A 57671-nucleotide genomic window follows, 5' to 3' on the forward strand; every position below is an offset into this window, starting at 1 on the left:
GGGAGTAAGCAGGGCTGCTAGCTCGCCCTACTTACCAATCGAATGGTGTTACTCTTTCGGATGCTGATCGTTGCCGCGATCAGCATCTTTTCTTTTCTGAACCATCATCCAAGCATTAATGAGTGCAATTGCTAGATTTGTAATGGCCGTAATAAGCATAATCCCTTCGCCCAATTTCCTTCGCCTCCTTTCTGCTTCCGACTCGTTTAACGTGTCATCCACAACTTAAATATATCATGATACGTTTAACGTGTCAATACAATTTGACACATTTAACGTATCAATTTATATTTGGTTCATAGGAGGGGTTGCGGTGATTAAATCAAATCTGAAACAGCTAATCGACGGCAGAGGACTATCCGTCAGACAGGTGGCAAAGGATATAGAATATCGGCTGGGCTCTGTGCAGGATTTGTACAATGATACGACGGAGAGGTTCCCTCGCGAACTACTGGATAAATTGTGTAGGTATTTCGAATGTTCAATTGCGGACTTGTTAACGTATGAAGAGGCTGGCGAAACTAAAAATTAGCCACTTGTTAAGCGAACGCCTGTTCTTATATAATGAGAACATACATTCGTGTGAGGTGATCGCGATGCAGGAGTATATCGGAAAGCTCGTGCAGCTCATTTACGTCGACCGTAAACAACAGGTTAGTATCCGTGACGTTCGTGTTCTGGCCGTTAAGGATGGTAAGCTTAAGGCTTATTGCTTGGCCTCAAAAGCGCCGCGTATCTTTCACGTCGACGGCATTGTTGACATGGAGCTGATTCGTCGTGCTGGATGATACAGCGCGTAAAGTGCTGCGGATTTTGTTTAACTCATATAGACAGGAATGGTCGCGGATCGATCTCAAGCGACTGCGGCATTTGTCAGGTCGTTCCAAGGAGCTGACCGATCAAGCGTTGAGGGAGCTGCTTAAGGAAGGATTCATTGAGCATCAAAATGGATTGGTGCGTGTGATCAATGGATGGGAGCAGCCTGTGAAGACAATATCGAGACAATGGATTGATTAATATAGGATTAAATGGTAATATGTTGATGAGAGCCATGGGAAAGCATCCCTGGCTCTTTTTTTGTTTTCCTCTGATACCGTTTGTGATACCGATATTCGCGAAAGGCGAGTAAAAAGACGAAAATTATGTTGCGTCAAATGAGTTTCTTCCTATTATAATGCAGTTTTGTTTTAGTGGTTCGTCCCCCTATAGTCGAGATGGAAGGCTCGATCGGTTAGTCTTCATCGCGAAATAACGAAATCCCCGTGCCAGCAGGCACGGGGATTTTTTCTAATGCTACATAATTTAAAGGAAAATTTCTTCCACATCCAGCTTGCGTTCGATCGTTAAATCGATAAAGCGGTCTTGAATCTGGATAAGTGGGCGGAAAAACTCAGTTGGATGCGTCATCACGATAACGCCCTTCTGACCGTCGCTCAGAAGCGCTTGCTTTCCGATAAAGTTCGGAATCATGTGCTTGATGAAGGTTTGGGTCGTCTCCGCATCGAGCTCGGAGAAGCTCATGCGATACAGCTCGCGTAATACATGAAGCAGATCCCGTCTTTCGCGATAGACACGCATGGAGATCATTGCGCTATACACGTCGACTACGGCTACGATTTTGGCAACAGGATGGATTTGATCGCCTATTAGCCCCAGAGGATAACCTGTGCCGTTCATACGCTCGTGATGCTGTGCGGCGACAAGCGCTGCAACCTCGTTTTCCATCGACTGTTGAATAATTTCAAAGCCGTAGTCCGGGTGGCGCTTAATCTCTGCGAATTCTTCATCGGTAAGCCGGCCAGGCTTATTCAAGATGTCTTCCTTGATCCGGCATTTGCCGATATCGTGCAAGAAGCCGGCTTGTCCGATTTCAACTGCCTCCTCTTCGCTGTAGCCCATCCAAGATGCCAGGTAGAAGGACAGCATACCGACTTGTACGGAGTGCTGGTACGTGTAGTCGTCTTTGGTGTTCAGCAGGAGAAGCATGGACACGACATCACGTTCCATTCGGAAGTTATCAACGAGCGGCTGGAATGTTGCTTGAACAGCGGCTTCGTTAATCGTACCTTCTTTGAATGCCGTTTCAAATAATGTTCTACAACCTTTTATAGTATCCTCATAAATCGGCTGTACGGTAGGCATCCACTTGGGGCTCATCCCTGATTCTAGTGTGCGATTCGTGTTGGTTGGTTCGGACGGTTTTGCCATTTCCGCATCGGCGCGAAGGTCAATTTCAACGTAATCAATTTGATGCTGGAACAACATTGAGATTTCTTTGCCCTGAAGAGTCGTTCCCTTCGATAGGACATGGAGGCCGAAGTCGTTGAACGCATCGGCATTAAGCCGATCTCCGTTCTTCAAATCGGTAACGTGTACCCGCATGTTGACACCTCTGCATAAGAGATAAATTGCTAGTACTATCGTATCAATTGTTGTAGTGAATGGCAATAAGAGACATCTTATAAATCTCAAAATAAGCGAATAAATGTTGAAATAAATCGAATTTACTGGAAAATTGATCGAAAGGTCGTGTTGATAAGGTTCGAGTGGACTATTGTCCCAGCAACTGCGTATATAGGCGTTTGGCTTCATGCGCCTGATCGGTCCCTTGCACGAGTGCACGGCCGTCTGGAAAAACGACCAGGGAAAGTTCGCTTTGCGCTAATTGAATCCGCAGCAGGAAACGGTTGACGGTAATATGACCTGCTGGCGCAAGGCGATTTGCCAACGTTTCGAGCGAAATTTGCATAGGCTTGTCGGGCGTGATTTGGATTGTATTGCGACCGCATAAAGCAGCAGCCGCTGGGGCATGGACGTTGTGATCGCCAATCCATTCGTACTCGCGGCGCGCGCACACAGGGCAGTCAGCGCGACGGGACTGATCCATCCGGACCTGCAGCCAGCGATTGTTCCATACATCAGCTTGGAGAAGCGCGGGGTTCATTGCTTGGCGATTGCCGGATAGCCACTTTAAGGCTTCGGCAGCTTGGAGAGACCCTATGATATCGATAATCGGCGAGATTACGCCTGCCGTTTCGCATGTATCGGTTGTACCGCCAGCAGGGGGCGAAGGGAAGAGGCAGCGGAAGCAGGGCGTTTCCCCCGGCAGAATCGTCATCGTCATGCCTGAGCCGCCGACAGCCCCTCCATAGATCCAAGGAATATCGTATTTCACGCTAATTTCATTCAATAAATATCGTGTTGAAAAATTGTCCGTGCCATCAATGATGAGATCGGTACTCGTCAGCAGCTCTTCTGCATGATGGGGAACTAGATCCGTAACGATCGGTTCAATAACAGGCAAGGAGTTCGCCGCATGAAGCCGAATGGCTGCAGCTTCTGCTTTGGGCAGCATTTGCGCAGCGTCCTCTTCCATATAGAGCACTTGCCGCTGCAAATTGCTCCATTCGACAATATCGCGGTCAATGATACGAAGGCGTCCTATGCCAGCCCGAACGAGATGCTGGGCGATGATGCTGCCTAAGGCGCCCATACCGACAATGACAGCGGAGCGGGCGCTGATGGCTTGTTGCCCTTGGCTGCCGATCGGAGCGAACCGGATCTGGCGTGCATAACGCATGGAGGGGGAATGTGGCTCCGAAGAGGGATTTTCAGTCATAGGTGAGTACTCCTTTCCATACGCTCAGTTCTATCAAAAGCAATGCGATCTATCTATAAGGAAGCGGTTGGATTCCAAGGACCCAATTGATGTCCTTTCCACTCTGAACCGTCTTCCCAAATTTCTTTTTTCCAAATCGGAACGATTTGCTTCAAACGCTCAATGGCGTATCGGCTAGCTTCATAGCAGGCATCGCGGTGCGGGGCGGAGACGGCAATGACGACGCTAATCTCGGCGATCTCAACAACGCCTGTACGGTGGGCAATTGCACATAACGTTCCAGGCCAACGCGCTTCAATTTCTTCGCCGATTTGTTCCATCGTTCGAAGGGCCATTGGCGCATAGCAGTCGTATTCAAGTCGAACCGTACGTTGTCCCTGCGTCCATTCGCGCGTCGTACCGACGAACGACAGGGTTGCCCCGTTATTAGGGGTAATGACTAAACGGGTAATCTCTTCTACAGCAATCGTTTGATCGGTAAGCTGATAACGCGAAGGCGTCTCGCCACCCGATACGGGCGGTAGCAAAGCCAACTCGTCCGCAGCATGCAGCTGCGAGTCGTCGGTCGCATAAGCCTGATTGCAGGCAACGAAGCATAACTGGATGAGATCCGCGTGGTCGGCAAATTGTTGTCCGAGTATTGTTTTCAATTGTTTCACAGACATTGTGTCTTGCTCTAGTGTAAGCTCTATTGTAAAGGTGCCTAACCTTTCTGGAAGGCCGGCAAATAATTGGATGGACCATTGTTTAGTCATGGAAGAAAACCTCTCATACCTATGGAATAATCGTGGTTATAGCATATCACAATCCACCGAAAAATGTTATGCTATTGCATATAGATTGATTACGATTCGACGAGAACTGGAGGTTAGCGGAGATGCGTACATTAACAGACCGGTTCGGACGGGTGCATAACTACTTGCGCATATCCGTTACCGACCGATGCAATTTGCGATGCGTATATTGCATGCCAGAGGAAGGTGTCCAATTCACGGATACCTCTAACCTGCTGAGCTATGATCATATTGTAGAGCTTGTGCAGTCTGCTGCAAGCTTGGGCGTTACAAAACTGCGCATTACGGGCGGAGAACCGCTCGTTAGACCGGGACTCGACGGCCTTATTAGCAGGCTTTCGCGTATCCCGGGCATATCGGACATCGCTTTGACGACGAACGGCCTGCTGTTGGCCCAGCAAGCGGAAGCGCTGCGGGCTGCGGGCTTAAATCGAGTCAATATTAGCTTGGACACGCTGGATTCGACGCGATTTAAATTCATCGCCCGCCGCGGTGAGCTCCGCCGTGTCATGGAAGGAATCGAAGCAGCGGGACGTGTCGGCTTTGACCCGATTAAGCTGAATTGCGTGTTGCTGCGCGGCGTGAACGAGGATGAGATCGGAGCCTTCCTGCGAATGGCGTACGAGCAGCCGCTTCATATTCGGTTTATTGAATATATGCCGATTGGGCATGCGGACGAAAATTGGAAAAAGCAGTACTTGCCTTTATCGCGCGTTTTGGAAATTGCGGATGAGCAGTCGTTCAGTTATCAGGTTCGCAGCGATGTATTAGGGAATGGCCCTTCGGAAGATTATGAGATTATCGGCGGCAAAGGCTCATTCGGCCTTATTCACCCTGTGAGCGACGAGTTTTGCAAAAGGTGCAATCGGCTCCGTCTAACGGCGGATGGTTATCTAAAGCCGTGTTTATACTGGGTGGATGAGTTGAACGTCCGTCCGGCACTCGGAAGCGCCGAAGCGTTGGAGGCTTTGTTCCGCAAAGCGATGGATATTAAGCCTGAGAATCACGAGATGGGAGCGAAGCTGTTCGATACTGCCCAATCCCATATGCCGACCGACCGAAGAATGTCGCAAATCGGCGGCTAGATGATGCATCCTACAATGGAAGGGAGCACTGGAATGTCGTACAATGAAGGAAGAGAAACTCGCATCCAGATTGAACATGATGAGTTTGGCATCGAAAGCTGGACAGCTGAAGCAATGGCAGAGCTGGCGGGAGAATCGTTCCCGATTGGTGAGCGTGTGCCTGAAACAGTGGGGAATGCGTTTGATTGGGCAATCTGGTATGAAGAATGGCTCCACTTGCTGGCGCATACGAGCCATTGCAAGCTATCTCCTCCTAAGCAGCTTAAGCTTTATGCTGCGGATCAATTCGAGGCAGTGATCCCGTGGGAGCAACTGCAAGACGCGGCCGTGCTGTTCGCGGAGCCGGACGGCTCGCCGCTTGCCAAGGGCGGACCGATTCGCTTATTCGTACCGAATGGATCAAGCAAATGCTTGAATGTGAAAAGTATCGTTCGAATTGTCGTGTCAACGCAGGAAGAAGGATCGGATGAAGCGACATACGGATTTAAGCAGCAATTTTCGCTCGAAGATATGACCATTAAGAAACGATCGACGACTTAAGCGATAGAGCGGTTCGATCAGCAAGGGGGCTAGCATGCACGAGACGCGCGAATGGCCGATTGAAGCGGTGCTGCTGCACAGCAACGACATCCACAGCCGTCTGGAGAACGCCGCGCGAATGGCTACGTTCATCGCAGAGGAACGGAGAGCGCTCGGCAGCGATCGCGTACTTGTAGTCGATATTGGCGATCATATGGATCGGATGCGCGCGGAGACGGAAGGCAGCGATGGAATGGTGAACGTCGAGCTGCTTCAAGCAGCCGGCTATGAGGCGATAACCCTTGGCAACAATGAAGGACTTACGTATGAATCGGATGCGTTGGAAGCAGCGTACGAGGGCGGAACGAGCTTTGCCGTTGTCGTCGCCAATATGTATCGAGCGATCGATCACGAACGGCCAGCATGGATGACGCCGTCGCTAATTGTGCGCAAAGGGCAATTGCGAATCGGAATAATTGGCGTTACGGCGCAATTTACTGATTTTTATACGTTATTGGGCTGGGATGTGGCGGAGCCGCTTCAAGCAACCGCAGAGCAAGTGGCCCAGCTGAGACAGCAGGTTGACATCGTAGTCGTAATGTCTCATCTCGGATTGCCTTTCGACCGTCTGATGGCCGAGCAGGTAGCGGGGGTTGATCTGATCTTAGGCGGACACACCCATCATCTGCTGGAGGAGCCGCTTGTCATCGGACAAACGACGATATGCGCAGCGGGGAAATTCGGCGAATATATGGGACGGATTGAAATCGGCAGGGATCCGTTAACCGGCGCTCCCAGATTCCGTGCGGCTTGTGTTCCGATGGCAGCATACGTAGAGCATGAGTCGGCTGTGGACATTTTGAATCGTTATCAGCAATCTGCAAAGCGCAAGCTGGACCAGGTCATCGTGCAGCTGGACACGGCATTGCCGGTACGAAACGATCAAGAATCGCCGCTCCCTAATTTGTTGGCAGCGGGCATTCGCCGTTGGACCGGTACCGAGATTGGCATCGTGAATGCAGGTCAATTGCTAGCAGGGCTAGCCATTGGCGATGTAACAGCAGGAGAGCTGCATGCGATCTGCCCGTCGCCAATTAATCCGTGCCGAATGCGATTGCTCGGCGTACATATTAAAACAGCCCTAGAGCAATCGCTGACACGCGAGTTTATTGAGAAGGCGATTCGCGGCTTTGGTTTTCGGGGCGTCGCTCTTGGTACGCTGGCCGTGGACGGATTGACGATCGACGTGGAGCCGTCCGAACAGGGAGAATGGTCCATCATTGCAGTTCATGTCGGCGACGAGCCGCTGGTCGAGGAACGCGAATATGAGGTTGGCACGATTGATATGTTTACGTTTGGCGTAGGCTATGAATCGTTGAAGCTGGGCAAGGGAATCCAGTATTTTTTGCCGGAATTCATACGGGATGTGCTCGCTAGAGAGCTGCAAAGCAATGAAGCGATTCAATCAGCGGCTGCGCTGCGATGGCGCCAGAGAAAAGGGAGAGCTGCAACTTAAAGCATGGTCGGGTAATTTTGGCGGATTATGTCGGAAAATCCCGAAAATAAGGTTGCTCTTTTTCTTAGAATCCCTTACATTAACATTACGAACGAATATGACGATGTAATAGGTATAGATTCTCGCTCGCCGGATGCGTGTACGTAAGGTCCGGAATGAATAAAGAGAGTACAACAGTTGCGGGGCGGGATAACGGAATGCGCTTAATGCCCATATCAAAGTGTCGGCCTGGCATGAGGCTGGCGAGAAAAATATATTCAGAAGAAGGACTTGTTCTTCTCGCCGAAAATATCGAGTTAACTGCCCGAATGATTAAGCGTTTGATGAACGCAGGCATTCCATACGTATACATTCAAGATGCCCGGGTTGAGGATGCTGTGCTGCCACAAATTATTCGGGATGAGACGATGCGGGAAGCTTTGAAAGAAATTCGGAGTTCTTTCCGCATGATGATGGATCGGCCGGATGGACGCAAGGGCGTTACCTATCCTTACATTTCGAAGTCTTATCAGAATGTAATGTCGATGGTCATTGAGGATTTGACTGCGCATAAGGATGCCATGATTATGCTGATGAATATGGGCGTAGTAGATCAATACCTGTATCAGCACTCGTTGAATGTTTGTGTCTACACGACGATGTTAGGCATAGCAGAAGGCTATTCGAGGGACGAATTGACGATTCTTGGAATGGGCGCAGCCTTGCATGATATCGGCAAGACGCGGATTCCGGAAAGTATCCTGAAGAAAGAGGGTAAGCTGACGTCTGAAGAATTTGAATTGATGAAGAAGCATACCGAAATTGGATACAGAATGCTGAAAGATGAGCCCAATATTTCTTTAATTACGGCCCACTGCGCGTTTCAGCATCATGAGCGTTTGGACGGCAGCGGGTATCCGAGAGGAATCAAGGGAGACGATATTCACGACTACGCGAAGTGGATCGGGCTCGTGGATTCCTACGATGCGATGACGACAAACCGCGTGTACCGTCCGCCGATGCTTCCGCATCAAGCGATTGAGCTGCTTTATGCCGGTACAGGAACGCTATACGAACAACGTATGGTGGAGCAATTCCGCGATAAGGTAGCGATTTATCCGATTGGACTTACGGTCCGGTTGAATAGCGGGGAGACGGGCATCGTCGTTGATATTAATTCAGCTTGTCCGCATCGACCGATTGTTCGAGTGATTGAGGATGCAGACGGGGAGCCTGTTCAGGCTCCATATGAGGTTGATTTGTCTAAACGTTTGACGGCGATGATCGTTAGCGTCAATGATGAGCCGACTGAAGTGCCGAGCGCATCCGGTTTATGATTAAATTCTAATCCCGCCGACTCATGGGCGGGATTTATTTGCGTCCAGCGCGGGCGGATATTACAATGAAAGATAAAGCTTACATCCAACTGAGTGAAAATAGGTGCTGAAGATGAATCATATACTAGCGATAAATGAACAACTGCCCATACGCCCGGAATTATCTCCTGCGTATGATCCATGGGATCCGATCGTATCGTTGCAGCGGTATGGCCGGCATACGCTTACGAGCGTCGAGATGACGGTTTCGAATTTGTGCAATATGCGATGCGAGCATTGCGCCGTTGGCGATACGCTCGTTTTAGCAGAGCCGGCCAAAATACCGCTGGATCAAATGCTTCGCCGACTAGATGAAGTGGAGCATTTGGAGACAATAAGCATAACAGGGGGAGAGCCGTCCTTCTCCGAGAGCACGGTGCGCAATTATATGGTGCCGCTGCTGCGTTACGCGAGAAGCAGAGGGATCCGTTCCCAAATCAACTCCAACGTAACGCTTGATTACAAACGATATGAGCAAATGGCGCCGTATCTGGATGTGATGCATATCTCATTTAACTACACGACGGCAGATGACTTCCATCAGGTGGGGTTTGCACGTTCCGGCCATTCTGTTTCGAGAGATACAGCCGTCCGCTTGTATGAGCGAATGATGGATAATGCACGTCGGCTTAGCGAAGCGGGCGTTCTTGTTTCGGCGGAATCGATGATTAACTATCGGACGCATCATAAAATTGCTGAAATTCATCAGCTTATTATCGAAATGGGCTGCCAGCGGCATGAGGTGCATCCTATGTATCCGAGCTCATTCGCAGCCAATTTGCCGATGCTGTCGCGTGAAGAAATGCGCGCGGCAATCGAGCGTTTGCTGGATGCGCGCGATAAGTCGGTCTGGATGCTGTTCGGAACGCTTCCGTTCTTCCGCTGCAGCAGCAATCCGGAAGAGCGCGCGCTGCTCGCGCGACTGGCGGCCGAGCCGAATGTAACCGTCCGCAATGATCCCGACGGGCGGAATCGCCTTAACGTGAACATGTTTACCGGAGATGTATTCGTAACGGATTTTTCAGACGTTCCGGCATTCGGCAACGTAAAGAATGATCGGTTGGATGATGTGTTCGACCGTTGGCTGGATGGGTCGCTCGCACGCTCGATTGATTGCCATTGTCCAGCAGCGGGCTGTTGTGGGCCTAACCTGCTTGTCAAAGATATGTATTACCGTGGAGAGAATTTCCTAAGCCGCCAAGCCATTTTGGATTAACGGTTAAACGCGCGGCAATAAAGGAGAAATGCCGGTCTGACACATACGGAGTTTTTGCCGGGATCGATCATAACGAATTTACTCATCGTGCTGCTGCTCGTTATGCTGAATGCTTTTTTCGTTGCTGCGGAATTTGCACTTGTTAAAGTGAGGCAGTCGCGTCTTACGCAGCTCTCGAACGAAGGCAATGCGAGGGCGAGATACGCTTTGAAGGTCAATTCGAAGTTGGATGCCTACCTGTCCGCGACTCAACTGGGAATCACGCTCGCTTCGCTAGGGCTCGGTTGGGTCGGTGAACCGGCGATTTCTGAACTGATCGTAGAGCCTATCTTATACTCCTTCGGCGTAACGGATCATGTCCTTATTTCCACGCTGTCTGTCGGAATCGGCTTTGTCGTCATTACGTTTCTTCACATCGTACTGGGCGAGCTGGCACCGAAGTCGTTGGCGATCCAAAAGTCAGAGAGCGTATCGCTTTGGCTTTCTCTTCCGTTAATTACGTTTCATCGCATCTTTCTGCCTGCGATTTGGCTGCTTAATGGCGCGGCGAATCGACTGCTGAAGCTGCTTGGCGTACAACCGGCGAGCGATCGCGAAGCGGCCCATACGGAGGAAGAAATCAGGCTCCTGATGGACGAGAGCGCCAAGAGCGGCATCATCGATAAGGATGAGATGAAACTGTTCGATAACATTTTCGAATTTTCGGACCGTCTCGCTCGCGAGGTAATGCTGCCCCGGACGGATATGGACTGTATCTATACAGATCAGTCTTACGATGAGATTATCAAACATGTTTATGCCACGAAGCACACGCGCTATCCCGTCGGCGTCGAGGACAAAGATCAGATTATTGGCTTCGTCCACATTACGGATTTGTTAACGTCGGATTCAGATCAGGAGCAGGATATCCGTACGTTCCTTCGCCCGATTCTTAGCGTGCCGGAGTCGATGGAAATTAGCGATGTGCTGAAGCTTATGCAGCGGAAGCATGCACAGCTGGCTATCGTCGTGGATGAATACGGCGGGACTGCTGGCATGCTGACGACCGAGTTGATCTTGGAAGAAATAGTCGGCGAAATCCATGATGAATTCGATACAGAGCTGCCGAGCGTCGTCGTGAAAGGTGAGATTACGTCAGTGGAAGGGCGTATGCTCATAGAGGAAGTGAACGATATGTTCGGCCTCGATATTACGGATGAAGACGTTGATTCCATCGGCGGCTGGTTGTTCACGAAGCTGGAAGGGCGCCCGGTTAAAGGGAAGAAGGTAGACTATGACGGGTATTGCTTCGAGGTTGCAGAATGTGAACCGCTCCGCGTGCTGAGGGTGCATATTTATAAGAAGAAGCCAGCGAACAGCAAGCCTGAATAGATAGTTGGAGCATACGAATCGGCAATATAGGACGTCCCCTCGCTATTGAAGCGAGCGGGACGTTTTTTGATGGAAACGAGCTGCTTAGACAGAGCTTTGAATTATTGCTTGGGAAATAAGATGCAATTCATTGGACTTTGGACTACCTAAAGTCACATACGATGATAAAGAGTATTTTGCACATAAGGAGGTAACACAAGTGAATTCGACAAACGTTAATGCCGCTGCAGCTCACTATGTGCCCCATGTCAGTCAAGCCGGTTATCGGGAATGGAGGCCTTTCATCGGTCCGCACGATCCGTGCCCGCCGGTTTACGTCAAAACGTATGTCGTGCCGCCAAATCAATACATCCCATATCAGCCCATGAATTTACCGCAATATTCCTTGCAGGAGGCGCTCAAGCGTGGCACCCTATGGCCAGCGTTGTATAGTCCGTATCATTCGAGATGCAACAAGAGGGGAAGGTGATTCGGATGAGCGAGGTGCAGGAAGGGCAGCATGACCAGCAACAAGACCAGCAACACGAGCAGCTTGAACGTAAGCTGGATGAGCATTATTACCATAAGCTGCTTGAGCTGCAGCAGCTGGATTTTGCGCTAGTGGAGCTGACCTTGTATTTGGATACGCATCCAAACGATTTGCAGGCACTTCAGCAATTTAACCAGTTGGCGCAGCAGCGGCAGCAGGTTGCGTTTCAATTTGAGATGAAGTATGGCCCATTGCTCCAATTTGGGCATAGCTTCTCCCGGTTTCCATGGCAATGGTCAGAATCGCCTTGGCCTTGGCAGGTATAGCTTTGTCCCGTCGTTCCGTCATTTGGTGGTTAGCGATTTGAAGGGAGGTCGAGCTGCATATGTGGATCTATGATAAAAAGCTGCAGTATCCAGTTCGAGTGAGCAAATGCGATCCGATGATGGCCAAGTTTTTATTGGAACAATACGGAGGGGCGGATGGCGAGCTTGCGGCCGCGCTGCGATACTTGAATCAGCGGTACTCGATTCCGGATAAGGTCATCGGGCTTCTGACGGATATTGGAACCGAGGAATTCGCCCATCTCGAAATGATCGCAACGATGGTCTACAAGCTAACCAAGGACGCAAGCGTAGAGCAGCTGGAGGCAGCGGGGCTTGGTCCCAACTATGCGCAGCGGGATCATGCGATCTTTTATACGAACTCAGCGGGAGTGCCGTGGACAGCCTCCTATATTCAAGCCAAAGGCGACCCGCTTGCGGATTTGTATGAGGACATTGCAGCCGAGGAGAAAGCGCGGGCGACCTATCAATGGCTGATCGATATGACGGATGACGTGGATTTGCAGGACAGCTTGAAGTTTCTAAGAGAGCGTGAGATTGTCCATGCGCTGCGGTTTAAAGAGGCGGTGGAAATCATTAAATCGGATCGGGAGACGAAGAAGGTTTTTTGATTAGAGCAAGGCAAACAAGCGAGGCGGGGGATAGCCCCTTGTCTCGCTTGTTTCATGTTTGGATCGTGTGCAAGAAAAATAGGTCATAATGAGTTTTACAATGTTGACTCGACTATTTTATCGATCGGATCGTTCGTGCTGCAGTTTTCGTGCGAATTATGTAACATTACCTTACATTCTATAGTTGACAATCACGCAAACCATTATATATTAGTTATAAATAGTTATATCTAATTATATTTAAGCATAACTTACGTCTCGTATAGGATCTGTCCCGTAAGCGACAGGTCGTAATTTGCCATAGCAAGAAGCTCTTGTTTGAATGGCTCGGATCGAATGATGCGAAGCAAGCTTTCGATGAGTGGACGGTTTGCTTCCGAATTCAACACAACGAGGTCGTAGCGCTCTTGAATCAACGGGACGAATGTGACGCCGCTCACGATGCTTGCTGTTTTCTCCGTCCCGATTCCGACATCGGCCTCGCCGGAAGCGACCTTGGCTGCGATGGACAGATGATTGGTCAGCACTTGGTCATAGCCAAGCAAAGAATCAGCTTTTATGCCATGCAGCCGCAGCTGCTCATCAAGCAGAACGCGTGCGCCAGAGCCTTGCTCGCGGTTTACTAGGCGAAGGCCGGGGCGGCTTAGATCAGACCAAGCCTGCAGTTGAAGCGGATTGTTCTGCGCAACATAAAAGCCTGCGGTTCGCTTAAGCAGATTAACGACGATCAACGGCATGCCAACGAGCAGCTTCCGAATGTACGGCAGGTTATATTCGCCAGTATCGCCATCCAGCAGGTGGGTGCTGACGATGTCAGATTCGCCCCGATACATCCGAATCAGGCTATCCAAGCTTCCAGCGTAGGAACGGAGCGGGCGCATGCCGGTCAGCCGCTGCTCCAGATGATTAGCCAATATATCGAGGCTCATATCCTGACCCGTTATGACGAAAGGCCGTACGCCTGGCGTCGTTTGCAGCAAAGCAGCGGAAGGCAGCGCGGAAGGCTGCACGGGATGCTCCGCGAAGGATAGGGAAGACGTTGCTGTTGCTTGGCTAACGGATTGGGCTTTGCTTTTACGTTTATACGTTTCCAAGTCAGAAGCGTCGACGCGCATTTGCTTGCCTACGCGGTAAGCGGGGAGATCCCCTTTCTTAATCAGGTCATAGACCGTAAGCTTTGATATTTTGAGCAGCTTGGAAATTTCCTCCGCTGTATAAGACTCATCGTGGGACATCGTAGGGTGCCTCCTAAGAAGGATTGTTCGATCCGGCTTGAACTACTTGTATTGTATCATAGGGAATGGATGATGGAGGATTATGTAATGACAGCAGCAGCAAAAAGAGCGCCGATGCTCGTTCCCGTTTTTCTTCTCGTCCTGCTATTGGCGGCGTGCAGTTCAAAATCCGAGACTGCCTCCCCTCATGTAGAGATAACCATCTCGGCAGCCGCGAGCTTAACGGACGCCCTCAACGAGCTGAAGACACGCTATGAGCATACGCATGCGAATACAACGCTCGTTTATAATTTCGGCGCATCAGGCGCGCTCCAACAGCAAATCGAACAAGGCGCTCCGGCAGATCTATTTCTGTCCGCAGCATCGAACAATATGCAGGCTCTCGTGGAGAAGAAGCTCATCCGTGCTGATCAAGAACGCAATTTGTTGAAAAATGAGCTTGTTGTCGTCATTCCGGCATCTAATCAAGAAGGTATCAAAAGCTTGCAGGAGCTGCAATCGGCTTCCGCCAAACGTATTGCCATCGGTATTCCTGAGAGCGTGCCGGCAGGCAAATATGCGAAAGAGGCGCTGATGAGCGCGAAGCTCTGGGACGAGCTGCAGCCGAAGCTTGTGCAAGGGAAGGATGTGAGGCAGGTGCTGCAATATGTGGAGACGGGCAATGCAGATGCGGGCTTCGTCTATAAGACTGACGCGATGACATCAGCGAAAGCCAAAATTGCATTTGTCATTGATCCAGCGTATTATTCGCCGATCTCGTATCCTGTAGGCATCGTTTCATCAACCAAGCAGCCTGAAGCGGCTGAAGCGTTTTATGCGTACTTGTCAACGGAAGAGGCGCAAGCTATTTTCATCAAGTACGGCTTCTCGGTGTCCCCATGATGAATGAACCTTATGAATGGAATGCGCTGTGGTCGCCGATCCGGCTCTCTTTGCAGGTAACGGTGTTGGCGAGCGCTGTCGTCATTATACTCGGTATTGCAATAGCGTATTGGATGTCCAAATCGAAGCTGCGGGGCAAGGTTATCATTGAAACCTTTTTTATGCTGCCCCTCGTTTTGCCGCCTACCGTCGTTGGCTTCCTGCTGCTTGTGCTGCTGGGCAGGCGAAGCTGGGCAGGGCGTTTTTTCGAATGGCTGTTTAACGCGCCGATTATTTTCTCCTGGTGGGCTGCCGTTATTGCGGCTGTCGTCGTTTCGTTTCCGCTCGTCTATCAGACGATGAAAGCGGGGTTTGATTCAGTCGATCGTTCCTTGGAGGATTCGGCTCGCTCAAGCGGTGCGTCGGAATGGCAGGTTTTGCGTTATATCAGTTTGCCGCTTGCTTCACGGTCCGTTCGAACGGCCTATATTCTCGGGTTCGCCCGCGGTTTGGGAGAATTCGGCGCCACGCTTATGATTGCAGGCAACATTCCGGGACGAACGCAGACGGTGCCAACTGCGATTTATGTTGCGGTCGACTCGGGCGATTCCACGACAGCATGGGTATTAACGGGGTGCACCGTCATCATTTCGTTCGTTCTGCTTTTATTTGCTCGAAAATAAACCTCACAACCGAGTATGCCGCGGCATACCTCCGGTTCGTGAGGTTTTTCTTTTATTCCACTGTTATTACCCGCGATAGAGCGCAGGTGTCAGTCCGTATTTTTCCTTAAACGCTCGGTGAAAATAAGGGTAGCTGTTGAATCCGCAATCGAGCGCGATTTGCTCTAGCTTAAGCGGCGTATGCTTCATGCGTTCTACCGCCATCGAAAGCCGTATATCGAGCGCATAGCGAACGATCGTCGTGCCGCTCCATTCCCGGAACAAATGTACGGCGCGCGATACGCTCAAGCCGACATGCTGGGCAACGTCTTCTAATTTAAATGGCGTCGAAGCATGCTCCTCGATATAACGCTTCATCTGCGTGATGGTGAAAGGCTCCCCTGTTTCCGCGATAGCGCGATCCAGACAGAGGCATAGCGATTGCAGCAAGTAGCTGTTCAGCTCATGCGAATCTGGCGTCATAATGCGTGATTCGAACACCATTTGGCGCCAAAGCGTAATGATCCGATCATCCAAGTTGATGTGAAAATGCTGCTGCCGTTTCGTTCGTTTCCACCACCGGTCGATCCAAGGGCCGCTGCAATAAAGGTAATAGTCGGCGCTGTCCGTGCCCGTTACCTCAGCGCCATATAGGTTTAGCTCATAAGGCTCTCCTGGTTGAAACAGCAGCAGGCTGCCGGGCAGAAGATCAATGAATATGTCGTTGACAAGCGCCTGTCCGCGCCCCTCGATCTGCAGACGAAACAGATAAGAGGGCAGGCTATGGATCCTTTTGCTCGAAAAAGGAGTGGAATGTCTAGAGTAACCACAGCTTAAAAGCTCTGCCTCCATGCTCGACCTCCGAAATTTTTTAGCCAAATAAGTTAACTATTAACCACATTAGCTATGTTCGCTTGCTTATCTTATCCCCTACAATAGGAGCAGATAGGCTATAAAATACCATTCTATAGGAAGAGGTGCGGTATATGCAACGCATGGAAATCGGCGTACAATTATATACAGTGCGTGACGAAATGGAAAAGGACGTAGAAGGCACGCTCCGCAAGGTTAAATCTTTAGGCTTTGATGCAGTTGAATTCGCAGGCTACTTCAATGTGCCAGCTGAGCAAATGCGCGCATGGTTGGATGAAATCGGACTGAAAGCATTCAGCACGCACGTAGATCTAACGCGTCTTCGTAATGACCTCCAAGGCGAGATTGCATATGCGAAAGCAATCGGCGTAAAGTATATCCCTTGTTCTTATATTCAACCGGAGGATCGCCAGAACCTGGAAGATTGGAAAGGCATCGTAACCTTCCTCAAAGAAACGGCTGAGGAAGTCAGCAGACATGGCCTGCAATTCTGCTATCATAACCATGAGTTCGAATTCGAGACGAAATTCGAGGACGGCAAATCGGTATACGAAACATTGTTCGAAACGATCAATGAGAACGATATGAAAATCGAGCTGGACGTGTGCTGGGTGCAATTTGCGAAAGAGGATACGATCGCTTGCATCGAACGTTATGCTGGACGTATTCCATTACTGCATGCGAAGGACTTTAAGCGCGCTGAAGACAACAGCATGATTACGCTTCAACTGAGCCAAGGCGAAGTAGATCTGCCAGCCGTGCTGGAAGCAGCGGGCAAAGCGGGCGTCGAATGGCTGATTGTGGAGCAGGATTTCTGCCAGAACCCGCCATTCGAGAGCATTGAAGCCAGCCTGAACTGGCTGAAAAATAATTATTTAACGAAAGTAGGAGCCTAACCATGTCTAAGATTAGAGTAGCAGTTATCGGCTGCGGAGCGATCGCGACTCGCCGCCACGTACCTGAATATATGATCAATCCGAATGTAAAGCTCGTCGCATTCGTTGATCCCGTGCTGGAGCGGGCGGAAGAGCTTGCATCCAAATTCAATGCATTGGCTTTTAGCGATTATGAGACAATGCTGAAGGAAGTGGAGGTTGACGCGGTAAGCGTTTGTACGCCGAACATCCTGCATGCTCCAATCGCGATTGCAGCGGCTAACGCTGGTGCACATGTACTCGTAGAGAAGCCTATGGCAACGAATGAAGCGGATGCGCTTGCAATGATCGCAGCTGCCAAGACTAATGGCGTAAAACTGATGGTTGGCCAAAGCCAACGCTTAATGCCTCCTCACGTGAAAGCGAAAGAAATTTTGGATTCGGGAAGATTGGGCAAAGTCATTTCGTTCCGCACCTCGTTTGGTCATCCAGGTCCGGAAAGCTGGAGCGTGGACGGCAAAGACAGCTGGTTCTTCCGTAAGGACGAGGCAATCATGGGCGCAATGGGCGATCTTGGCGTGCACAAATCCGACCTGATGCGTTGGCTGCTCAATGATGAGGTAGCAGATGTTGCAGCTTTCGTTGGAACGCTGGACAAAGAAGGGACTACGGTAGACGACAACGCGACTTGCCTGATTCGTATGAAAAGCGGCGCGATCGGCACGCTCGTTGCAAGCTGGACTTATTATCGCGGAGAAGACAACTCGACGGTTCTCTGGTGCGAGAATGGCGTTCTTAAAGTTGGTACGGATCCAGATCGTCCCGTCATTTTGGAGCTTCGCGACGGCACGAATGAGGATATCGAAGCCGGCGGAATTTCCACGAACAAAAGGCAGCTTCCGAGCTTCGTCATCGACGAGTTTGTTAAATGCATCGTGAATGACGAGGAACCTTCCATCTCTGGCGAAGAGGGCCTCCGCTCGCTGAATGTTATTTTGGCAGCATTTGAATCGCAAAAAACGGGCAAAATCATTGCCGTTAACTAGATAGAACAGAAGAACGGCGGCCGCTTGCGGGCTGCAGCCGTTCTTTTTTTTTGAAGATTAACTGGCCAAACGCACATTTTCGGTCGATATAAGAAGAATAAGTGGAGGAATCTCTGTAAAAAATAAAAAGACGTTTAGCGCCGATTGCGATTAATGGCCTGCCTTCATGAAGCGGCATATCAACGCATGAGGGCTGATTTTGACGGAATTTGAGCGGAAATGACCAAAAACACCAAGGTGCGACAGGAGTAGGTTTGCCTCTGACAGAAGGTGGCGGCGGTAATCGATCTCTTTACGAGAACGATATCATACCAAAGTGTTATTTCTGTCGTAAGGGGGATCTATACTATAATGGTTATTAGGAAACAATACGTCTTTCCTCCACATTGAATATTTAAAATTAATTAATCCAAGACGGAGGTCTCACATCCATGTCAGTGGACAACGGAAACTCGCAACGCCCTTGGGAAGCATTTTATGGTCCGAACCTGGGCTACGCACAAGAACAATATGAACGATATGTTTTGGATCCCGCCTCGGTAGATGAAGCGACACGGACAATGTTCGAGCGCTGGGGCCAACCGCCTGCAGTCGAGACTACGATCGTTAGCGGCTCAACCGCTTCGGCACCTATAGATGCGAATTTGTTGAAGAAAGCGGTTGCAGCGGGCAAACTCGTATGGAACATCCGTACGTACGGACACCTTGCAGCGGATATCGATCCGCTTCACATTGGTCCAGCAGCGGACACTGGCATGATGGAAGCTTCCAAGTACGGCATTACGGAAGCTGATCTTGCGGTTATCCCAGCCGAGCTTGTTTGGAACAATGCGCCAGCAGGAACGGCTAACGGCGCGGATGCGATCCGCAAGCTGAAGAAAGCTTATACAGGAACGATTGCTTACGAGTTCAGCCATGTTCATGTGGAAGCAGAACGGGATTGGCTAAACGATCAAGCGGAGCAGGTCGCGCCTGCCTTTAAGCTGTCTAAGGAAGAGCGCAAGGAGCTTCTTACTGGACTTGTTGAGGCAGAATCGTTCGAGGACTTCCTGCACCGTACGTTCGTTGGCCAGAAGCGCTTCTCGGTTGAAGGCAACGAGTCGGCAGTGCCGCTTGTGAACGAGCTGGTGAAGCAATTGGCGGATTACGGCGCCAAAAACATTTTGCTCGGTATGGCGCATCGCGGCCGTTTGAACGTGCTGGCCCATGTGCTCGGCAAGCCATACAAAAAAATCTTCTCCGAGTTCCACCATTCGCCAAACCGCAACCTTGTGCCATCGGAAGGCTCAATGGGCATCAATTACGGCTGGTCGGGCGACGTAAAATATCACTTGGGTGCGAATCGCTCTTTGAAACGCAGCGAGACGGTTGAAACGCGCATTACGCTGGCGAATAACCCGAGCCACCTTGAGTATGTCAATCCCGTTGTGCATGGCTTTACGCGTGCAGCACAGGAAGATCGTACGCAGCCGGGCTATCCGGTGCAAGATGCGAAATCCGCTGGCGCGATCGTCATGCACGGCGACGCTGCATTCCCTGGCGAAGGCATCGTGACGGAGACGCTCAACATCGGCCAACTGAAAGGCTATACGAACGGCGGCTCCATCCACGTTATCGTAAACAACAAAATCGGCTTTACGACGGAGAGCGTCGATTCGCGTTCGACGCACTATTCCAGCGACCCTGCCAAAGGCTTTGAGATTCCAATCGTTCACGTCAATGCGGATGATCCGGAAGCTTGCTTGCTGGCAGCTCGTATCGCTACAGAATATCGCACGAAGTTCCAAAAGGACTTCCTCATTGACCTAATCGGCTACCGCCGCTATGGCCACAATGAAACGGATGATCCAGAAACGACGCAGCCTACGATCTATGCGAAGGTGAAAGCACATGCTTCGGTAAGCAAGCTGTATGCTGAACGTTTGATTCAAGAAGGCGCGTTTACAGCTGAAGAAATCGAGCAGGTGCGTGTCGAGGTTATGAACCGACTGAAAGACGCTTACGAGGAAATGAAAAACAGCGCCGTTCAAGAGCAGGTTCATCAAGTGACTGACGTTCGCGCAGCTCGTCAAATCGGCAGCATTCCGACAGGTATTTCGCTTGAGAAGCTTCGCCAAATCAATATGCAGCTGCTGCAATGGCCAGCACAATTCAACGTGTATCCGAAGCTTCAGCGTATTTTGGAGCGTCGCGCAGGCGCGTTGAACGAAGGCGAGAAGGTCGATTGGAGCCATGCGGAGACGCTGGCATTCGCAACGATTCTTGCTGACGGGAAGCCGATTCGGATAACCGGACAAGATGCTGAGCGCGCAACATTCGCTCATCGCAACCTGGTCCTGCATGACAGCAGCACGGGCGAAACCTTCTGCCCGCTGCACAAGCTGCCGCAGGCCAAAGCATCATTTGCTATCCATAACAGTCCGCTGTCAGAATCAGCTGTACTGGGCTTTGAATATGGCTACAACGTGTACTCCCCAGAGACATTTGCAATCTGGGAAGCGCAATTCGGCGACTTCGCGAATACGGCACAGGTTCTTATCGACCAGTTCATCTCGGCGGGCCGATCCAAATGGTCGCAAAAGTCAAGCTTGACAATGCTGCTGCCTCACGGCTTTGAAGGCCAAGGACCTGAACACTCCAGCGCTCGCATGGAGCGGTTCCTGCAGATGTCAGGTGAAGAGAACTGGACAGTCGCGTACTTGTCCAGCGCATCGCAGTACTTCCATCTTCTCCGTCGCCAAGCTGCGATTTCGGAGACAGAAGCAGCGCGTCCACTCGTGCTTATGGCGCCTAAGAGCTTGATCCGTAACCCGCGCGTCGCTTCTTCAGCGGCTGAGTTTGCAGAAGGCACGGAGTTCCAACCGATTCTGGAGCAGCCTGGTCTTGGCAGCAAGCCAGAGCGCGTAGAACGCATCGTCTTCTGCACAGGGAAGGTCGCGATCGATCTTGCTGATGCGCTTGATAAAGATGAGAATAAGGATAAGGATTGGCTGCATATCGTTCGCGTCGAGCAGCTGTATCCATTCCCGCAGAAGGAAATCGAAGCGGTGGTCGCACGATTCCCGAACGCGAAGCAATTGATCTGGGTCCAAGAAGAGCCTCAAAACATGGGCGCTTGGTCGTACATGGAGCCGCGCCTTCGCGCTGTATCGCCGGAGGGTGCAACGGTAAGCTACATCGGACGCCCAGAACGTTCGAGCCCAGCTACTGGCTTCCAAGACGTTCATGCATTCGAGCAGCAGCAAATCATTACGATGACGTTCAACCAAAAACCTAGCTTGACATATAGCACTGGGAGGTAACTGCAGTGAGTGACATTATCGTACCAGCAATGGGAGAATCAATTACAGAAGGAACGATCTCGAAATGGGTTGTTCAAGAGGGTGCAACGGTTCGTCAAGGCGACGTTCTCCTCGAACTTGAAACGGATAAAGTAAACATCGAAATCGGAGCAGAAGCCGACGGCGTTGTAACGAGCATTTTGAAGCAAGAAGGCGACACGGTCGCTATCGGTGAAGTCATTGGCACGATTGGCGCAGGTACAGGAGCTGCAGCAGCACCAGCGGCTCCAGCTGCGGCAGCGCCGGCGCCTACAGCACCAGCGGCACCGGTAGCAGCGCCAGCGGCAACAGCTGTTGCCGTAGCAGAAGCTGCGCAAGTGAACGCATCTCCGGCAGCTCGCAAGCTTGCTCGCGAGAAAGGCATTGATCTGAACGCGGTGCCTACGCGTGACCCTATCGGGCGCGTATACTCCGACGACGTGAAATCGGCGTCGAATCGCCCTGCCGCACCGGCAGCTCCTGCAGCGCCAGCGGCTGCTCCTGCAGCTGTACAAGCTGCTGCACCTGGCAAGCCTGCTGAGCGCAAACGGATGTCGCGTCGTCGTCAGACGATTGCCAAGCGTCTCGTAGAAGCGCAACACAATGCAGCAATGCTGACGACGTTCAACGAAGTCGATATGACAGCGATTTTGGACGTACGTAAGCGCCGCAAGGACAAATTCAAAGAGAAGCATGATGTAAACCTCGGCTTTATGTCCTTCTTTACGAAAGCAGTCGTTGGCGCCCTGAAGGCATTCCCGCTGCTGAATGCAGAAATCGATGGCGATGATATCATCGAGAAGCACTACTACGATATCGGTATTGCCGTATCGGCGCCGGAAGGCCTCGTCGTTCCAGTCGTTCGCGATGCTGACCGTCTGGGCTTCGCAGAGATCGAGCGCAACATCGTCGATCTCGCGGTAAAAGCACGCAATAACACGCTGGGCTTGTCCGAGCTGCAAGGCGGCACGTTCACGATCACGAACGGCGGCGTATTCGGTTCGCTGCTGTCGACGCCAATCTTGAATGCACCGCAAGTTGGTATTCTCGGCATGCACAAAATTCAGCTTCGTCCGGTTGCGATCGATGCTGAACGGATGGAAAACCGTCCGATGATGTACATCGCCTTGTCGTACGATCATCGCATCGTAGACGGCGCTGGCGCAGTAAGCTTCCTTGTGAAAGTGAAGGAGCTGCTCGAGGATCCAGAAACGCTGCTGCTTGAAGGCTAATAGGCCGAAGGGCAAGCGCGATAGATTATAAAAAAGCCGTTCGCAGAACCATCTGCGAACGGCTTTTTTTGCATGGGCAAATCCGATGGGTTGCCTGTCTTAGAGCTTCTTGGTCATGATCACATGCGGAATATCAGCCTCTAGGAAAACGTCGGATACGGTCTCGTAGCCCAGCTTCGCATAGAATCGCTCGGCGTGGGTTTGGCCGTGGAGCTTCGCTTTGGCAGCGCCAAGCTGCTTGCCTTGCTGCTCGAGCGCGGAAGTGATCGCAGCGCCGACGCCATATTTGCGATACTCGGGCAGCACGCAGATCCGCTCCAGCTTGGCGATGCCGTCGAGCAGACGAATGCGTCCGGTGCCTGCAGGCGTTCCTTCATAATAAGCGAGCACATGTGACGCTGTCGTTTCGTGCTCGTCATATTCTTCTTGCTCGGAGACGCCTTGCTCGTCTACGAACACTTTTTTGCGAATGCGATAGACGTCCTCCAGCTCCGCCTCCGAAGCGGCGAGTTTGATTTGAACCATGGGCCATACACCTTCCTAACGTTATGAATATTGCCGCGAGCTTGCAGCGTTACGGACTGTCGTTGTTGTACCATGAATAAGGGAGCGAAAGCAAGCCGAGCCCTCCATTCCGGTTGCCAATCGTTAGTCATTGACGATTTCCTGTCCATTCTTTTACAATGGAGCTTAGCGGATATCGACCAGCGAACGGCATGAATGAAACAACGAGTAGGGTAAAGAAAGGTTAGGGTTATGTCCAAAATAAGAGTCGTAATGGTAAGCTTGTATTTGATGGTTATTTACTGGGCCTCGTCACATTTTCCAGATGTGCATACGTTATTTTTCCCGACACTGGGAGCGTTCTGTCTCTTATTCTTAATGCGTTCATTCGAACGGACGGCATGGGCGCGCATTAGCGTTGGTGCCGTTATTGGCGCGACGGTTGGCAATGTGCTTTATTCGATCAATCCAGGGCCAGTGACGTTCTTCTTAAACGCGCTGCTGATGATTACGTTAATTACGCGGATGAAATGGAATGCGCCGCCGATTCTTGCTGTCGCTTTTATTCCTTATTTCTCTCATCCAACAACCGTATGGACGCTTCCGCTCTCTGTCGCGCTTTCGCTTTCCGGTTTAATCGCAACGTTGTGGATTACCGAGACGCTGGAGCGGGGACTTGAGAGCCGGAAGGATAAAGAGTTCGAGCTGGAGTCGGGCATGTAGCTGCTGCTCGTGAATGGGCATGATATCGTAAATCGATCTTCGTATTACAGCAGGATTAAGCAGAGAGTCAGGTGAGACGAACGTGGTCATACGCGGAAACCTAGACAAGCGAAGAACCTTTGCGTGGATGCGGACGATGCTCATCGCCGTGTTCGCTGTGCTGCTCGTATTCCCTCCCGCGGCGAGCGCTGCGGGTGAGAGCACGGCAATAGCGAAAGATCTGGCAAGTGCGGGGGAGCAAACGGCCCTTGCACGGAAGCCGCCTGAGCTGTTGGCAGAGTCGGCGATTCTGATGGATCGGCGCACAGGTACGATTTTATATGAGAAGAATGCTTCACAGCGCATGTACCCAGCAAGCATAACGAAAATCGTGACGGCGATCGTAGCGCTGGAGTCAGCTAACGTAGAAGATGTTGTAACCGTTTCCAAAGAGGCGCGAGGAGAAGAAGGCACGCGGGTGTATTTGGAGGAAGGCGAACAGATGAAGCTCTGGCAGCTGCTGCTCGGCATGATGGTGAATTCCGGCAACGATGCTGCCACTGCCATTGCGGAGCATGTCGATGGCTCGAAGGAAAAGTTCGCTGAGCATATGAATGCTTGGATACGCGAGAAAGCGAATGCTTACGATAGCCAATTCCGCAATCCGAGCGGCTTGCCGGATCCAGAGCATTATACGACTGCAGAGGATATGGCTAAGATTACGCAATATGCAATGAGCAATGAGAAGTTTCGCGAGCTGGTTGGAACGAAGAAGGTCATTTGGAATGGCCAGACCTGGCAGACGGTGCTCGTGAATCATAACAAGCTGCTTGGCACGTACGACGGTGCGACCGGTGTGAAAAATGGTTATACCACCTTGGCGGGCTCTACGCTGGTTGCATCCGCCGAGCGCAATGGGATGGAGCTGATCGGAGTCATTCTGAAGGCGCCTTCCAGCAATCAGATGTATGCCGATATGCGCAGCATCCTCGATTATGGATTTGCAGCATTCGAGCCGAAGCTGCTGTTCGATGAGAATGAAACCTATGAGATGGATGGCGCGCCCGCAGTGGCATATACCGCCGATGAAGCGATTTGGACAGTCGTGCCCAAGGGCGAGAAGCCGAAAGTGATGGTCGACGCGACAGGCGTAGTCCATGTCATGACCTCGCAAGGCGTGTCCAATGCAGGTCGGTTCCGATTGTGGAAAACGACGGATAAGGTTTCAGCTTTGTCCGCAAGCAATGGCCGAACGGCGTCGGCTGAAACCGCACCTGCTGAGCATGCATCAGGGGAGAGTGAAGCAGTCGTGAAAACGATCGCTGGCGCATGTATCGTCTTGGCGTTAGGCGGCGTTGTCGTGTATGGATTGCGTCGACGCAATCGCATCACCCCTAGCGGCTAATGTAAGGTAAGGCCGCTTGATCGACGAGCGCGCGAGAGAGCAATTCTCGTCGACACCACAAATATAAAAGCAGCTCTAATTCCGTCAGCAAGCGGAGTTAGAGCTGCTTTTTATTCCATTCGTTTAGTCGACTAATTTATCGATCCAACGCGTGTCGGCAGGCGACATTTCCAGCGAGGCTTCTTTTTTGCTGGCGGTACGCGAGGGCGAGACGGCGCTAGCGCTTGTACGGCTTCCCTCGGGCAAACCAGAGCTGCTGTCAGAGCCAGAAATAACAGCTGTTTCCGCAGCGGCATCCGATTCGTGCGCAGACTTCTTTCTCCGTTTCTGATCGTACAAATAAAGGGCATATTCAAGCGGGCGAACGATTGCGCGCTGGTAGGTTTCTTTGTCCCCCGCTTGATTAAACACTTCGCGGGCCGGCTTCGGGTTAACCTCCAGCAGCCAGACGCGCCCATCCTTGTCGATGGCGAGGTCAAGCGCTAGCTCGCATAACCGGCCATACGTTTGCTCGAGATATTCGGCAACTTGAATGCCAACCTGCTCGGCCTCCTGTTTGGCCTTCTCGATCATCGTCTCATTCTTGATCCACATCTTTAGCAGCTGGTTCATGGTAGCGGCTTGCCCGCCGCCATGCAGATTGGAGGTTACGCTTCGAGGCGCGCCGATCCGGCCTGCACAGCCCGTTAATCGCCATTTGCCCTCGCGGTCCTTCTGAACGAGCATCCGGTAATCATGCACGCGGCCGCTCGGCAGTTTGAGCGCGATTCCCTGCTGGACGAGGTAACGTCCGCCCTTCAAATTCCAGGAGGAGAGGCGACCGGCAAGCTCCGCCGTCGTAATCCGCTGCGGCGGCACAATGCGGCGCTGCTGATCGCGTCCTTGCAGCAGCAGCCGATCATTGCCAATCCGCTCGATGCGCAGAATGCCCCGGCCGCCTGTACCGTTGATGGGCTTCAGGTAGATAAGCGGATACTTGCGCAGCATAGACGTCAGGTCCGCCATCGATTCATACATTCGGGAGCTCGGGAGATGCGCCGTGAAGCGCGCATCGCGGGACAATGTGCGATGAACGGTCATTTTATTGCGAAGCGGACGGTTCAAGAAGGTGAGATGGCCGTACTTCGCGCGGAATCGGCGAAGCTCTTCGAACCGATGCGAGCGTTGGATCCGGCAGCGGTCGAAGATAAGGTTCGGGAACGAGGTCCAGCGCCGAGACCATTTTTTCGTGGAGCTATCATAAACCATCGCATGAATCCGATTCGACTTGTAGTTCACGTCTTCAGGCGTGAAGACGAAGACGTCAAGCCCCATCTTGCGGCCTGCGACGGTCATGCGCTGATAGATCGAACGCTCCTCAAGCGAGCCGTTGTTGTCCAAATATAAGGTCAAGATGCCGAGCACCGGCTGCGTCATGCTACAAAGCCTCCTTCGCTGGCGCTTCAGCATGAGCTGCCGCCATGTGGAAGCCATCTGTCTCGAACCGGAGCGTAGGCTTTCCGGTCGGGCCGGTCTCGACGCTTACGGCTTTCAAGCCGGCATGGAAAAATAATTGCATGCTGGCAGGATTGTCAGCTGCGATTTTGCAGCACAGCCTGCCGCCGCAGCGATTGGCAAGCGCTTCAATGAGCCGACGGCCGATGCCGCCCCCTCGCGCATCCGGTCGGACGACAACGAGGCAGGCGGTTTCGCCGGCGTTAACCGCGAAGGCGAAGCCAAGCAAACGGCCTTGATCATGGGCGATGACGACAGCAACCGAAGAGGGGGCGCATGCCCCCGTTGCTTCGGCGAGGAGCATCGCCCGGAGGCCCGCCGCGGTAATCCGCCTGTCGCCGTGCCGCTTCGCGAATGCGATCAGCCGGTCCCGCCAGTTGGGCCACTGCGAGGGCTTTAACCGTACGATGTCCATGCTACACGCCTCCTGCTTTTTCCTTTTTCTTGCCGTATAAATATAAGCCGTAATGAAAAATTCGCTCTAGCGACTTGCGGCGAATATGTGGCTCGTCGAATTTCATTGGCTTGGAGTTGGCTTCGAAGAACCAAACGTTTCCAGTGTCGTCCACGCCAAGATCCATGGACATTTCGCCGAGCAAAAGGCCGGAGCCGCGCTCGATTTGCTTGGCGATCAGCAGCGACGTATTTTTGGCTTTAATCATAATTTTACGCGCTTCCTCATCGCCGAACGTCGTCGTCAGCAGCTTCTCAGGGTCCTCGATGCTGCCCCCTCGCGGCACATGGGTTGTGATGCTTAGCGTGCCAGCGACCCGCGCGCCGATTCCGGTAATGTCCCATTGCCCGCGTTGGTTTTTTTGCACAAGCGCGCGAAGGTCGAATCGACGATCATCCACAGTCGCAAGGGTAATGCCCTGCTGCGCAATGTACGTTTCGCCTAGGCTCTGTTTGCGGATTCGCGTCCACAGCTTCGGAATGGAGGAGCAGTTGTAGGTGATGCTCTTTTTATCCTCCTGGATTTTGAGCCGATAGGGCAGCTGCTTCTCAGGCAGCACCTTCACGGTCATGATCCCCTTGCCGGCTTTGCCGCTGACGGGCTTCAAGTATAGGAAAGAATGCTTGCGCATCAGCCGAGTCAGCCCCGTCCGCGATACCATCCGCCTCGTCGTCGGGATGAACGGTTTGGTCGTCTTGGACAGCTTAAGCCATTCGAACAAGTTCCATTTGTTGAAAAACGTCGGGTTATACAGTTGGGTGCGCGGATGCTTCATGCAGGATGCGATTTTGCCGCGTACGGCTGGAAGCACCTCATCCTCGCGAAGCGGGATGCGGTTGTAGATAACGTCGGGGAAAGGGAACAGCTGGTCGTGCCACTGTTCCGCCCGATCATCGAACGTATATCCCTTTACTTGATTTTTGGATAGATTCAGATGCTTAACCGTTAACACGTAAACGATGAAGCCCATTTCCCGACCGGTCCGAATAATATCGGCAAAATTTTCCCGGTTGCCGCGGAACATCAGCATATCGTCCTCGATCGTTAAGATGGCCAGCACGGGGCGCCGGGCGTGAAGCTCGGCGGCCTTATCGTCGGACAGCGCGAGTTCCATTAGTTGTTCCCTCCCTGAAACCGGCTCAGGTAGAGGCAGTGGTCTAATATATAGGCGAGCGACGCGCGTCCTTGCTCCTTCAACGCAGGATGTTTGAAAATAGAGCGTCCAGGCTTCGCATTCGCCTCGAACATCCATACCTCGCCGTCTTTATCGATGCCAAGGTCGAGGCCAAGCTCGCCCAAGCGATGCGGATAGTTGCGTTCGATCGCTTCCGAGAGCTTGATGGAAACCTCCTTGGCTTTCTCAAGCATCTCGTCTGCGCGATCGCCGAAAGCGCGACTCAGCGCGTTTTCCGGCGTCATGAGCGAGCCGCCGTTTTTCACATGCGTCGTTACGCTGCCGCGCCCTGCTTTCTTGGCCCCAATGCCTGCTGGCACCCAATTGTTGTTGCCATCCTTGTGCATATGGAAGCGGAAGTCGATCGGGCAGCCGTCGATTTCAATCAACCGAATGCCCTGCTGGCTGACGTAATGGCTCAACGTTGCGCCGTGGCGACCCTGCAGCATCCGCATCAGGCTGTTGAAATTCGAGAAACGAAGCAGCACGTTGCTGCTGCCTTTCCGGAAGCGGGCGAAGTAGCCGCGTTTCGGATGATAGGTGAGCCGATAAATGCCGATGCCCAAGCTGCCTGCGGTTGGCTTGAAATAAAGGAATTGATGCTTCTCGAGCATCTCTTTCATTTTCTCGGGCGTCGGCTTGGATACGGAGTCTGGCAAATGCTTGAGCGCTTCTACGTCTTTATCGAGCATTTTGTACACGTCTGATTTATTGAAGAACGTCCAGTTGAAGAACGGGATTTTATGCTTAATGAATCGGTCGCGGAACGAAGCGCTCGCCGCGGTCGTCTCGGCTCTTCGGCTAGGCAGCCGGTTATAGACGACATCGGGGAGCGGAACGACTTTACGAACAAAACCGCCTTGGCTGTTTAAGAAATAGCCGTTGATCGTTTCCTGCTGCCAGTTGACGTCGCGGGGCGTGAAGGCGAAGAAATAAGCTTTCTTCTCGCCGGCGCGAAGCAATTGGCGAATGAAAGGGGTGCGGGAGCCAAAGGGCGTCGGTTCGCCGCGGAAGCCGGAGTCGCACAGCACGCCTACGAGCGGACCTAATTGCAGCTCATTGTCGCCGTCCTGCAGCAGATAGACGTTGCCGGATTTTGGGACGCGTATCGATTGGCGAACGCTGGCCGAGAGATAGATGTGATGGCCTTGCCGCTTCAGCGGCTTGACGGTAGCCGTAATCGTTTCTTTGCCGAGCTTAATGTGAACCGATTTCTTCCCGGCGAGATTAAGAGACTTCAACACCGGATTCGACAAATAGACGACACGGTCGGATTGTTGCGAGAATTGCACATTGCATAAAGTCAAACTCATGGGTGAACCTCCTGAACGTAGTCCGATGGGAATCCGACAAAGGGGTCAAAACGTTTGGCTGCCGGCGGCTGGAGCTTTCTTCCGCCAGCGAGCGAGCATGCGTAGGCGATTATTCGGCTTGCGGACAGCTGCTCCGCCTGCTTATCGCCGATCCGCCGGAACGATTGCCTGCCGGGCTTGGAGTTGGCCTCCAGCAGCCACAGCTTGCCGGTCGGCGTAATGCCGAAGTCGAAGCCGAACTCGGCGAATCGGCCGAAGTGGCGTTCGATTGCCGGCGCCGCCAATAGGGCGGCTTCTTCCATTCGCGTGAGCAGGCGGTCGGCTATGCGCTCGCCATACAGCTGCGATAATCGCGTGAAGGCAGCGACCGCTGCTCCGCCTCCGTGGAGATTAGATGTCACGCCGCCATTCGCGCCTACGCGGCAGGCGGCTCCAGTCGCCTGCCAACGACCGCTGCCGTCTTTTTGCACCAGCAGGCGAACGTCATGCGGGCGACCTTCCTCATCGCTAAGCGATAGGTAGGGTTGAACGAGATAAGTGGCAGAGCCGATAAAGCGTTCCAGCCATTGCGAGGCTTCGGCTCGTTCCGGCGCTGCGTAAGAAAGCGCGAAAGGCTGATTGCTGCGCTTTGTGCGTCCAGCGATGGCAAGAGATCCGTCTGATTGCGATTGGATTCGAAGGGCACCTCTGCCTTGCATGCCGGCTGACGGCTTCAGGAAGAGGCCGTTTGGCTGCTTGCGAAGCTGGCCAATGAGGTCGGCGCCCCGTTGGAACAGCCAGGTGGCGGGCAGCAGCGGACGGAGTGCCGGCTGTTGCTCGAGCGCCGTATAGACGCGCCATTTGCCAGGCAAATCGCTATTCAGCAGCCGTGCTCCGCTGCGGGCAATCAATGCGCGCAGTGCGGTGCGGCATCGCAGCCGCTCATCCATGCTGTTCGCGTAGCTTCGGTCGTAGACCAGATCCGGGAGCGCGCAATTCGCTGGCTCCCATCGGTCGCCATTGAGCTGAAAGCCGGTTATTTGCCCTGCAGCAGGCATGCTGCTGTCAGGATCGACCACGATGACGCATACGCCTTGCTCGCTGCCGGATGCTGCCAACAGCCGGCAAAGCCGATCCTCTGGCATACGAATGGGATTGCTGTCATCAGATAGTAGTGAACGAGCAGGCAGGGAGGGAAGCTTAGCAATAAACACGGCGAGCATTAACCAGTATCGGACCATAGCAAACCTCCGCATTCAGAAGCCGGATAAATACCGGCTATATTGAATCATCCTGAGCACCGATGGCCGAATTTTCTGCTCCGTCAGCGGTGTATTATCGTTCTTCGAGGGCTTCGAGTTGACTTCGAGCAGCCAGACGCGCCCGCTTGTATCGACTGCAAGATCGATTCCAAGCTCGCCAAAATGGGCGGGGATATGCGTGTCGATGCCTTCCGCGATCTCAAGCGCCGCCTTCTGAAGCCTGGCGGCTGCCTCTTGGCGGCCAGCTGCAAGATTGGATTTGCCAATCGCTTCGCGAACGGTGCTGAGCGTACCGCCTCGTGCGAGGTTGGATACAAAATGAGCGCCGCCGGCCGTTCGGGCTACGATGGAGGTGACGGACCAAACGCCGCTTGCGTTTTTTTGCACAAGCGCTCGAAAATCAACAGGACGCTTCGCGATATCAATAAGCGTGAGCCCTTGCTGGATTTGATACCGCACCGTTTTCATCTTGCCGCTGATCGCGGAGAACAGCTTAAGCAAGCTCGCGTAATGCTGCTTGCGCGTACCGGCTGTCGTTGTGAACATCGCCTGATAGCCGCCCGATTCCAGCCGCGTGATTTTGATAATCCCCTTGCCGAGGCTTCCGCGTACGGGTTTGAGGAACACGGTGTAATACTTGGAGCACATCGCTTTGAGCATCGTAAAGTTGCGCAGGAGATGGGATTCGGGCAAATACTTGGTTAGTGATTGAGCGCCGCGGAGCGCATCGAACACCTCATGCTTGTCGAGAAATTTCTCGTTGAACACCTGCGTGTTGTGCTTGCGTTTGACTTCCTTCATAAACAGCTGCACGTTCGGTTTGTTTTCCAGCTTGCGCGAGGTTAGCCGGTTATTGACGATGTCCGCGATCGGGAGCGACATTTGCTTCCAGCCGTTCTGGTATACCCAGCCTTCAACGGTGTCGGTGCTTTCCTGAATGCCATTGGGGGTAAAGAAGTATACATGTGCGCCTTGCGCTGCGCAGCCGTCGACCAATTCCTTGCAAAACATCGTAATCGACCCGAAGGGGCGATCCGGCATATGCGGATAATCGCGGCTGACAAGTACGCCGATCAGCGGTCCAAGCGAGAGCGTGGAGGATTTCTCGGCATAATGCAGCCGGAGCGTCGCGCCATTGGCCAGGCCGATGCGCCGCGCGAGGCTTTGATTCATGCGCATGCCTTCATAGCGGGCGACCGATACGACCTTGATGGGCTGCTTGTAGCCGCCCAACCTTAGCGTCACTGGCTGGCCTTGCGGGATTTTCCATTGTTTCATGTAGGATTCGCCCAGCATGATCGCATCGTCCGGGAGCAAGCCGGAGCCGACCGCCTGGACAGCGACTTTGGATTTGAGCATCATAAATCTCCTTCCAAGCAGGAGGATGACGTAGACTAGAAGGGGCTCTGGGTGTTTTACACGAATTCCTTCATCATATGAGGACATCTATCCCTTGGTGATTGGCCATATTGCGACTTTCTGAAAAGGACGGCCTTGTAATCCGCCCAACGTTGGGCAGTACGTCCTTTTTTTGAAGCAAACGATCGGCAGTGACTTGGCTGGGCGCCTTGCTCGGTGGTATGATCAAGATAGTAAATACTTGTATTCGGACGTTATAGGAGTGAGTGAGAATGAACGTACATGATAAAGCTTACGAGTTGGCGAAGTCGCTGCGCGAATGCCCGGAAGCGCAGGCGCTGAAGGCCGCGAGAGCAGCGGTTAATGGCGAAGCGGAGGCAAGCCGGATGCTGAATGAATTTCTGGAGCGGCAGCATCAGCTGCAGCATCGGATGATGGGCGGCGAGGAGCCGTCGCCTGCTGATCTTGAGATGATGAATAAATTGTACGAGGTGCTCGCGCTGAACCCGCTCATCAGCCGTTATTTTGAGGCGGAGCGCCGGTTCGGTGTCATGTTCGACGATGTTAACCGCATTTTGGGCGAAGGATTGAAGTCGGTATTGGAATAATGAGCATTTCTCCGACATAGGATGGGTAGGGACAAGCGATATACGTTCGTTCAAACTCGTTCGATCTAGGGGGATGTCTATGTCCACGGGGAAGTTTCGCCACGTCTTATATTTAGCAATCGCTGTTTCGATGGTCTTGTATGCGTTGCCGAGAATAGGGATCAAAGAACAATGGACATTCGGGACGTTGTTCGGCGTCGTCTGGCTGGTGTTCGCCCTCTTCGTCATTAGCGCGCAGCTGTATACGATCTTCGGCGTAGATGAAGAGAAGAAGCGCCAGCTGGCGCTCATCAAGCGCGAGAAGTCGCTTCGCTGGGAGGAGCGGCTGCAGCGCGTGCCAACAGCCGCCAAGTATCGTCGTTCGAAGGAATGAGCGAAGCCCGACGCCGGCTGGAGAAGCTGGGCGACGGGCTTTTTGTATGTGAGGCCACAACGAGAAACGCGGCAGGAGTAGGAGGAAGAAGCGGCATGACGAAGGGATCAGGCATCGATGCATCGCTAACGAAGCATGAGCAAATATTGGCGGCGATTGAGAAGCTGGAGGTTGGCTCCAAAATTTCGGTGAGAGCGATTGCGAAGTCGCTCGGCGTCAGCGAAGGGACGGCCTATAAGGCGATTAAGGATGCGGAGACGGCTGGCATGGTCAGCACGCGAGAGCGGATCGGCACGGTGCGGATTGAAAAGCGCAGCAGAGGCACCGCAATCCAGCTAACATTCCGAGAGGTTGCAGAGATGGTTGAAGGACAAGTGCATGGCGGCGAGATCGGGCTGGACAAGCCGCTGCATAAATTCGTCATCGGCGCCATGGAGCTGGAAGCGATGATTCGCTACATTGATGAAGGAAGTCTGCTGATCGTCGGCAACCGCGAGAGCGCCCATCGTTACGCATTGGAGCAGGGAGCGGGCGTGCTCGTCACAGGCGGCTTTGCCCCGGGCGAAGACATGAAGCGGCTAGCCGACGAGCTGGCGCTTCCGATCATCGTCTCCCGATATGACACGTTCACCGTCGCTTCAATGATTAACCGCGCGATGTATGACCGGCTCATTAAGCGTAAAATCATGCTCGTCGAGGACATCGTCGCCATGAGCAAGCCGGCGCAGGTGCTGATGCCGACAGATACCGTCGCTGCGTTCCAGCGGCTGGCTGTTCAGACCGGGCTGTCGCGATTTCCTGTTATAGACGAGCGCGGCAGAGTGGCAGGCATGATGACGGCCAAGGACGCGGTTGACGCTGCGGAGGATCAGACATTGGACCGTGTCATGACGCGCCATCCGATTACGGTAGCGCCGAACATCGCGGTTGCTTCCGCTGCCCACACGATGGCGAGCGAGGGGATTGACCTGCTGCCAGTTGTCGATCGGCATCGCAAGCTGCTTGGCGTCGTCAGCCGCCGCGACGTTCTCGACGCGATGAAGTATGCGGGCAAGCAGCAGGAGACCGGGCAGACGTTCGACGATCTCATGTGGGACGGGTTCGAGCAGCAGCATGTCGAGGAAGGGACGGAGCACTTGGAGTATCGGTATGTTGGCAAAATGATGCCGCAGATGTCGGGCTCGCTCGGCACCGTTTCCGAAGGCGTGCTGGCTGCGCTCATGACCGAGGCGGCGCGTCGGTTCATTCGGATCGTCGGCAAGCATGATTACGTATGCGAGAGCCTGACGACCTATTTCTTGCGCCCCGTACAGATCGACAGCGACATCGTCATGACGCCGCGCGCGCTTGAGATCGGCCGCAAGCTGTCTAAGCTGGAGGTCGAGGTTGCCGATGGCCGCGGTTTGGCGGCGAAGGCGATGATTACGGTGCAGACGATCGATCCGTGATGAGCATGTTTCATAATAATGATTGGATTGCTCCTTTGATCGAATTCGTCATCCTTACTGCGGTTTCTGTTTGGTGCTGCGGGTGGATGAGGCGAGATGGTTTGAAGAGGCGCTCCGAGCTAGATTGCAACTGCAAAAATAAGCGAATTAGAGGCGGTCCCAAAAGTCTTGCTCAAGACTATTGGGACCGTTTTATATGTTCCAAATGGACTCTTATAGCCATATCGTTGCACTTTGTACAACGAGAAAGGTGGGATTGACTTGTCCCAAAGGCTCCCATTGCAGTTCATGCAACCAGATACGATATAAAAGAGACGCAATGTGCCCAAACCATCGAATGTCGCCTTTCCCGTTGCGCAATATGCAATGAGACCTGCTCACTTCTGCGCTTGAGTGGCTTCTGATTGTACGAACTGCAATGAGCAGCAGGCCAGGCTACTGCTCGCACCAACGCCGCTTTACATGCGGTTTATGCCGCAGTCTGCTTAATCTAACCCAAACTCCGTAAAATTCTTCTGCGCTCCTGTTGAACCAACGTTGGTTTACAAATTATATCATTAATATGAAGAAGAACTTTGTCTTATTATGTCGAATTATGTGATTTGTTGACAACGACGAAACCTATGTGCTACTTTATGTGCAAACGTATGCATAATAGGATAGACAGAGAGAGTGGAGGAATCATACCTTATGACTGCCTTATCCCCAATTGAAGCTTTATTCGTCTCGACAGAAGTCTACCCGTTCGCCAAAACGGGCGGGCTTGCCGATGTGGCGGCCTTCCTGCCCAAAGCGCTGCGGCAGCGCGGATGCGATGTCCGCATCATGATGCCGAAATTCAGAAGCGTGCAGGAGCGCTTCAGCGGCGAACTGCGCTTCGTTGCTTCATTCGAGCTGGCGCTCGCGGGCCGCATCGTGCAAGGCGCGGTCGAGACACTCGAATACGGCGGCAATATCGTCTACTTCATCGATTGCCCGCATTATTTTGACCGGGAACGGATCTACGATTACGAGGATGAGCTTGAACGGTTCGTCTTTTTCTGCAAGGCGGCGCTGACGGCGCTTCCGAAGATCGGCTTTCAGCCGTCCCTCATTCATTGCAACGATTGGTTGACGGGCTTTATTCCCTTTTTCCTGAAAAATGAGTTCCGCCAACTTCCATATTACGCCGGCATGAAGACACTGTTCACGATTCACGCGATGCTGTATCAAGGCGTCTTCCACCAACGTGCAGCCACGGAGGTGTTAGGGCTGGATTGGTCGTATTTCACCGAGCGCGGCCTCGATTTCTACGGCCAGCTGAACTGCATGAAGATCGGCATACTGTCCGCCGATAAGGTAAGCACGGTCAGTCCGAGCTATGCAACGGAGATTAGCAAGCTGTCTCCTCTGCAGATGGAGCCGCTTGCGCCGGCACTGCGTACGCGCAGGAAGGATTTGCACGGTATTTTGAATGGCATCGATATGGAAGAGAACAATCCGGCGACGGATAAGCGGCTGTTCACTCAATATGATGCTTCCGACTTGTCCGGTAAAGCAGTTAACAAGCGCGAGCTGCAGCAGCTGCTCGGCCTCCCGGTCCGTCCGGATGTGCCGATCATCGCCCTGATTTCCCGGCTGGAAATTACGAAAGGGCTTTACCTGCTTGAGAAGTCGTATCATGAGCTGCTCAAGGATGATGTGCAGCTGATCGTCGTCGGGGACGGCATTCCGTATTACGATTATTTGTTCAACCACATCATGGAGCGATTCCCGAACAATATGCGCTACAGAACCTATGAAGAAACGTTGGCGTATCGTGCCTATGCGGGTGCGGATCTGTTCCTGATGCCATCGTACACGGAAGCGTGCGGCATCAGCCAGCTCATTGGCATGCGTTACGGCACGGTGCCAATCGTCCGGGAAACGGGAGGATTGGTGGATACGGTCCAGCCTTATAACGCGGAAACTGGCGAAGGCACTGGCATTACGTTCAAGTACGCTAACCAATGGGTCATGCTTGATGCGATTCGGCGCGGCGTGGAGCTGTATCATGACCGGGACGCCTGGGATGGCGTGGTGGCTAGATGCATGACGCAGCAGCTGGGCTGGGATCAGTCGGCTGGCGAGTATCGGAAGCTGTATGAGAAGATTGTTGGGGAAAAGCGGACAGTGGAAGCTTAACAAAGTGGTGTTATGTGTAGGTTTGCACGCTAGCCTGTTTATTCGAATGGCTGCTGGAGCAGTAACTAAGTTTATCGTTTATGAGCTTATCGGAAACGTCGCCCAATATAGGGTGGCGTTTTTTTGTTTATAGAAAGTGAGCCGTCTGAATGCCTTCATGTGTACTTCTCCCCTCGTCTGAGGCACAATGGATAAAGACGAGACGAGTCGGAATGACTGGAAAGCGGTGAGCTTATTGGAAGCTATGGACTACCAGATTACGGACGATTGGGACGAGGAACGCTGGCAAGCGGCAGAACGCATTTATGAGCAAGCCTTCCCGCTTGACGGCAAGAAGAGCCGAGACATCATTCGAGGCATGTTTGCCAAAAGGATGTGCCAGCTGCATACCATCGCGTATGGCACGGAAATCGTAGGGATGGCACTAACGGGTATCGATCAGCGTGTTGGCGCTGTAATCATTGATTATATTGCGGTTCGAGCGGATTATCGAGGAACGGGAGTAGGCAGATCCCTGCTGGATCGTATTAAACAGTGGGGGCACGAAACGGCTGGCTGCAAGGGCATTATCGTCGAAGTCGAATCTGAAGCGACGGCGGAGAACTGGCAGCGGAAACATTTTTGGCAATCGAACGGGTTTCAGCTTACGGATTATGTGCATCGCTACATTTGGGTGCCAGAAACGTACCAAGCGATGGTGATGAGCTTCGATGAGAGGGAGCCGCTGCCGGAGGATGGGAAGCTGCTGTTCCGGAGCATTACAAGGTTTCATGAGAAGGCGTATCGCGGGTCGAAATAGCTGTGCATAGCACAATGATAGCATCAACGATACAAAATCCGCAGCGCCTGTTGATATTTTTCGATTCGCTTGATGTCTTGCTCCGAAGGGGTTGGAATGCGTGAAATATCCATGTTGTCTGCAATATCAAGGATTTTGACTTTGGTGGCTAATTCATTTTGTTTGATTCTTACAATAAAGGATTCGTAGCTTTCACCCTCAAGCTTCGTTAGAGCGGTTAGCGCATCGAGGATGCTTTGGCTAAACCCATCGGTGACAAGATCTTGCAGTCGGTAAGACGTATCCTCTAGGACATCATGAAGGACGGCGACTATTCGCTCATCCTCTGTTGATGCTTTGGTCAGCAGGCGGAGCGGGTGAAGGATGTATGGGTTTCCGCCCTTGTCGGTCTGGCCGTCATGTATCTCGGTGGCGATAAGAATGGCTTTGGTCAATGTGGACAGTGGGATCACCTCAGTGTTTTATTTTTTATTATAACTTTGTTAGACGGGGAGTAACATGAGAAGAAATAAGAGAATTGATGTCAAGTTTGTTCAAGGCGTTAATCCATTAGATACACAGTTGGAACAAATGCTCCAAGATTCGAATGCTACGATCGATGAGTATCCTCCAATTGCGGTCATCATTCAAAATCTATATGCAGATACTGATGCTTATCAATCTCTCCAATCTTTTATTTGCGAAAATAAACTGGAATATACAGAGTACGAGTATAGAGAATACAAGAAAAAAGAATTGAACGAAGCTGACTATTTTGATGTTAAATTACATTACCCGTGGGGACATGTAGAAAAAAGTGCTCTAGATCATGGGACAAAATACGACGATCGGAACAAATGTCCGAAATGCGGCGAAGGAAAATACCAGATTACAGATTTAATCATTGATACGAAGAAAATGGGCAAACGACAAATCGCATTTAACTATCCGGATATTATAGTCACCGAACAGACGAGGAGCGTTATAGAAGAAAATCAACTTACTGGATGCAAATTTAGGGAGGTTATTGAGCGCAAAGGATTGGAACGTACAAATATATTTCAATTAGTGCCAACCCAAGTGTTGGATCCAATGAATCTCGCTAAAATGAGACTTGTTAAGCACCAATATTGTGACGATTGTTATCGTGGCGCTGTTTTAAGATCAGAAATTATTTATCCTAAGGCCTCTTTACTGTATGCGAAAGATTTCAATTATTCAATGGAGTACTATGGATTTGGAACCTATTGTACACGAAGATTAATCGTTAGCTCGAAGGTTCGTAAAGTATTTATGGAAAATAAAATAAGATTATTTGAATATGAACCGATAGTAATTGAAAGCTAGCGGTATGAAAAGAGGTATTCGCTATATTGAAAAAAATAATTTACCTAACCTGTACAGTTATGCTGTGCATAGCATTGATCTGGTTTTTTAAAGGCTATCTTTTTACCACTACTTTATACATACGATTTAATAAAGATATATCACTTGAAAGTGCAGAAAAATATACCAGTAACATATATAAACATGTAGATTATACGTGCAATGAATCAAAAACTAAAAGACCTGTTTATTGTAGAGTGAGAATCTATACGAATCCCATCCGCTATAAGGCGATTCGCAAAAAAATCGAATCCAGCCTTGAAGTTACTTCGGTAGGTTTTTTGTATGAGCTTATGAAGAAAGGCCCTGAGGGTGAAGGGTTTTGAGTTCACAGTAATATTTGATAAACATCAGGAGGTAATAAATTGAAAGTAGATAGTTTAGACGTTTATTACATGATTGATGGAAATATATCGAACAAACAAACAAAGATGTACTACGAACAAATAGCTAAAGACGAAGTGAATAGTATTTATTTCGAAGTTCAAATGAATGATCGTCAGATAAAATCTAAGTTAAACGCTTCAATGGAATATGCAATTAAATATTTACAGAAAGAGCTCCCAAATCATATTAGCATTGCTTGTTGTCAATCTTGCCTACATGGCAATTTCAACCCGTTTGGTGACGTTGAAAACGAAATATTCTGTTTAAAAGATAAGAGACTTAATAATCGGGCTGATGTCGTTGAATGGTTTAGCACCTCAGATTTATCGCTTGAAACTAGAAGGAGGAAACTTCTCGATTTTTGTTCGGATTTTAAGCATATATCTCAAAATGAGAAATACACTTACAATGATTGGGATTCAGAAAATTTGTGAACTTAAATTGCTACTCAAAGACGCGGCAAAATATCCCCCAATAACCATTGACAATCCCACAAAATCGCGCTATCCTTATCCATGAAAACGTCTTCAGACGTTGGCACAACCACTAATCATAAAGGCAATGTTACCTTTACAGGTACAACCTCGCGCTATCACGGGGGTTGTGCCTTTTTTTATTTTTATAAACAAAGGAGCTGGAAACAAAATGAACATTCATGCAATTTACCACCGGGCCAAACACAACTGGTCGTACGCGTACGATCGCAAGACGCTGCATATTCGTATCCGCACGCAGAAGGGCGATATCGATCGGATTGACCTGTTCTGCGGGGACAAATACGATTGGCCGAACACGGAGAAAAAGGTTGAGATGAAGCTATGGCTTTCCGATAGTCTGTTCGACTACTGGGAAGTTGAAGTAGAACCGCCATTCCGTCGCCTCGTTTACTACTTCGGCCTTCATGCAGGTGAAGAGGCGCTATACGTGATGGAGAAAGGCTTCTTGAAGCAGCCGCCGGAAAACGTGCATCATGGCGCGTTCGATTTCCCGTACATCAACCCGATCGAAGTATTCACGCCGCCGGCTTGGGTGAAGGATGCGGTATTCTATCAAATCTTCCCGGAGCGTTTCGCCAACGGCGATCCGTCCATCAACCCGGAAGGAACGCTGCCTTGGGGCGGCGAGCCAACACCGAAAAACTTCTTCGGCGGTGACCTGCAGGGCGTTATCGACAACCTGGATCACCTCACGGAGCTGGGCGTGAACGCGATTTACTTCAATCCGCTCTTCCAAGCAACGACGAACCACCGTTACGATACGTCCGATTATTTGCAAGTGGATTCCACGCTCGGCACGAACGAAACGCTGAAGGAACTGGTGAAAAAATGCCACGAGCGCGGCATTCGCGTCGTTCTCGACGCGGTATTCAACCACTGCGGCAAGGCGTTTGCACCATTCGTCGATGTGCTGGAGAAAGGCGAGCAGTCGAAGTACAAAGACTGGTTCTATGTTCGTGAGTTCCCGCTCACAGTTAAAGGATACATCCCGACGTACGAAACGTTCGGTTTCGAGCCAATCATGCCGAAACTGAATACGGAAAATCCAGAAGTTAAGGAATATTTGCTGAAGGTAGCGCGTTACTGGATCGAAGAAGTGGGCATCGACGGCTGGCGCTTGGACGTAGCCAATGAGGTGGATCACCACTTCTGGCGCGAGTTCCGCCAGACGGTGAAGGGCATTAACCCGGATGCGTACATCCTTGGCGAAATCATGCACGACTCGCTTCCATGGCTGCAAGGCGATCAATTCGATGCGGTAATGAACTATCCGTTCACAAATGCCGTATTCGATTTCTTCGCTCGCGACCAACTGGATGCAGCAGGCTTCTCCAGCGCGATCTGCACGCAATTGGCAAGCTACCAGCGCCAAGTGAACGAGGTGTCCTTCAACCTGTTGGGAAGCCATGACACGTCCCGTTTGATGACGGCATGTAAGGACAACGAAGGCCTCGTGAAGCTGTCGACGCTGTTCAAACTGACGTACCCAGGCGCTCCGTGTATCTACTACGGCGACGAGATCGGCCTCGACGGCGAGAACGATCCATACTGCCGCAAATGTATGGAGTGGGATCGCGAGAAGCGGAATGAAAGCCTGTTCGATTTCTTCAAATGGGCGGTTGCGCTTCGTAAAAACAACTCGGCATTGCGCACAGGCAGCTTCTCCTTCATCCAAGCGGACGAAGGCAGCGACCAAATCATCTACGAACGCGCAGACAGCAAGGATCGCTTCATCATTTTGATGAACAAAGGCGGCCAGCCGGCTACGCTCGTGACGGATGCGGCTTCGTTCACGCGGATCGATACTAACACGAATACTTCCGTTACATTGGTTGACGGCAAAGTAAACGTAACGCTTCCGGCATACGGGTACGCTGTGCTACGCACGGACGTAACGTCCGAGCAAAAGCAGCCGCAAGCGAACGTTGCTGGCGGCGCCGCAGCAGCAGTTGCAAGCGTAAAAGCGTAACCTATTTTTAATAATGAATAAGGATGTCCTCATCGTCGTATATGCAACGATGAGGACATCCTTTTTTTTACATCTAGATCTTTACTATTAATGCATCAAGCTTTCCATCTCCGGCTGCAATTTGTTCCTCAGCACATACAGCATCGTTGCACCGACAAGGAAGGCGACGGCATCCGCAATAACGAGCGACCAGATGACCCCGTGGAAGCCATTCATCTGATTGGCGATATACAGCACCGGAATGAGCGTAACGCCTTGAATAATGGACATAATAAAAGCGGCGGTGCCTTGCGCCGTTGCTTGGAAAATCCCCGTGAACAGCGTAGTCATGCCGGTAATAAACAAGGATAAGAATGTGACATGCAAAATGTAGCTGCCCATTTCTATCAATTGCGGGTCATTTGTAAACAAGCCGATTAGATGGTCGGAAACGAGATAAACGATGACGCCGAACACGGCGGCTAATGCCGCGATCGTTTTGATCGTGAAGGAAATAGTTTGCTTCATGCGCAACTTATTTGCTGTAAAAGAGAAGGCAATCAACGGCACGACTCCCTCGCATAAGCCCATCAGAATGAACTCAGGAAATTGCAATAAACGCGATGAAATGCCGTGAGCCGCTACAGCCTGATCTCCGTACTCCACAAGGAAATGGTTAAAGATGAGCGACATAGCGCCTAAGAAGATACTCATAATAAAGACCGGAACGCCGATTTTGAATACATTGCCGAGTATGTCCTTGCTGGCTTTGAACCATTTTGCGGAGATCGTTAAAAATTGGCTCTTATTGCCCATATGATACGCGTAGTACACAATTGCAACCAAGTTCGAGATGACCGTAGCTGATGCAACGCCGGTCACGCCCCAATCGAAAACGAAAATCGCCAGCGCATCGAGAATAATATTGACGACAACGCTGAGAATCATACCGGTCATCGACGTGATAGCCGCACCCTCGGCGCGCACGATATTTTCCAGCGTGAAGAACAAGACGACAATTGGCGAACCGATCAGCATGATCGTGACATAGTCTTTCGTAAATCCGAAGGATTCGGTCGTTGCCCCGAGGCCATGAACGATGGAATCGATCAACGGGATGCCAACGGCCATTACGATAATACCGAGCACCAGACTTGCGTAAAAGGCGAAGGATGACACATGCTTGACGTCATCATATTTTTTCTCGCCCAGCAATCGGGAGATGAATGTGCCGCTGCCCATGCCGATCAAATTGCCTAACGCCATAATGACTGCGAATAAAGGCAAGGTCAATGCGAGCGCGGTTAGCATAGCGGTATTGCCCAGCGTGCCAAGGAAAAAGGCATTCAAGATAGAATAGATGACGCTCATTGACGTGCCAAGCATCATGGGGACAGCGAAGTGGGCGACGGCTTTCGCAATCGGTGCTTTTTCAAAATAATGAAGGTTTTCTGTATCCATGCGGATCACTTCTTTCTTCGTGTAGGTTGGCCTTGCGTTGCGTTTCTCTAACAGTGTTAGATTGAACCTTACAGTGTTAGATGATATCATGTACCTATGAACCTGTAAAGCGGAATCTTACACTGTTAGATAAAAGGGCGGATAAACGATGAAAAAGCAGCAGCCTCAAATTTCGGAGGAAAGAATTTTAGAAGCGTCGTGGGAGCTATTGGGGGAGGAAGGCATCGAAAAGTTCAGTATGAGGCGATTGGCCGATCGGCTGGGCATTCAGGCGCCCTCTATATACTGGTACTTCAAAAGCAAGCAGAATTTGTATCAGCGGCTAGCAAATCAGATTTCGAAAATCATACTGGAGGAGTTCCATTCCGAGGAAGATTGGAAGGAGCAACTGGCGGGACTTGCTACAACAGTGCGAAAGGTGCTTCGCCGCTATCCTTGCTCCACCCAGATGATGATGATGACGCTGCCTCATGAGCGGGACATCGTCCGGTTCACGAACCGCATGCTGCTTTGCTTGGAATCGACGCCGCTTGAGCAAGAGCAAAAGTTACAAGCGGTTCTTACGATTATGAACTTTGTTTTCCACTTCGTTCTGGATGATTACGAGCATCAGCGTAATGTGGCCGCTATCATGAAGGAGCAGGGCGAGCTTCCGAGCGAAGAGATGACCCACCTTCTGGACGGCATGAGCGAAGCGGACGCGGGATTATTCCGGACGATGTTCAAGAGCGGGATGTTCGAACTGATGGGGAGCGACAGAGCGTTTGAGTTCGGTCTGAAGCTGATCCTGTTGGGGATTGAGCAGGTGATCAAGGAGCAGGAGAAGTAACGGACTGCTTAGAGGCGAATGTGCGGGGCAGTATTTCGTTGTTCCCTTGGTAACGCGTGCAACTCCCAGCCCCGCGTATGGAGTGAGACATCGCATGTTGTTATGATGCGGTCTATGCCGTTGCACTTTGTACAACGAGAAAGGTGTGAGCAGCCTGCTCAGAAGGTACCCATTGCAGTTCATGCAATGAGTTACGGATCCCGAAGTGACTCTGTGTGCTAAAAACATATAAATTCGCTTTTCTCGTTGCGCAATATGCAAGGACACCTCCTCACTTTCCATGTTCGAGTTAATCCCGTTGTACAAACTGCAATGAGCAGACTGCTGCACGCATCCGCACTGCTTTAAATACGACATCCATCACAGAGAGTCCGCGCTCACAAACACCGCACTAACGCTAAAGCGCAAAAAAGGAGGTGTCCCTTAGCCGTCACGGCTTCGGAACACCTCTTTCAGCATTTCTATTATGTTTGAGGGTCACAAGTGTAAGACCCTCATCTCCATCTCCAATCTCCCTCCCCCTCAGGGGAGGAGGCTTAGTGATGGACTAGCTGGCACCAGCGGAGAGGACGGAGCAATTGCGGAAAAGCGACAGCGGTCGCCTTGGTCTCCGGATTCTTACCGATAAACCCATTCAATAGAATCCGGAGGGCATAGCGATTGCAGCAATGCTCCGTTCTCGCAGCGGCTTCCAAGCGCCCTCAGTAATGCGTCTGCTCCCTCATCTTTATGCCGACACATCACTAACCAAATTTTTCATCCATTTCTTCGACGTCAGCCGCACCCAGCCCAGCATGAACCGAACGACTTCCTCGCATGACAAGACGAGATAAACGAGGAATACGGGCTGCTTCCAGACGAAGGAGAGCAGAAGCCCAGATGGAACGCCGATGAGCCAAGTGGCTGCGGATTCCATAGCGAAGACGTATTTGCTGTCGCCGCCGCTGTTCAGAATGCCGCCGGCCATAATCATGTTCGATACCTTCACCCACAGGAAGCCGGCGAAGACGAGAATAATATAGATGCCGAGTCGGCTTGCTTCGTCGGAGACGTTGTATGCCTTCACATAGAGCGGCGAAATCGCAGCGACGATTACGCCAAGAATAAGGGAAATCGTAATGCCCAGCTTAACGAATCGGCGCGCATGCGCGAGCGCCGTATCGAATTCGCCAGCGCCGAGCTTGTTGCCGATCATGACGCCTGCAGCGCTGGACAAGCCTGTCAGCAGGCCGATGCTGAGCCCTTGAAGCGGGGATGTCATCATCATCGCTGTCATTTCAGTCGTACCCATGCGGCTGTAGATGATGGCATAGACCGTTTCCCCAAGCACCCAGACGAGCTCCGTCAGAATGATCGGATAGGACGTTGAGAAAAACTTTTTGATCAGCGGCTTCGGTATGGTAAACAAGTTACGCATCCCTGTAGCGCCTGGCAATCGATAGAAGTAGACGACGCCGATGATCAGCAGGCACTCTACGATTTTAGAAATAACAGTAGCAACTGCGGAGCCCTTCAGGCCCATCTCAGCGGCACCCCAATGGCCGAATACGAGCATGTAGTTCAAAATAATGTTTAGTACAACGCTGACCAAGCTGACATACATCGGCCACTTGGCATGCTCCGTGCTGCGCAGAATGGCGGAATACATCATCGTCAGCATCGTTGGCACATAGCTGATCGCGACGATTTGGAGGAAGATTGCACCGCCGTCCGTTACGCTCGTATCGGTCGTAAACAATCCGAGAAAGAAGGACGGATTAAAGAAGACCGCGATAGCGAAGGTAAGCGACAGGAGAATGCCCGTGAACAAACCAATGCCGAGCACCTGGGTGATGCTCTTGTTGTCCTTGGTGCCCCAGAACTGGGCGGCATAGACCGATACGCCGACCGAGAGGCCGGCAAGGACGACCGAGATAATGCCGAATATTCTGGTCGCCATGCCGACAGAGGCAATGGCGACGTCGCCAAGCTGGCCGATCATGAGCTGATCGGTCAGGTAAAGCAGAGACATGAGCAGGCTCTGCAGCGTAACCGGAATTGCAATTTTATAAATATTTTTGTAAAAGCTTTGACGCTCACTCATCCTTCATAGGCTCCTTTAAGCTTGTGTGGGTAACGACTGGGTAGGCTAGATCATGAACCGGCTATAATCGGTCACGATCCAGTCCGCTGGAGTCAAATCCTGGTTGCCGGAATTCGGATTGCGGAATCCGGCAACTTGCATGCCAGCCGCTTTAGCTGCTTTCACTCCGTTATGAGAGTCCTCGATGGCAAGGCATTCGGAGGCTGGAACACCAAGGCGCTCAGCCGCCAGCAGGAATACATCCGGCGCCGGCTTGCTGTGTTTTACTTCTTCGCCGCTTGCAATGATATCGAAATCGCGGAGGCAGCCGATCTGCCCAAGCAGCAAATGAATAAGCGCGATCGGGGACGAGGAAGCTACCGCGATGCGGTAGCCTCGTGTCTTCAGCCAGCGAATGAACGCGGCTGATTCCGGAATAGGCTGCAAGCTCGTATGGGCGGCAACGGCTTCAAGCACGCTTCTTTGATGGTTGGCCAGCAGCGTGTCGAGCGATGGCTCGAGGCCGTAGCGCTCCTTGATCGTACGCCACATCTCTTCGAGCGATACGCCAACGAAAGCATGCTGCTCGGCTTCGCCTAGCGTAATGCCGTAACGCGCGAAGGATGCGCGTTCAATCTCGAAATATAGCGGTTCGCTGTCCGCCAGGACGCCGTCCATATCAAAGACGACGGCGCGATAGGCGGCGGTAGAGGGAGACGGAGAGAAATTTCCGATGGTGATCATTTTGGCAGCTCCCTTCGAAATGGTGATTAGATCGCTTTTTGATATCGCATAAGCGTGTAGTTTTCTCTCGGCTCTACTTCAACGATTTTGTATTTTTTGGCAAAAGCGAGATCGCGATAGCCTTCGCCATCCGCAAGCGTGATGTTGTCAGCGCCACCGATAATGATCGGCAGCTGCATGAGGATGATTTCGTCTGCGAGATCCTGGTCGAATACATGCCAGTTCAGGAATCCGCCGCCCTCGACCATCAGATCGGTAATGCCGAATTCGGACTCCAGCCGGCGGAACAGCTCGGCGAAGTCGACCTTATCGTGGCCGCAAACGATGCAATCTTTGCCGCGCGCGCGAATCTGTTCGATTTTGTCATCGTCCTTGCCGAGCTCCGTCGTGACGATGATCGTCCGTCCATCATCGGACAGGATGTTGCTGTCCAAGTCGATATCCATCGTTGCCGTAGGCACGATGCGAATCGGGTTTTTATTTTCCTCATAACGGTTGGTCAGAAACGGGTTGTCGTTGTGAATCGTATTCTTGCCGACCATAATGCCCTGCACATGGCCGCGGAATTGGTGGATGAATTCAATATCTTGATTGGAGAACAACGTAAACAGCTGCTTGCTGGAGCTGCCTGCGCCGAGCGTAAGTTTTCCGTCGATCGAAATTTGGCTAAATACGGTTGTTTTCATTGTCATCCGTCCTCTCTAGGCTAGTTGGGCGTTTTGAAGCGATTCTTCGAGCTTCTTGTTCATGGCATTAAAAGCGTCATCGACACTGTGGTTTGGCAGCAGCTGCAAGCCTTCGGCAATTGAGAGCCATACATGGATGACGGAGCGGTCGTTCGGCATTGGCTGGCTGAATTGCAGCTGCGAAATGATTTCCGCTTTGTTCGAGCTGCTTGTTGCGATTAGCTGCTGAAGAACCTTCTCATCTGCCGGAATGCGCTGTACCTTGTTTGCCCACATGAGTTGGCATTCTTCGCTCAGCACAAAGTTCGTGAAGTCGAGGATATCCTCGCGCATCTCGGACTCGAGCGACCCGCCTGGATACATGAACCCGATCGAGGATGAGAACGTGAGCGCTTGGCCTGCGTTTAGACGAGGCAGGCGGCAAATGCTCAGCTTTTCTTGCAGGTGTTTATCCAGATGGTTGAAAATCCATTCGCCGCAAATGATTGCGCCAATTTTCCCGTCAATGAATTGCTCGATCAGGCCATTGGAGCCATCGAGGCTCGCAAGCGTGCCCTGCCCGATCTGCTCCTTCACGAAGGCTAACGCTTCCTTCATGGCAGGCTCGCCGATAGATGGCATTCCGTCTTTCATCGGCCATCCTCCGAAAGCAGTAAAGAACGGAATAAACCAATACGACTGTGCAAGGTCAGCTGCGATAGGCGTAACGCCTTGCGAGAGGAGGGCAGGAGCCGCTTCCTCAATATCTGCCCACGTAAGAGGAGCTTGCGGGAACAGCTCGTTGTTGTAATAGAGTACGAGATGGTTGCCGTTCAGAATAGGTACGCCGTACAATTCGTTGCCGATCGTCATCGTGGACAGCACGCGCTCTGACAACAGGCCGGCGTACTGATCGCTCGGAACCTTCGAGAGGTTTCCGATATCGGAGTAGCCCACCATGTCCGAGGGAGCGAATGCGATATGCGGACTCGGTCCGCCGCGATGAACCTCGCCGATCCGCTCGCCCATCACTTTAATGTTCATTACTTCCGTAGTGACGTTGATGTCATTGCGCTCGGAATAGAGGCGGCAAATTTCTTCCAGCACTTCAATGGAGGTATCGCCCGGGCCGTCGAATTCATGCCAAATGATTAATTCTTTCTTCTTGTTATTAGTAGATTCGCTCATGGTTATTGGACCTCCAAATTGTTGTGATAGAGAATAATTGCCTGATTAGGCGAGAGCTGTGCGGCAGCCAAACGCTGGCCAGGCTGCTCGCCGGTTATGCTGCTGTCAATGGATACGACATACGAGGAGATGCCCGGCTGAATTGACGCGAGGTCGACCGATACAGTCGCTTCGTTGCTTAAATTGCAGCAGACGATGACGGATTCTTCGCCTTGGCGATAGCCGTACACGATGACATCAGCGGGAGATTCCGCAATAAAGAAATGTTCAGGACGGAACAGAGCCAAATGCGCCTTCTTGAATGCAGTCATTTGCTCAAGCAGCAGCCTCATCGGGTTGCCGTTCGTCCAATCGATCGTCATTTTATTGAAAAATGCGCGTGGAATATCCGCTCCGCTCGTATTGTCCGCCAACCCGCAGTTAAGTGGCTGAACCTCATTCACCTCATAACCAGTCGTCACGTACGGAATCGCGTTCGGCAGGAAATGGTTGAAGACGCCGATCATGCGAGCGAGATCTACGCCGCCACGGCTCGTAATGCGCGGCGTATCCGCCGTTTCCGAGCAGGCGAAGATGTGGATGCTGAGATCCGGCAGCTCTTGCAAATAACCGAGAAGATTATCCTTCGTAATCTCCGTCATCACATTCCAGCCGCTGCCGAGCATGATGTTGTAGCCCGTCGCAGCTGCTTTCTTATGGTTGCGATTGAACAAATCCTCGCTGATTAGAATCGCGTTCGGATTCGCTTTTGTGATCGTCTCGAAGATTGACGTCAGCAGCGGCGTCGGCAAAACATGCCCGATATCGATGCGGAAGCCGTCGATGCCGTACGTATCGATATTGAATTGGACCGCTTCGATAAGCTTGTCCCATAGCGCTAGATTCGGTTTTTCCGCTGGATAGTAGTTGCATTTGATCGTGTCGAACAGCACATAAGGCGCTTGATCCGGCTGCAGATAAGGGCGAACCTGAGGGGAAAAATCCTCATAAAGCCGCAGGAACGTAATATCTGTCCAAATCGGCTGAACGTCATTAATCCAGTCGGAGTGCGCTGGCGAAGTCGTGATGCCCATCTCTTGCTCGACGAGCGTCAGCAATTCTTCGCCTGTTTCGATCGAGCGTGCTTTCAGCTGCTCCCATAATGCCGGATTCAGCACGTTCGGCGGCTGTGTGAAATGCGACAAAAACCCAGCAGTCGCTTCGCTGCGGTACACCGTTTCGAGCTTGTCCGGCGTGCATTCCTCGAAGAAGCCGAGCTCGGGAATCGGAGGGGGCGCGAAGCCGTCCAACGCTTCATTTTTTATCCAGTAAACCCACTCCGGGTTCTCCTTGATAAACTCGCTGTTTTTCGCGGTTACGCGAGGAATGAAGTCTACGACCGTTTTAATATCGAGCAAATGGCAGCCTTCGACCAATGCGCTCAGCTCGTCGTGAATCGTCAAGCCTTCCAATCCGTCTAGCAGCGGATCATGAAGGTTCGGGTCCAGATGGAACAAGGATTGCACCGCATACGGCGAACCGATATCCCCCTTGAGATTCAGCGTGCTGTACCGATTGATAGGCAGCATGTACAAAATGTTTACGCCCATCTGCTTGAGCATTGGCAGCAGCAGCAGCAGTCGAAGGAACGTGCCAGACTCGATTTCGCCATCATGATTCGTATCCCATGCCGTCGAATAACGGACAAGGGAAGAATAGATGACGCTATCGTCCAGATTGGTTTTCTCCTGGAATGTATAGTCCTTGGAGCGCTCCAGCAAATAATTCAGATGCGTATCGAAAAAATCATAGGGGTGTACGCAAATTTCCCCGTTTTTCTCCTCCACTGCGCGCGAGTATCCGCACACATTCCACAGGCTGGGAATCCAGATTGGAGCAACGGCGCTGTCCCGGCGTCCGGCAATGAAGGCCCGAATGGCTTCTAGCTTATTTTGTCTGACCATGATATGCGTCTCCTTCCTATCGCTCTTTCTCTCTTTTTTCTCTCTCTGTTTCTCTCTGTTTTGTTCGTTAAACTACGGTTTGAAAACGGTCTTGATCGTTCGACTGATCACCTCCTTCTTAGAATCAAGTTCATACCCCAGCAACTCATTAATGGCGGTTTGATGCTCGTCCAGACGATAGGAGCGAGTGACCAACTGCCCGATTTCCGGGTGACGAGCGGCGAATCGCAGCGCTTGCTCGAACGTATGTCGATATTCGCCGGCTCCAATAAGCTTGATCGCCTTCTGGATGTAAGCAGTTGGAGCGATCGTATGCCGATATACGCCATTAATGCCGAAAGGAACGATCGTTCCGCCGCGCTCGACCCATTGTTCCGCCGTGTGCAGCTGGGTGCCGACGGTATCGATCACGACGTCGAATTTGCGATTGCCCAGCAGCTTGCGCACATTGTCCTCGTTCAGCTCATCGGGCGTAAACACGGCATCGCAGATCGATTTGGCGCATGCCAGCCGATATTCGTTCACTTCGGTTGCCGCAGTGAGCCGAGCAAGCGAAGCGCTGACGATCTGGCACAGAATGCCCATCGGGCCAGAGCCGAGAATTAAGACGGAATCATCGGGCGTTACGTTCGCCTCATGAAAGTTATGGATGACGCAGGCGAGCGGCTCCACGAGCACAGCTGCGGCTGAGCTGATTGTCGGCGGCAGAGGATGAACGAACCGCTGGCGCGTTACGAACAGGGGCGCGAATGTGCCGTGTGCATTAATGCCAGCAATGCGCATTCCATTGCCGTCGACACCGAGGCACAGATGCGGCTTGTTCCGTTGGCAAAAATCGCATTCGCCGCAGCTTTCGTTCGGATCGATGACGACGCGGTCGCCAGGCTTGACGCGATCAACGGCGCTTCCGATTTCGAGCACGGTTCCGACAGCTTCATGGCCGCGGATAATTCCTTGCACGCCTTCTTCCTTGCCGGTAACGACGGCCAGATCGGTCCCGCAAATCCCCGTCATTTCGATTTGAATCTTGACTTCGTCTGGCAGGACGATTCGCGGTTCCTCCACTTCAATCAGTTCCAGCCGATGTGCGGGTGTCCATACTAATGCTTGCATTGCTATTCCTCCGTTTGTTTGAAGATGTGGAAGCCATAGGGTTGTAGGCGGACCATCGGTTTCGACCCTCCATCGACAACCGATAGCCTGGTATGGCTGTTCCACTGATCCTGCCAATGCCCCTCAGGCAGTGGCAGGTCTAACGTCTGTGGCTCTGGAGAGGCGTTCATAGCAATGATAAAATGCTCATGCTCGTTCTTCCGCTCATACACGATCAGGCGGCTGTCGGATGGGGCGTACAAGAATCGGAACATGCCATTTCGTAATGCTTCATGCCTTTTTCTTAGTGCAATCGTTTGCGCAAAATGGTAAAAAAGATCCCGATCTTGTCGATCGATGTCCCATTCCATACATTTGCGATTATCGGGATCGCCTTCGCCCGTTAGACCGATTTCGTCGCCATAATAGATACACGGTGCGCCTGGATAAGTAAACTGGAACATGACGGCAAGCTTCATCCGGTCGATATTGCCTTGGCACGACGATAAGAGGCGAGGAATGTCGTGACTGCTGAGCAAATTAAATGCGGTCTCATTCACTTGATGCGGATAAAGCGCCATCCATCCTCCGACAGCATCTGCGAATTCGCGGGCATCGAACACATCTTTGACCATGAATTTCAGGATAAAGTCGGTAATCGGATAATTCATAACGCCATCGAGCTGATCGCCCTGCAGCCAAGGCATGGAATCGTGCATAATTTCGCCAAGGATATAAGCGTCTGGCTTAAGCGACTTGACAAGCTCACGGAATTTACGCCAGAAGCCATGATCAACCTCGTTGGCGACGTCGAGCCGATAACCGTCGATGTCGCATTCCTCAATCCAGAAACGGGCGATGTCGAGCAAATAATGACGAACCTTCGGATTGGCGGTGTTGAACTTTGGCATGTGAGGCTCAAAGCCGAATGTCTCGTACGTCGTGGAACCCCGCGTATCGCAAATCGGCCATTCATGTATGAGAAACCAATCAGCGTAAGGGGAGGCGGCGCCGTTGTCCAAGACGTCGACAAAAGGAGGGAAATACCGTCCTGCATGGTTAAACACTGCATCAAGCATGACGCGAATACCGCGCTTATGGCATTCGGCTACCAATCGTTTAAGCGTCCCGATGTCGCCAAAGTGGCGATCCACCGCGAAATAATCGATTGTATCGTATTTGTGATAGGAGGCAGCTTGGAATAATGGATTGAAGTAGATGGCGTTAATTCCGAGTTCCGTCAAGTAATCGAGCTTATCGATAACGCCCTGAAGATCCCCGCCAAAATGGTTGTCGAACGTTGGGGTTCCTCCCCACGGCTGGACATCTGCCGGGTTGATCGAAGGATCGCCATTGGCGAATCGATCCGGGAAGATTTGATAAAATACAGCATCCTTCACCCATGCTGGCGGCGTGAATACATCCGCGATGTTCACATACGGAAGCTCAAAGTTGCCGAATGCGTCCTCATAAGGCGCATCCTTGCACCAGCGCTCCGCATACCAGACATGCGTTTCCTCGGCGATTACGTGAAAACGATAGCTTAATCTTCCAAAAGGCGGGGTAACCACCGCTTCCCAATAGTCGAAGCGCTCATCGGATATCCACTTGTGCATAGTGGTCTGCTGCAGGGTGGATGTCCAATCGTACTTGTCGCCGTAGATTAGTTCAATCGTTTGCGCATCGTTCAGCATTGTACGGATTCGAATTCGAACTGATTTATCGGCGTTTGCCGACGCCCAGCTCGATTGGGCCCGATGGTAGAGGGCTTCGATATTCATGTTATATTCACTCCTTGATTATCTTTAAATAAGCATAGCCCCTGCGTAAATGGACGCGAGGATGTACCTTCGGTAGGTAACATAGCCTTCAGATTCTCAAGGTGCAAGGTAAGATGTGACATTATTTACGGCAAACTATAACATAGTTAAGATGTCGAAGTAAGGGGGAAAATGTCGAATTTTGTTTATTATTTGCAAAATAATATCGTGGTTGACAACGAAAATATGTTGCGTATAAAATACGAATTGAAAAGAGAACACAACTTGAGGGCCATGATTTTAAACCGATGATGGTTTGAAACAACCCCGGTATCTCCCAGTGGAGAGACCGGGGTTGTTTGTGTTCTCCAGCGTTTATAGGGGAGGTGTGCGGCGAGAAGAACGATTTTCGTGAATTTTGAAAGCGTTTTCACATCTTGGTTATCGGCATCAGCATTAGCGTTAGCGTCTGTATTCCTTGTTATGAAACGCATCCTACTTCAACGGAGGTTACTAATGAAAAACAAATGGATCAAAGCATCCGCTTCGCTCGCCTTATCGCTCACCGTCGCGGTTGGCCTGATTACGCCAGCACTTGCGTCTCCTGCCACTTCGGTTAACAATAAGCAAAACTTCAGTACGGATGTCATCTATCAAATCGTTACCGATCGATTCTCGGACGGCAATTCTTCGAACAACCCGACAGGATCGGCTTTTGACGGGACATGCTCGAACCTGAAGCTTTATTGCGGCGGCGATTGGCAAGGCATCATTAACAAAATTAACGACGGCTACTTGACGGGCTTGGGGATTACGGCATTGTGGATCTCGCAGCCAGTGGAGAACATTTACGCGGTCATCAACTATTCCGGCGTGAACAATACAGCGTACCACGGATACTGGGCAAGAGATTTTAAGAAAACGAATCCGGCGTTCGGCAGCATGACGGACTTCGCGAACCTGATCGCAGCTGCGCATAGCCACAATATTAAGGTTGTTATCGACTTCGCGCCAAACCACACATCGCCAGCGATGGAAACGAATACATCCTTCGCCGAAAATGGCAGACTTTATGACAACGGCACCCTGCTCGGCGGCTATACGAGTGATACGAACGGCTACTTCCACCATAACGGCGGAACGGACTTCTCCACCCTGGAGAGCGGCATCTACAAAAACCTCTACGACCTCGCAGACATTAACCACAACAACAGCACGATTGATTCCTACTTCAAGAGCGCAATTCGCACTTGGCTGGACTTGGGCATTGACGGCATCCGCGTCGATGCGGTCAAGCATATGCCGTTCGGCTGGCAGAAAAACTGGATGTCCTCTATCAACAGCTACAAGCCGGTATTCACATTCGGCGAATGGTTCCTTGGAACGAACGAAACAGATCCGAACAACAACTATTTTGCCAATGAAAGCGGCATGAGCCTGCTCGATTTCCGTTATGGCCAGAAGGTACGTCAAGTCTTGCGAGACGGTACGGACACGATGTATGGCTTGGATTCGATGCTTTCCTCGACTGCAACGGACTACAAGTCCGTTAACGATCAGGTCACGTTCTTGGACAATCATGATTTGGATCGCTTCCAAGTGTCAGGGGCTAGCGGACGCAAGCTGGAGCAAGCGCTTGCTCTGACGCTGACTTCCCGCGGTGTGCCAGCTATTTACTACGGCACGGAGCAATACATGACAGGCACTTCGGAACCGGGCAACCGTGCGAGAATGTCTTCATTCTCGACCACGACAACGGCTTATAATGTAGTAAGCAAACTCGCTCCGCTTCGCAAGTCTAACCCAGCTGTCGCTTACGGTTCGACGCAGCAGCGTTGGATCAACAATGACGTTTATATTTATGAGCGCAAATTCGGCAATAACGTAGCCGTCGTAGCGATTAACAAAAACTTGTCTTCGTCTTATTCAATCGCGGGACTGACTACGTCGCTCCCGAGCGGCACGTACTCGGACGTTCTGACGAATACGCTTAGCGGCAACTCCATTACCGTTGGCAGCGGCGGAGCGGTGAATACCTTCACGCTGGCAGCAGGCGGCGTAGGCGTTTGGTCGTATACGACTGCAGCGACTGCACCGGTTGTCGGGCATGTCGGTCCACTGATGGAAAAGCCAGGCACAACGGTTACTATTGATGGCGTAGGCTTCGGCTCGACGGCAGGCTCGGTTTATTTCGGAACGACGGCGGTAAGCGGCGCGAACATCGTATCGTGGGAAGATACGGAAATTAAAGCGATCGTACCTAGCATTACAGCTGGCAAATATGGCGTGAAGGTTCGTACATCAGGAGCGGTTGACAGCAACACGATCAACAACTTTAACATTTTGACGGGTGAACAGGTAAGCGTTCGCTTTATCGTAAACAACGCAACAACAGCGCTTGGCGAAAATGTGTACCTGACGGGCAGCGTGAGCGAGCTTGGCAACTGGACTGCGGCTAGCGCAATCGGACCGCTGTTCAACTCGGTCATTACGTCTTATCCTACCTGGTACTACGATGTCAGCGTGCCGGCAGGAACGACGATTCAGTACAAATTCCTGAAGAAGAACGGCGCGACAGTAACGTGGGAGGGCGGCACGAACCACTCCTTCACGGCGCCAACAACCGGTACGGCAACCGTTAACGTAAACTGGCAGCCATAAGCCGTTTTCGCAGAACGGAAAGAAGTTGTAATCCAAAATAATAAGCAGCGCCAAAAGCAGAAACGATGCTTTTGGCGTTGTTTTTTTTACGTGCTATGGAGCGATCTTTACCGGTATTTTACGCGTGCAATCACACGTGCCATGGAGGAGTCTGCTCGTATATTCAGCGGGAGCGCAATAATTTCGAATGAAGGGATATCGCGCAGCTGCTCAACGTTTGTTAAGTTCTCGATGAGAAGGATATTATGCTGGAACAAATGCTGATGCACCTCGAACGGATATTTGTCAGGCGAAGGCATGTCCATGCCTACCATCTTGACGTTTTTCCTAACGAGCAATTTAGCGAATTCCACTGTCAGTACCGGATAATCCGTGAAATAGGAGGGCTGGCCGAACAGGCGGCTGTGTCCCGTATGCAGGATGACAATTTGCTGTGGCGAAATGAGCTCCTCGTATTCTGCTTTGTAGTCAATGACGGACTCGCGTGACACGTCCAGCAAGCAGCCGTCCCCAATGAATGTTTCCAGCGGAAACTCGTTGAGGTAGGTACTGCAGTCCAGCAAATGCATCGGACCGTCGATATGCGTCCCGGCATGCATGTTGATGGATAACTGATGGTTGCTGTATCCGTCAATGCGATAAAACTTAGATTGGGTCAATTCGGTCTCGGTGTCGCCGGGGAAGACGGGCAAGCCGTTTACAATCGGATGGGAAAGCTCTATTAGCATCGTATAATCAATCCTTTCTTTCTAATATAGAATCAGATGGTTCGAATTCGGAATAAATTAGCTAATAGGATCATTTTATCATTGATCTTGTCTATTTTCTTGATCGTAACCGCTTCGCATTAGCCGCCGTAGTGATTTCACAGATGACAAAGCACTCGAATATTTTGAGAATTGACGTTTTTTTGTTTGGATTAGAAACATTTACCTATACTGTGCGTTTAATAGTTCGAGAGTCTGGGGGGCAGATCGATGAGAAGACGGCTAGCGTTACTTGTTCTGGCAATAGGGTTGCTGACAGCAA

Annotated in this window: 54 protein-coding genes (1 of these 54 cut by a window edge); 31 read left to right on the forward strand and 23 right to left on the reverse strand. The window is 51.6% G+C overall.

What is annotated here, in order from left to right; all coding sequences use genetic code 11:
* Positions 1-48: 48 nt before the first annotated feature.
* The gene (locus tag PAECUDRAFT_RS26590; RefSeq protein WP_267879182.1) at positions 49-174 is read right to left on the reverse strand and encodes a hypothetical protein; all 126 of its coding nucleotides are present in this window, start codon (positions 172-174) and stop codon (positions 49-51) included.
* A 139-nt stretch (positions 175-313) separates the two neighbouring features.
* Between PAECUDRAFT_RS26590 and PAECUDRAFT_RS15880 the strand changes: the two genes are divergently transcribed.
* The 3 genes from PAECUDRAFT_RS15880 to PAECUDRAFT_RS15885 all read left to right on the forward strand — a co-directional run bounded on the left by PAECUDRAFT_RS15880 (position 314) and on the right by PAECUDRAFT_RS15885 (position 1017).
* A complete protein-coding gene (locus tag PAECUDRAFT_RS15880; protein WP_006039132.1) occupies positions 314-532 on the forward strand; it encodes a helix-turn-helix domain-containing protein in 219 nt (72 codons plus the stop codon).
* 64 nt (positions 533-596) lie between these two features.
* A complete protein-coding gene (locus PAECUDRAFT_RS24805; RefSeq protein WP_050794370.1) occupies positions 597-788 on the forward strand; it encodes a hypothetical protein in 192 nt (63 codons plus the stop codon).
* Positions 778-1017, forward strand: coding sequence for a hypothetical protein (locus PAECUDRAFT_RS15885; RefSeq protein ID WP_006039134.1), 240 nt, complete (start codon positions 778-780; stop codon positions 1015-1017). Before PAECUDRAFT_RS24805 ends, PAECUDRAFT_RS15885 begins: the two co-directional genes overlap by 11 nt.
* Positions 1018-1302: 285 nt before the next feature.
* Here the strand turns inward: PAECUDRAFT_RS15885 and PAECUDRAFT_RS15890 are convergent, their stop codons facing one another.
* From PAECUDRAFT_RS15890 to PAECUDRAFT_RS15900, 3 genes are all read right to left on the reverse strand, one after another.
* A complete protein-coding gene (locus PAECUDRAFT_RS15890; RefSeq protein ID WP_006039135.1) occupies positions 1303-2382 on the reverse strand; it encodes an HD-GYP domain-containing protein in 1080 nt (359 codons plus the stop codon).
* A gap of 169 nt (positions 2383-2551) precedes the next feature.
* Positions 2552-3619, reverse strand: a complete 1068-nt coding sequence (locus tag PAECUDRAFT_RS15895) for a ThiF family adenylyltransferase (RefSeq protein ID WP_006039136.1) — start codon at positions 3617-3619, stop codon at positions 2552-2554.
* A gap of 53 nt (positions 3620-3672) precedes the next feature.
* On the reverse strand, positions 3673-4374 hold the full coding sequence (locus PAECUDRAFT_RS15900; RefSeq protein ID WP_006039137.1) for a molybdenum cofactor biosynthesis protein: 702 nt from the start codon (positions 4372-4374) through the stop codon (positions 3673-3675).
* Between the two features lie 122 nt (positions 4375-4496).
* Between PAECUDRAFT_RS15900 and moaA the strand changes: the two genes are divergently transcribed.
* The 9 genes from moaA (at position 4497) to PAECUDRAFT_RS15940 (ending at position 12899) form a co-directional block, all read left to right on the forward strand.
* A complete protein-coding gene (moaA, locus tag PAECUDRAFT_RS15905) occupies positions 4497-5498 on the forward strand; it encodes a GTP 3',8-cyclase MoaA (RefSeq protein ID WP_006039138.1) in 1002 nt (333 codons plus the stop codon).
* A gap of 33 nt (positions 5499-5531) precedes the next feature.
* Positions 5532-6038, forward strand: a complete 507-nt coding sequence (locus PAECUDRAFT_RS15910) for a molybdopterin-binding protein (RefSeq protein ID WP_006039139.1) — start codon at positions 5532-5534, stop codon at positions 6036-6038.
* Positions 6039-6072: 34 nt separating this feature from the next.
* On the forward strand, positions 6073-7533 hold the full coding sequence (locus PAECUDRAFT_RS15915) for a bifunctional metallophosphatase/5'-nucleotidase (RefSeq protein ID WP_006039140.1): 1461 nt from the start codon (positions 6073-6075) through the stop codon (positions 7531-7533).
* Positions 7534-7730: 197 nt separating this feature from the next.
* Positions 7731-8849 carry an HD-GYP domain-containing protein gene (locus tag PAECUDRAFT_RS15920; RefSeq protein ID WP_006039141.1) on the forward strand — a complete coding sequence of 373 codons (1119 nt, stop codon included), beginning with the start codon at positions 7731-7733 and terminating at the stop codon, positions 8847-8849.
* A gap of 112 nt (positions 8850-8961) precedes the next feature.
* Positions 8962-10104: a radical SAM/CxCxxxxC motif protein YfkAB gene (yfkAB, locus tag PAECUDRAFT_RS15925; protein ID WP_006039142.1), complete on the forward strand. Its 1143-nt coding sequence runs from the start codon at positions 8962-8964 to the stop codon at positions 10102-10104.
* Between the two features lie 54 nt (positions 10105-10158).
* Positions 10159-11475, forward strand: a complete 1317-nt coding sequence (locus PAECUDRAFT_RS15930; protein WP_040712856.1) for a hemolysin family protein — start codon at positions 10159-10161, stop codon at positions 11473-11475.
* Between the two features lie 238 nt (positions 11476-11713).
* Complete coding sequence (locus PAECUDRAFT_RS25340; protein ID WP_083814183.1) at positions 11714-11944, forward strand: spore coat associated protein CotJA; 231 nt, start codon at positions 11714-11716, stop codon at positions 11942-11944.
* A complete protein-coding gene (locus PAECUDRAFT_RS15935) occupies positions 11941-12270 on the forward strand; it encodes a spore coat protein CotJB (RefSeq protein ID WP_006039145.1) in 330 nt (109 codons plus the stop codon). Before PAECUDRAFT_RS25340 ends, PAECUDRAFT_RS15935 begins: the two co-directional genes overlap by 4 nt.
* A 59-nt stretch (positions 12271-12329) precedes the next feature.
* Entirely contained in the window at positions 12330-12899 is a 570-nt protein-coding gene (locus PAECUDRAFT_RS15940) for a manganese catalase family protein (protein WP_006039146.1), read from the forward strand.
* A gap of 251 nt (positions 12900-13150) precedes the next feature.
* Here the strand turns inward: PAECUDRAFT_RS15940 and PAECUDRAFT_RS15945 are convergent, their stop codons facing one another.
* On the reverse strand, positions 13151-14134 hold the full coding sequence (locus tag PAECUDRAFT_RS15945; protein ID WP_006039147.1) for a substrate-binding domain-containing protein: 984 nt from the start codon (positions 14132-14134) through the stop codon (positions 13151-13153).
* Positions 14135-14221: 87 nt separating this feature from the next.
* Between PAECUDRAFT_RS15945 and modA the strand changes: the two genes are divergently transcribed.
* Together modA and modB are read left to right on the forward strand one after the other, a co-directional pair.
* Positions 14222-15016, forward strand: a complete 795-nt coding sequence (gene modA, locus PAECUDRAFT_RS15950; RefSeq protein ID WP_006039148.1) for a molybdate ABC transporter substrate-binding protein — start codon at positions 14222-14224, stop codon at positions 15014-15016.
* Positions 15013-15678, forward strand: coding sequence for a molybdate ABC transporter permease subunit (gene modB / locus PAECUDRAFT_RS15955; RefSeq protein WP_006039149.1), 666 nt, complete (start codon positions 15013-15015; stop codon positions 15676-15678). Before modA ends, modB begins: the two co-directional genes overlap by 4 nt.
* Before the next feature lie 66 nt (positions 15679-15744).
* Here modB and PAECUDRAFT_RS15960 read toward each other — a convergent pair whose 3' ends face one another.
* On the reverse strand, positions 15745-16509 hold the full coding sequence (locus PAECUDRAFT_RS15960; RefSeq protein WP_006039150.1) for an AraC family transcriptional regulator: 765 nt from the start codon (positions 16507-16509) through the stop codon (positions 15745-15747).
* A gap of 134 nt (positions 16510-16643) precedes the next feature.
* Between PAECUDRAFT_RS15960 and PAECUDRAFT_RS15965 the strand changes: the two genes are divergently transcribed.
* From PAECUDRAFT_RS15965 to odhB, 4 genes are all read left to right on the forward strand, one after another.
* A complete protein-coding gene (locus tag PAECUDRAFT_RS15965; protein WP_006039151.1) occupies positions 16644-17426 on the forward strand; it encodes a sugar phosphate isomerase/epimerase family protein in 783 nt (260 codons plus the stop codon).
* Positions 17427-17428: 2 nt separating this feature from the next.
* Positions 17429-18451, forward strand: a complete 1023-nt coding sequence (locus PAECUDRAFT_RS15970; RefSeq protein WP_006039152.1) for a Gfo/Idh/MocA family protein — start codon at positions 17429-17431, stop codon at positions 18449-18451.
* Positions 18452-18882: 431 nt separating this feature from the next.
* Positions 18883-21753, forward strand: coding sequence for a 2-oxoglutarate dehydrogenase E1 component (locus tag PAECUDRAFT_RS15975; RefSeq protein WP_006039153.1), 2871 nt, complete (start codon positions 18883-18885; stop codon positions 21751-21753).
* A gap of 5 nt (positions 21754-21758) precedes the next feature.
* Entirely contained in the window at positions 21759-23003 is a 1245-nt protein-coding gene (gene odhB / locus PAECUDRAFT_RS15980; protein WP_006039154.1) for a 2-oxoglutarate dehydrogenase complex dihydrolipoyllysine-residue succinyltransferase, read from the forward strand.
* Positions 23004-23102: 99 nt separating this feature from the next.
* Here the strand turns inward: odhB and PAECUDRAFT_RS15985 are convergent, their stop codons facing one another.
* Positions 23103-23528 carry a GNAT family N-acetyltransferase gene (locus tag PAECUDRAFT_RS15985; RefSeq protein ID WP_006039155.1) on the reverse strand — a complete coding sequence of 142 codons (426 nt, stop codon included), beginning with the start codon at positions 23526-23528 and terminating at the stop codon, positions 23103-23105.
* A 231-nt stretch (positions 23529-23759) separates the two neighbouring features.
* Here PAECUDRAFT_RS15985 and PAECUDRAFT_RS15990 point away from each other — a divergent pair, with 231 nt between their 5' ends.
* Together PAECUDRAFT_RS15990 and PAECUDRAFT_RS15995 are read left to right on the forward strand one after the other, a co-directional pair.
* Complete coding sequence (locus PAECUDRAFT_RS15990) at positions 23760-24230, forward strand: HPP family protein (protein WP_006039156.1); 471 nt, start codon at positions 23760-23762, stop codon at positions 24228-24230.
* A gap of 82 nt (positions 24231-24312) precedes the next feature.
* Positions 24313-25614, forward strand: a complete 1302-nt coding sequence (locus PAECUDRAFT_RS15995; RefSeq protein ID WP_144266562.1) for a D-alanyl-D-alanine carboxypeptidase family protein — start codon at positions 24313-24315, stop codon at positions 25612-25614.
* A 123-nt stretch (positions 25615-25737) separates the two neighbouring features.
* Here PAECUDRAFT_RS15995 and PAECUDRAFT_RS16000 read toward each other — a convergent pair whose 3' ends face one another.
* The 6 genes from PAECUDRAFT_RS16000 to PAECUDRAFT_RS16025 are packed head-to-tail and all read right to left on the reverse strand — an operon-like array spanning position 25738 to position 32649.
* Complete coding sequence (locus PAECUDRAFT_RS16000; RefSeq protein WP_006039158.1) at positions 25738-27030, reverse strand: YheC/YheD family endospore coat-associated protein; 1293 nt, start codon at positions 27028-27030, stop codon at positions 25738-25740.
* A 1-nt stretch (position 27031) separates the two neighbouring features.
* On the reverse strand, positions 27032-27523 hold the full coding sequence (locus PAECUDRAFT_RS16005; RefSeq protein ID WP_006039159.1) for a GNAT family N-acetyltransferase: 492 nt from the start codon (positions 27521-27523) through the stop codon (positions 27032-27034).
* 1 nt (position 27524) lies between these two features.
* Complete coding sequence (locus PAECUDRAFT_RS16010; protein ID WP_006039160.1) at positions 27525-28676, reverse strand: YheC/YheD family endospore coat-associated protein; 1152 nt, start codon at positions 28674-28676, stop codon at positions 27525-27527.
* Entirely contained in the window at positions 28676-30049 is a 1374-nt protein-coding gene (locus PAECUDRAFT_RS16015) for a YheC/YheD family endospore coat-associated protein (RefSeq protein WP_006039161.1), read from the reverse strand. The genes PAECUDRAFT_RS16010 and PAECUDRAFT_RS16015 overlap by 1 nt, the downstream gene beginning before the upstream one ends.
* The gene (locus tag PAECUDRAFT_RS24810) at positions 30046-31269 is read right to left on the reverse strand and encodes a YheC/YheD family endospore coat-associated protein (protein ID WP_006039162.1); all 1224 of its coding nucleotides are present in this window, start codon (positions 31267-31269) and stop codon (positions 30046-30048) included. The genes PAECUDRAFT_RS16015 and PAECUDRAFT_RS24810 overlap by 4 nt, the downstream gene beginning before the upstream one ends.
* A gap of 15 nt (positions 31270-31284) precedes the next feature.
* Positions 31285-32649, reverse strand: a complete 1365-nt coding sequence (locus PAECUDRAFT_RS16025; protein ID WP_006039163.1) for a YheC/YheD family endospore coat-associated protein — start codon at positions 32647-32649, stop codon at positions 31285-31287.
* A gap of 272 nt (positions 32650-32921) precedes the next feature.
* On the opposite strand from PAECUDRAFT_RS16025, the gene PAECUDRAFT_RS16030 reads away from it, so the two are divergent.
* From PAECUDRAFT_RS16030 to PAECUDRAFT_RS16050, 5 genes are all read left to right on the forward strand, one after another.
* A complete protein-coding gene (locus PAECUDRAFT_RS16030; RefSeq protein ID WP_006039164.1) occupies positions 32922-33257 on the forward strand; it encodes a YlbF family regulator in 336 nt (111 codons plus the stop codon).
* Between the two features lie 79 nt (positions 33258-33336).
* Positions 33337-33630, forward strand: coding sequence for a hypothetical protein (locus PAECUDRAFT_RS16035; protein WP_006039165.1), 294 nt, complete (start codon positions 33337-33339; stop codon positions 33628-33630).
* Between the two features lie 95 nt (positions 33631-33725).
* A complete protein-coding gene (locus PAECUDRAFT_RS16040) occupies positions 33726-35078 on the forward strand; it encodes a DRTGG domain-containing protein (RefSeq protein WP_006039166.1) in 1353 nt (450 codons plus the stop codon).
* A 690-nt stretch (positions 35079-35768) separates the two neighbouring features.
* Positions 35769-37241 carry a glycogen synthase gene (locus tag PAECUDRAFT_RS16045; RefSeq protein WP_006039167.1) on the forward strand — a complete coding sequence of 491 codons (1473 nt, stop codon included), beginning with the start codon at positions 35769-35771 and terminating at the stop codon, positions 37239-37241.
* A gap of 187 nt (positions 37242-37428) precedes the next feature.
* Positions 37429-38040 carry a GNAT family N-acetyltransferase gene (locus PAECUDRAFT_RS16050; protein WP_006039168.1) on the forward strand — a complete coding sequence of 204 codons (612 nt, stop codon included), beginning with the start codon at positions 37429-37431 and terminating at the stop codon, positions 38038-38040.
* Between the two features lie 23 nt (positions 38041-38063).
* Here PAECUDRAFT_RS16050 and PAECUDRAFT_RS16055 read toward each other — a convergent pair whose 3' ends face one another.
* Positions 38064-38483: an HD domain-containing protein gene (locus PAECUDRAFT_RS16055; protein WP_040712957.1), complete on the reverse strand. Its 420-nt coding sequence runs from the start codon at positions 38481-38483 to the stop codon at positions 38064-38066.
* A 55-nt stretch (positions 38484-38538) separates the two neighbouring features.
* Here PAECUDRAFT_RS16055 and PAECUDRAFT_RS16060 point away from each other — a divergent pair, with 55 nt between their 5' ends.
* From PAECUDRAFT_RS16060 to PAECUDRAFT_RS16075, 3 genes are all read left to right on the forward strand, one after another.
* Entirely contained in the window at positions 38539-39366 is an 828-nt protein-coding gene (locus PAECUDRAFT_RS16060) for a hypothetical protein (RefSeq protein ID WP_006039170.1), read from the forward strand.
* Positions 39367-39770: 404 nt separating this feature from the next.
* Positions 39771-40226: a hypothetical protein gene (locus PAECUDRAFT_RS16070; protein ID WP_006039172.1), complete on the forward strand. Its 456-nt coding sequence runs from the start codon at positions 39771-39773 to the stop codon at positions 40224-40226.
* Positions 40227-40437: 211 nt separating this feature from the next.
* Complete coding sequence (locus PAECUDRAFT_RS16075; protein WP_006039173.1) at positions 40438-42258, forward strand: alpha-glycosidase; 1821 nt, start codon at positions 40438-40440, stop codon at positions 42256-42258.
* Between the two features lie 87 nt (positions 42259-42345).
* Here PAECUDRAFT_RS16075 and PAECUDRAFT_RS16080 read toward each other — a convergent pair whose 3' ends face one another.
* Positions 42346-43698 (reverse strand): MATE family efflux transporter, encoded by a 1353-nt coding sequence (locus PAECUDRAFT_RS16080; RefSeq protein WP_040712859.1) that lies wholly within the window; start codon positions 43696-43698, stop codon positions 42346-42348.
* 148 nt (positions 43699-43846) lie between these two features.
* On the opposite strand from PAECUDRAFT_RS16080, the gene PAECUDRAFT_RS16085 reads away from it, so the two are divergent.
* Positions 43847-44527, forward strand: coding sequence for a TetR/AcrR family transcriptional regulator C-terminal domain-containing protein (locus tag PAECUDRAFT_RS16085; RefSeq protein WP_006039175.1), 681 nt, complete (start codon positions 43847-43849; stop codon positions 44525-44527).
* Between the two features lie 727 nt (positions 44528-45254).
* Here the strand turns inward: PAECUDRAFT_RS16085 and PAECUDRAFT_RS16090 are convergent.
* From PAECUDRAFT_RS16090 to PAECUDRAFT_RS16120, 7 genes are all read right to left on the reverse strand, one after another.
* The gene (locus tag PAECUDRAFT_RS16090; RefSeq protein WP_006039176.1) at positions 45255-46610 is read right to left on the reverse strand and encodes an MATE family efflux transporter; all 1356 of its coding nucleotides are present in this window, start codon (positions 46608-46610) and stop codon (positions 45255-45257) included.
* A 45-nt stretch (positions 46611-46655) separates the two neighbouring features.
* Positions 46656-47333: an HAD family hydrolase gene (locus PAECUDRAFT_RS16095; protein WP_006039177.1), complete on the reverse strand. Its 678-nt coding sequence runs from the start codon at positions 47331-47333 to the stop codon at positions 46656-46658.
* A 26-nt stretch (positions 47334-47359) separates the two neighbouring features.
* On the reverse strand, positions 47360-48019 hold the full coding sequence (locus tag PAECUDRAFT_RS16100; protein ID WP_006039178.1) for a dihydrofolate reductase family protein: 660 nt from the start codon (positions 48017-48019) through the stop codon (positions 47360-47362).
* A 15-nt stretch (positions 48020-48034) separates the two neighbouring features.
* Positions 48035-49186 carry a sugar ABC transporter substrate-binding protein gene (locus PAECUDRAFT_RS16105; protein WP_006039179.1) on the reverse strand — a complete coding sequence of 384 codons (1152 nt, stop codon included), beginning with the start codon at positions 49184-49186 and terminating at the stop codon, positions 48035-48037.
* Between the two features lie 2 nt (positions 49187-49188).
* Positions 49189-51129 carry an alpha-amylase family protein gene (locus PAECUDRAFT_RS16110; RefSeq protein ID WP_006039180.1) on the reverse strand — a complete coding sequence of 647 codons (1941 nt, stop codon included), beginning with the start codon at positions 51127-51129 and terminating at the stop codon, positions 49189-49191.
* A gap of 72 nt (positions 51130-51201) precedes the next feature.
* Positions 51202-52242 carry a zinc-dependent alcohol dehydrogenase gene (locus tag PAECUDRAFT_RS16115; RefSeq protein WP_006039181.1) on the reverse strand — a complete coding sequence of 347 codons (1041 nt, stop codon included), beginning with the start codon at positions 52240-52242 and terminating at the stop codon, positions 51202-51204.
* A 2-nt stretch (positions 52243-52244) separates the two neighbouring features.
* On the reverse strand, positions 52245-54002 hold the full coding sequence (locus PAECUDRAFT_RS16120; protein ID WP_006039182.1) for an alpha-glycosidase: 1758 nt from the start codon (positions 54000-54002) through the stop codon (positions 52245-52247).
* A 495-nt stretch (positions 54003-54497) separates the two neighbouring features.
* On the opposite strand from PAECUDRAFT_RS16120, the gene PAECUDRAFT_RS16125 reads away from it, so the two are divergent.
* The gene (locus PAECUDRAFT_RS16125) at positions 54498-56642 is read left to right on the forward strand and encodes an alpha-amylase family glycosyl hydrolase (RefSeq protein WP_006039183.1); all 2145 of its coding nucleotides are present in this window, start codon (positions 54498-54500) and stop codon (positions 56640-56642) included.
* 107 nt (positions 56643-56749) lie between these two features.
* Here the strand turns inward: PAECUDRAFT_RS16125 and PAECUDRAFT_RS16130 are convergent, their stop codons facing one another.
* On the reverse strand, positions 56750-57370 hold the full coding sequence (locus PAECUDRAFT_RS16130; protein WP_006039184.1) for a cyclase family protein: 621 nt from the start codon (positions 57368-57370) through the stop codon (positions 56750-56752).
* Between the two features lie 249 nt (positions 57371-57619).
* Here PAECUDRAFT_RS16130 and PAECUDRAFT_RS24815 point away from each other — a divergent pair, with 249 nt between their 5' ends.
* Positions 57620-57671 carry the start of an NTF2 fold immunity protein gene (locus PAECUDRAFT_RS24815; protein WP_006039185.1) on the forward strand. It continues 359 nt past the right edge of the window, so only the first 52 of its 411 coding nucleotides appear in the window; the start codon lies at positions 57620-57622; its stop codon lies off the right edge, out of view.

It is taken from the genome of Paenibacillus curdlanolyticus YK9 (assembly GCF_000179615.1).
GTDB lineage: Bacteria > Bacillota > Bacilli > Paenibacillales > Paenibacillaceae > Paenibacillus_T > Paenibacillus_T curdlanolyticus.

Bases quoted from the DNA above. Each gene is read 5' to 3' on its own strand.
- modB (WP_006039149.1), top strand. From the start codon at position 15,013: ATGATGAATGAACCTTATGAATGGAATGCGCTGTGGTCGCCGATCCGG.
- PAECUDRAFT_RS16090 (WP_006039176.1), bottom strand. From the start codon at position 46,610: ATGAGTGAGCGTCAAAGCTTTTACAAAAATATTTATAAAATTGCAATT.
- PAECUDRAFT_RS15990 (WP_006039156.1), top strand. From the start codon at position 23,760: ATGTCCAAAATAAGAGTCGTAATGGTAAGCTTGTATTTGATGGTTATT.
- PAECUDRAFT_RS16115 (WP_006039181.1), bottom strand. From the start codon at position 52,242: ATGCAAGCATTAGTATGGACACCCGCACATCGGCTGGAACTGATTGAA.
- PAECUDRAFT_RS24805 (WP_050794370.1), top strand. From the start codon at position 597: ATGCAGGAGTATATCGGAAAGCTCGTGCAGCTCATTTACGTCGACCGT.
- moaA (WP_006039138.1), top strand. From the start codon at position 4,497: ATGCGTACATTAACAGACCGGTTCGGACGGGTGCATAACTACTTGCGC.
- PAECUDRAFT_RS15895 (WP_006039136.1), bottom strand. From the start codon at position 3,619: ATGACTGAAAATCCCTCTTCGGAGCCACATTCCCCCTCCATGCGTTAT.
- PAECUDRAFT_RS16085 (WP_006039175.1), top strand. From the start codon at position 43,847: ATGAAAAAGCAGCAGCCTCAAATTTCGGAGGAAAGAATTTTAGAAGCG.
- PAECUDRAFT_RS16105 (WP_006039179.1), bottom strand. From the start codon at position 49,186: ATGAGCGAATCTACTAATAACAAGAAGAAAGAATTAATCATTTGGCAT.
- PAECUDRAFT_RS15975 (WP_006039153.1), top strand. From the start codon at position 18,883: ATGTCAGTGGACAACGGAAACTCGCAACGCCCTTGGGAAGCATTTTAT.
- PAECUDRAFT_RS16010 (WP_006039160.1), bottom strand. From the start codon at position 28,676: ATGGAACTCGCGCTGTCCGACGATAAGGCCGCCGAGCTTCACGCCCGG.
- PAECUDRAFT_RS16100 (WP_006039178.1), bottom strand. From the start codon at position 48,019: ATGAAAACAACCGTATTTAGCCAAATTTCGATCGACGGAAAACTTACG.
- PAECUDRAFT_RS16130 (WP_006039184.1), bottom strand. From the start codon at position 57,370: ATGCTAATAGAGCTTTCCCATCCGATTGTAAACGGCTTGCCCGTCTTC.
- PAECUDRAFT_RS16015 (WP_006039161.1), bottom strand. From the start codon at position 30,049: ATGAGTTTGACTTTATGCAATGTGCAATTCTCGCAACAATCCGACCGT.
- PAECUDRAFT_RS16125 (WP_006039183.1), top strand. From the start codon at position 54,498: ATGAAAAACAAATGGATCAAAGCATCCGCTTCGCTCGCCTTATCGCTC.
- PAECUDRAFT_RS15985 (WP_006039155.1), bottom strand. From the start codon at position 23,528: ATGGTTCAAATCAAACTCGCCGCTTCGGAGGCGGAGCTGGAGGACGTC.
- PAECUDRAFT_RS15910 (WP_006039139.1), top strand. From the start codon at position 5,532: ATGTCGTACAATGAAGGAAGAGAAACTCGCATCCAGATTGAACATGAT.
- PAECUDRAFT_RS16050 (WP_006039168.1), top strand. From the start codon at position 37,429: ATGGATAAAGACGAGACGAGTCGGAATGACTGGAAAGCGGTGAGCTTA.
- PAECUDRAFT_RS16080 (WP_040712859.1), bottom strand. From the start codon at position 43,698: ATGGATACAGAAAACCTTCATTATTTTGAAAAAGCACCGATTGCGAAA.
- modA (WP_006039148.1), top strand. From the start codon at position 14,222: ATGACAGCAGCAGCAAAAAGAGCGCCGATGCTCGTTCCCGTTTTTCTT.
- PAECUDRAFT_RS15915 (WP_006039140.1), top strand. From the start codon at position 6,073: ATGCACGAGACGCGCGAATGGCCGATTGAAGCGGTGCTGCTGCACAGC.
- PAECUDRAFT_RS15900 (WP_006039137.1), bottom strand. From the start codon at position 4,374: ATGACTAAACAATGGTCCATCCAATTATTTGCCGGCCTTCCAGAAAGG.
- PAECUDRAFT_RS15890 (WP_006039135.1), bottom strand. From the start codon at position 2,382: ATGCGGGTACACGTTACCGATTTGAAGAACGGAGATCGGCTTAATGCC.
- PAECUDRAFT_RS16035 (WP_006039165.1), top strand. From the start codon at position 33,337: ATGTCCACGGGGAAGTTTCGCCACGTCTTATATTTAGCAATCGCTGTT.
- PAECUDRAFT_RS16040 (WP_006039166.1), top strand. From the start codon at position 33,726: ATGACGAAGGGATCAGGCATCGATGCATCGCTAACGAAGCATGAGCAA.
- PAECUDRAFT_RS15920 (WP_006039141.1), top strand. From the start codon at position 7,731: ATGCGCTTAATGCCCATATCAAAGTGTCGGCCTGGCATGAGGCTGGCG.
- PAECUDRAFT_RS16075 (WP_006039173.1), top strand. From the start codon at position 40,438: ATGAACATTCATGCAATTTACCACCGGGCCAAACACAACTGGTCGTAC.
- PAECUDRAFT_RS16060 (WP_006039170.1), top strand. From the start codon at position 38,539: ATGAGAAGAAATAAGAGAATTGATGTCAAGTTTGTTCAAGGCGTTAAT.
- yfkAB (WP_006039142.1), top strand. From the start codon at position 8,962: ATGAATCATATACTAGCGATAAATGAACAACTGCCCATACGCCCGGAA.
- PAECUDRAFT_RS16000 (WP_006039158.1), bottom strand. From the start codon at position 27,030: ATGACGCAGCCGGTGCTCGGCATCTTGACCTTATATTTGGACAACAAC.
- PAECUDRAFT_RS16095 (WP_006039177.1), bottom strand. From the start codon at position 47,333: ATGATCACCATCGGAAATTTCTCTCCGTCTCCCTCTACCGCCGCCTAT.
- PAECUDRAFT_RS16120 (WP_006039182.1), bottom strand. From the start codon at position 54,002: ATGAATATCGAAGCCCTCTACCATCGGGCCCAATCGAGCTGGGCGTCG.
- PAECUDRAFT_RS16045 (WP_006039167.1), top strand. From the start codon at position 35,769: ATGACTGCCTTATCCCCAATTGAAGCTTTATTCGTCTCGACAGAAGTC.
- PAECUDRAFT_RS16025 (WP_006039163.1), bottom strand. From the start codon at position 32,649: ATGCTCAAATCCAAAGTCGCTGTCCAGGCGGTCGGCTCCGGCTTGCTC.
- PAECUDRAFT_RS16030 (WP_006039164.1), top strand. From the start codon at position 32,922: ATGAACGTACATGATAAAGCTTACGAGTTGGCGAAGTCGCTGCGCGAA.
- PAECUDRAFT_RS15940 (WP_006039146.1), top strand. From the start codon at position 12,330: ATGTGGATCTATGATAAAAAGCTGCAGTATCCAGTTCGAGTGAGCAAA.
- PAECUDRAFT_RS16110 (WP_006039180.1), bottom strand. From the start codon at position 51,129: ATGGTCAGACAAAATAAGCTAGAAGCCATTCGGGCCTTCATTGCCGGA.
- PAECUDRAFT_RS15970 (WP_006039152.1), top strand. From the start codon at position 17,429: ATGTCTAAGATTAGAGTAGCAGTTATCGGCTGCGGAGCGATCGCGACT.
- PAECUDRAFT_RS15945 (WP_006039147.1), bottom strand. From the start codon at position 14,134: ATGTCCCACGATGAGTCTTATACAGCGGAGGAAATTTCCAAGCTGCTC.
- PAECUDRAFT_RS16005 (WP_006039159.1), bottom strand. From the start codon at position 27,523: ATGGACATCGTACGGTTAAAGCCCTCGCAGTGGCCCAACTGGCGGGAC.
- PAECUDRAFT_RS15960 (WP_006039150.1), bottom strand. From the start codon at position 16,509: ATGGAGGCAGAGCTTTTAAGCTGTGGTTACTCTAGACATTCCACTCCT.
- PAECUDRAFT_RS24810 (WP_006039162.1), bottom strand. From the start codon at position 31,269: ATGGTCCGATACTGGTTAATGCTCGCCGTGTTTATTGCTAAGCTTCCC.
- PAECUDRAFT_RS15965 (WP_006039151.1), top strand. From the start codon at position 16,644: ATGCAACGCATGGAAATCGGCGTACAATTATATACAGTGCGTGACGAA.